General features: G+C 62.1%; 51 protein-coding genes and 1 pseudogene (2 of these 52 cut by a window edge). 37 read left to right on the top strand and 15 right to left on the bottom strand.

What is annotated here, in order from left to right; genetic code table 11:
• From Q390_RS18090 to Q390_RS0109495, 3 genes are all read right to left on the bottom strand, one after another.
• Positions 1-112: the 5' portion of a CHASE2 domain-containing protein gene (locus Q390_RS18090; protein ID WP_051603156.1), read on the bottom strand. 1,946 nt of this gene lie to the left of the window's left edge; 112 of the gene's 2,058 nt are visible here — the first part of the coding sequence; it begins with the start codon at positions 110-112; its stop codon lies off the left edge, out of view.
• A gap of 33 nt (positions 113-145) precedes the next feature.
• A complete protein-coding gene (locus Q390_RS18085; RefSeq protein WP_211250440.1) occupies positions 146-583 on the bottom strand; it encodes an OmpA family protein in 438 nt (145 codons plus the stop codon).
• Between the two features lie 185 nt (positions 584-768).
• Entirely contained in the window at positions 769-1,221 is a 453-nt protein-coding gene (locus Q390_RS0109495; RefSeq protein ID WP_211250438.1) for a FecR family protein, read from the bottom strand.
• Positions 1,222-1,469: 248 nt separating this feature from the next.
• Between Q390_RS0109495 and rarD the strand changes: the two genes are divergently transcribed.
• The 5 genes from rarD to Q390_RS0109465 all read left to right on the top strand — a co-directional run bounded on the left by rarD (position 1,470) and on the right by Q390_RS0109465 (position 5,185).
• Entirely contained in the window at positions 1,470-2,378 is a 909-nt protein-coding gene (gene rarD, locus Q390_RS0109490) for an EamA family transporter RarD (RefSeq protein WP_027995850.1), read from the top strand.
• A gap of 203 nt (positions 2,379-2,581) precedes the next feature.
• On the top strand, positions 2,582-3,187 hold the full coding sequence (locus tag Q390_RS0109480; RefSeq protein WP_027995849.1) for a hypothetical protein: 606 nt from the start codon (positions 2,582-2,584) through the stop codon (positions 3,185-3,187).
• A 73-nt stretch (positions 3,188-3,260) separates the two neighbouring features.
• On the top strand, positions 3,261-3,791 hold the full coding sequence (locus Q390_RS0109475; RefSeq protein ID WP_037472618.1) for a DUF2242 domain-containing protein: 531 nt from the start codon (positions 3,261-3,263) through the stop codon (positions 3,789-3,791).
• Between the two features lie 183 nt (positions 3,792-3,974).
• Positions 3,975-4,427: a thermonuclease family protein gene (locus tag Q390_RS0109470; protein ID WP_027995847.1), complete on the top strand. Its 453-nt coding sequence runs from the start codon at positions 3,975-3,977 to the stop codon at positions 4,425-4,427.
• Positions 4,424-5,185, top strand: a complete 762-nt coding sequence (locus tag Q390_RS0109465) for a pseudouridine synthase (RefSeq protein WP_027995846.1) — start codon at positions 4,424-4,426, stop codon at positions 5,183-5,185. Before Q390_RS0109470 ends, Q390_RS0109465 begins: the two co-directional genes overlap by 4 nt.
• A gap of 156 nt (positions 5,186-5,341) precedes the next feature.
• Here Q390_RS0109465 and Q390_RS0109460 read toward each other — a convergent pair whose 3' ends face one another.
• Positions 5,342-6,259: a DHH family phosphoesterase gene (locus tag Q390_RS0109460; RefSeq protein ID WP_027995845.1), complete on the bottom strand. Its 918-nt coding sequence runs from the start codon at positions 6,257-6,259 to the stop codon at positions 5,342-5,344.
• Between the two features lie 80 nt (positions 6,260-6,339).
• Positions 6,340-8,118 (bottom strand): methyl-accepting chemotaxis protein, encoded by a 1,779-nt coding sequence (locus Q390_RS0109455; RefSeq protein ID WP_027995844.1) that lies wholly within the window; start codon positions 8,116-8,118, stop codon positions 6,340-6,342.
• Positions 8,119-8,305: 187 nt separating this feature from the next.
• On the opposite strand from Q390_RS0109455, the gene Q390_RS20115 reads away from it, so the two are divergent.
• Positions 8,306-8,452 carry a hypothetical protein gene (locus tag Q390_RS20115; RefSeq protein WP_169737273.1) on the top strand — a complete coding sequence of 49 codons (147 nt, stop codon included), beginning with the start codon at positions 8,306-8,308 and terminating at the stop codon, positions 8,450-8,452.
• A 98-nt stretch (positions 8,453-8,550) separates the two neighbouring features.
• Here Q390_RS20115 and ylqF read toward each other — a convergent pair whose 3' ends face one another.
• Positions 8,551-9,507: a ribosome biogenesis GTPase YlqF gene (gene ylqF, locus Q390_RS0109445; RefSeq protein WP_027995843.1), complete on the bottom strand. Its 957-nt coding sequence runs from the start codon at positions 9,505-9,507 to the stop codon at positions 8,551-8,553.
• Between the two features lie 70 nt (positions 9,508-9,577).
• On the opposite strand from ylqF, the gene Q390_RS0109440 reads away from it, so the two are divergent.
• Positions 9,578-9,829: an oxidoreductase-like domain-containing protein gene (locus Q390_RS0109440; RefSeq protein WP_027995842.1), complete on the top strand. Its 252-nt coding sequence runs from the start codon at positions 9,578-9,580 to the stop codon at positions 9,827-9,829.
• Positions 9,830-9,925: 96 nt separating this feature from the next.
• On the opposite strand, the gene Q390_RS19910 is transcribed toward Q390_RS0109440, so the two are convergent.
• The 4 genes from Q390_RS19910 to Q390_RS0109430 form a co-directional block, all read right to left on the bottom strand.
• On the bottom strand, positions 9,926-10,672 hold the full coding sequence (locus Q390_RS19910; protein WP_156949871.1) for a hypothetical protein: 747 nt from the start codon (positions 10,670-10,672) through the stop codon (positions 9,926-9,928).
• Between the two features lie 171 nt (positions 10,673-10,843).
• Positions 10,844-11,035: a hypothetical protein gene (locus Q390_RS20110; RefSeq protein ID WP_169737272.1), complete on the bottom strand. Its 192-nt coding sequence runs from the start codon at positions 11,033-11,035 to the stop codon at positions 10,844-10,846.
• Between the two features lie 62 nt (positions 11,036-11,097).
• Complete coding sequence (locus tag Q390_RS18080; RefSeq protein ID WP_051603152.1) at positions 11,098-11,811, bottom strand: superoxide dismutase family protein; 714 nt, start codon at positions 11,809-11,811, stop codon at positions 11,098-11,100.
• 633 nt (positions 11,812-12,444) lie between these two features.
• Positions 12,445-14,715, bottom strand: coding sequence for an FUSC family protein (locus Q390_RS0109430; protein ID WP_027995841.1), 2,271 nt, complete (start codon positions 14,713-14,715; stop codon positions 12,445-12,447).
• Positions 14,716-14,961: 246 nt separating this feature from the next.
• On the opposite strand from Q390_RS0109430, the gene gltS reads away from it, so the two are divergent.
• Entirely contained in the window at positions 14,962-16,158 is a 1,197-nt protein-coding gene (gltS, locus tag Q390_RS0109425) for a sodium/glutamate symporter (RefSeq protein WP_027995840.1), read from the top strand.
• A 165-nt stretch (positions 16,159-16,323) separates the two neighbouring features.
• The gene (locus Q390_RS18075) at positions 16,324-17,676 is read left to right on the top strand and encodes a mechanosensitive ion channel family protein (RefSeq protein ID WP_084153852.1); all 1,353 of its coding nucleotides are present in this window, start codon (positions 16,324-16,326) and stop codon (positions 17,674-17,676) included.
• Here the strand turns inward: Q390_RS18075 and Q390_RS0109415 are convergent.
• The gene (locus Q390_RS0109415) at positions 17,586-18,635 is read right to left on the bottom strand and encodes an Ldh family oxidoreductase (protein ID WP_084153851.1); all 1,050 of its coding nucleotides are present in this window, start codon (positions 18,633-18,635) and stop codon (positions 17,586-17,588) included. The two genes, Q390_RS18075 and Q390_RS0109415, sit on opposite strands and share 91 nt — an antisense overlap.
• Before the next feature lie 324 nt (positions 18,636-18,959).
• Between Q390_RS0109415 and paaN the strand changes: the two genes are divergently transcribed.
• The 19 genes and pseudogenes from paaN to Q390_RS20325 all read left to right on the top strand — a co-directional run bounded on the left by paaN (position 18,960) and on the right by Q390_RS20325 (position 37,015).
• The gene (gene paaN, locus Q390_RS0109410) at positions 18,960-20,627 is read left to right on the top strand and encodes a phenylacetic acid degradation protein PaaN (RefSeq protein ID WP_027995838.1); all 1,668 of its coding nucleotides are present in this window, start codon (positions 18,960-18,962) and stop codon (positions 20,625-20,627) included.
• 11 nt (positions 20,628-20,638) lie between these two features.
• Positions 20,639-21,436, top strand: a complete 798-nt coding sequence (paaG, locus tag Q390_RS0109405; protein WP_027995837.1) for a 2-(1,2-epoxy-1,2-dihydrophenyl)acetyl-CoA isomerase PaaG — start codon at positions 20,639-20,641, stop codon at positions 21,434-21,436.
• Between the two features lie 2 nt (positions 21,437-21,438).
• Positions 21,439-22,968 (top strand): 3-hydroxyacyl-CoA dehydrogenase PaaH, encoded by a 1,530-nt coding sequence (gene paaH / locus Q390_RS0109400; protein ID WP_027995836.1) that lies wholly within the window; start codon positions 21,439-21,441, stop codon positions 22,966-22,968.
• Positions 22,961-23,440, top strand: coding sequence for a hydroxyphenylacetyl-CoA thioesterase PaaI (gene paaI, locus Q390_RS0109395; RefSeq protein ID WP_027995835.1), 480 nt, complete (start codon positions 22,961-22,963; stop codon positions 23,438-23,440). Before paaH ends, paaI begins: the two co-directional genes overlap by 8 nt.
• Positions 23,441-23,482: 42 nt before the next feature.
• Positions 23,483-24,808 (top strand): phenylacetate--CoA ligase PaaK, encoded by a 1,326-nt coding sequence (gene paaK / locus Q390_RS0109390; RefSeq protein WP_027995834.1) that lies wholly within the window; start codon positions 23,483-23,485, stop codon positions 24,806-24,808.
• A gap of 25 nt (positions 24,809-24,833) precedes the next feature.
• Positions 24,834-26,039, top strand: a complete 1,206-nt coding sequence (gene pcaF / locus Q390_RS0109385) for a 3-oxoadipyl-CoA thiolase (protein ID WP_027995833.1) — start codon at positions 24,834-24,836, stop codon at positions 26,037-26,039.
• 34 nt (positions 26,040-26,073) lie between these two features.
• A complete protein-coding gene (locus Q390_RS0109380) occupies positions 26,074-27,219 on the top strand; it encodes an ABC transporter substrate-binding protein (RefSeq protein WP_027995832.1) in 1,146 nt (381 codons plus the stop codon).
• 54 nt (positions 27,220-27,273) lie between these two features.
• A complete protein-coding gene (locus Q390_RS0109375; RefSeq protein WP_027995831.1) occupies positions 27,274-28,065 on the top strand; it encodes an enoyl-CoA hydratase/isomerase family protein in 792 nt (263 codons plus the stop codon).
• A 41-nt stretch (positions 28,066-28,106) separates the two neighbouring features.
• Entirely contained in the window at positions 28,107-29,120 is a 1,014-nt protein-coding gene (paaA, locus tag Q390_RS0109370) for a 1,2-phenylacetyl-CoA epoxidase subunit PaaA (RefSeq protein WP_027995830.1), read from the top strand.
• The gene (gene paaB / locus Q390_RS0109365) at positions 29,117-29,440 is read left to right on the top strand and encodes a 1,2-phenylacetyl-CoA epoxidase subunit PaaB (protein WP_037472614.1); all 324 of its coding nucleotides are present in this window, start codon (positions 29,117-29,119) and stop codon (positions 29,438-29,440) included. Before paaA ends, paaB begins: the two co-directional genes overlap by 4 nt.
• Positions 29,440-30,231 (top strand): 1,2-phenylacetyl-CoA epoxidase subunit PaaC, encoded by a 792-nt coding sequence (gene paaC, locus Q390_RS0109360; protein ID WP_027995828.1) that lies wholly within the window; start codon positions 29,440-29,442, stop codon positions 30,229-30,231. The genes paaB and paaC overlap by 1 nt, the downstream gene beginning before the upstream one ends.
• A gap of 5 nt (positions 30,232-30,236) precedes the next feature.
• Positions 30,237-30,803, top strand: a complete 567-nt coding sequence (gene paaD / locus Q390_RS0109355; RefSeq protein WP_084153850.1) for a 1,2-phenylacetyl-CoA epoxidase subunit PaaD — start codon at positions 30,237-30,239, stop codon at positions 30,801-30,803.
• A gap of 25 nt (positions 30,804-30,828) precedes the next feature.
• Entirely contained in the window at positions 30,829-31,917 is a 1,089-nt protein-coding gene (locus Q390_RS0109350; protein ID WP_027995826.1) for a 2Fe-2S iron-sulfur cluster-binding protein, read from the top strand.
• Positions 31,918-32,107: 190 nt separating this feature from the next.
• A complete protein-coding gene (locus Q390_RS18070) occupies positions 32,108-32,944 on the top strand; it encodes an IclR family transcriptional regulator (RefSeq protein ID WP_051603150.1) in 837 nt (278 codons plus the stop codon).
• Positions 32,945-33,126: 182 nt separating this feature from the next.
• Positions 33,127-33,999 (top strand): branched-chain amino acid ABC transporter permease, encoded by an 873-nt coding sequence (locus Q390_RS0109340; protein ID WP_211250446.1) that lies wholly within the window; start codon positions 33,127-33,129, stop codon positions 33,997-33,999.
• 2 nt (positions 34,000-34,001) lie between these two features.
• Positions 34,002-34,934, top strand: coding sequence for a branched-chain amino acid ABC transporter permease (locus Q390_RS0109335; protein ID WP_027995824.1), 933 nt, complete (start codon positions 34,002-34,004; stop codon positions 34,932-34,934).
• A 2-nt stretch (positions 34,935-34,936) separates the two neighbouring features.
• Positions 34,937-35,698 carry an ABC transporter ATP-binding protein gene (locus Q390_RS0109330; RefSeq protein ID WP_027995823.1) on the top strand — a complete coding sequence of 254 codons (762 nt, stop codon included), beginning with the start codon at positions 34,937-34,939 and terminating at the stop codon, positions 35,696-35,698.
• A gap of 9 nt (positions 35,699-35,707) precedes the next feature.
• Positions 35,708-36,100 (top strand): annotated as a pseudogene (locus tag Q390_RS20330) (hemerythrin domain-containing protein); the annotation flags it as partial.
• 231 nt (positions 36,101-36,331) lie between these two features.
• A complete protein-coding gene (locus tag Q390_RS20325; protein ID WP_245606892.1) occupies positions 36,332-37,015 on the top strand; it encodes an ABC transporter ATP-binding protein in 684 nt (227 codons plus the stop codon).
• 76 nt (positions 37,016-37,091) lie between these two features.
• Here the strand turns inward: Q390_RS20325 and Q390_RS0109320 are convergent, their stop codons facing one another.
• The gene (locus Q390_RS0109320) at positions 37,092-37,901 is read right to left on the bottom strand and encodes an IclR family transcriptional regulator (RefSeq protein ID WP_027995821.1); all 810 of its coding nucleotides are present in this window, start codon (positions 37,899-37,901) and stop codon (positions 37,092-37,094) included.
• A 156-nt stretch (positions 37,902-38,057) separates the two neighbouring features.
• On the opposite strand from Q390_RS0109320, the gene Q390_RS0109315 reads away from it, so the two are divergent.
• From Q390_RS0109315 to Q390_RS0109305, 3 genes are read left to right on the top strand one after another with little or no spacing between them, the layout of a single operon-like run.
• Positions 38,058-39,032 carry an MBL fold metallo-hydrolase gene (locus tag Q390_RS0109315; RefSeq protein ID WP_027995820.1) on the top strand — a complete coding sequence of 325 codons (975 nt, stop codon included), beginning with the start codon at positions 38,058-38,060 and terminating at the stop codon, positions 39,030-39,032.
• Positions 39,033-39,063: 31 nt separating this feature from the next.
• Positions 39,064-40,737: an FAD-dependent oxidoreductase gene (locus Q390_RS0109310; protein ID WP_027995819.1), complete on the top strand. Its 1,674-nt coding sequence runs from the start codon at positions 39,064-39,066 to the stop codon at positions 40,735-40,737.
• Positions 40,738-40,755: 18 nt separating this feature from the next.
• Positions 40,756-40,980: a DUF2783 domain-containing protein gene (locus Q390_RS0109305; RefSeq protein ID WP_027995818.1), complete on the top strand. Its 225-nt coding sequence runs from the start codon at positions 40,756-40,758 to the stop codon at positions 40,978-40,980.
• Positions 40,981-41,179: 199 nt separating this feature from the next.
• On the opposite strand, the gene Q390_RS0109300 is transcribed toward Q390_RS0109305, so the two are convergent.
• Together Q390_RS0109300 and Q390_RS0109295 are read right to left on the bottom strand one after the other, a co-directional pair.
• Positions 41,180-42,955 (bottom strand): TRAP transporter large permease, encoded by a 1,776-nt coding sequence (locus Q390_RS0109300; protein WP_027995817.1) that lies wholly within the window; start codon positions 42,953-42,955, stop codon positions 41,180-41,182.
• Positions 42,956-42,968: 13 nt separating this feature from the next.
• The gene (locus Q390_RS0109295; RefSeq protein WP_027995816.1) at positions 42,969-43,589 is read right to left on the bottom strand and encodes a TRAP transporter small permease subunit; all 621 of its coding nucleotides are present in this window, start codon (positions 43,587-43,589) and stop codon (positions 42,969-42,971) included.
• Between the two features lie 439 nt (positions 43,590-44,028).
• Between Q390_RS0109295 and Q390_RS0109290 the strand changes: the two genes are divergently transcribed.
• Complete coding sequence (locus tag Q390_RS0109290; protein ID WP_027995815.1) at positions 44,029-45,720, top strand: AMP-binding protein; 1,692 nt, start codon at positions 44,029-44,031, stop codon at positions 45,718-45,720.
• 45 nt (positions 45,721-45,765) lie between these two features.
• Here Q390_RS0109290 and Q390_RS0109285 read toward each other — a convergent pair whose 3' ends face one another.
• On the bottom strand, positions 45,766-46,068 hold the full coding sequence (locus Q390_RS0109285; protein ID WP_027995814.1) for a hypothetical protein: 303 nt from the start codon (positions 46,066-46,068) through the stop codon (positions 45,766-45,768).
• 95 nt (positions 46,069-46,163) lie between these two features.
• Here Q390_RS0109285 and Q390_RS18065 point away from each other — a divergent pair, with 95 nt between their 5' ends.
• The 5 genes from Q390_RS18065 to Q390_RS0109260 form a co-directional block, all read left to right on the top strand.
• Positions 46,164-46,847 carry an ABC transporter ATP-binding protein gene (locus Q390_RS18065; protein WP_051603149.1) on the top strand — a complete coding sequence of 228 codons (684 nt, stop codon included), beginning with the start codon at positions 46,164-46,166 and terminating at the stop codon, positions 46,845-46,847.
• 523 nt (positions 46,848-47,370) lie between these two features.
• Entirely contained in the window at positions 47,371-47,568 is a 198-nt protein-coding gene (locus Q390_RS20170; RefSeq protein WP_156949870.1) for a hypothetical protein, read from the top strand.
• Between the two features lie 98 nt (positions 47,569-47,666).
• Positions 47,667-55,910 carry a GH36-type glycosyl hydrolase domain-containing protein gene (locus Q390_RS18060; RefSeq protein ID WP_051603148.1) on the top strand — a complete coding sequence of 2,748 codons (8,244 nt, stop codon included), beginning with the start codon at positions 47,667-47,669 and terminating at the stop codon, positions 55,908-55,910.
• A 59-nt stretch (positions 55,911-55,969) separates the two neighbouring features.
• Positions 55,970-56,794, top strand: a complete 825-nt coding sequence (locus Q390_RS0109265) for an undecaprenyl-diphosphate phosphatase (RefSeq protein ID WP_027995812.1) — start codon at positions 55,970-55,972, stop codon at positions 56,792-56,794.
• A 30-nt stretch (positions 56,795-56,824) separates the two neighbouring features.
• Positions 56,825-57,671, top strand: the 5' portion of a protein-coding gene (locus Q390_RS0109260) for a MipA/OmpV family protein (RefSeq protein ID WP_245606889.1). 116 nt of this gene lie beyond the right edge of the window; the window shows 847 of its 963 coding nt (coding positions 1-847); its start codon is at positions 56,825-56,827; the stop codon falls past the right edge of the window.

The following is a 57,671-nucleotide window of genomic DNA, read 5'->3' as shown; positions in this document are numbered from 1 at the left end:
CCAGTGGGGGAAAAACCGATAACAAGGCCACCAGCAAAGTCAGGCACAGCCCGGCGGCGTAAAGTCCGGTCAGTTCTTGTCGTATACAGAAAAATGCGCGCAAACGCCGCATGCGGCGTGGACTGCCGGGCATCGGGTGCAGTGCCTAGCGAACGATGACTACCACCCGCCGGTTGCGGGGTTCAGCCACGCCATCGGGCGTAGGAATCAGTGGATTGCCCTTGCCATGCGAGCTGGTAGAAAGCAGCGCGGGAGGAACCTGGCGTTGCAGCAGTTGGTGCTTGACTTCTTCAGCCCGGGCGCGGGCCAAGCCGTCGTTGAGTTTGTCAGAGCCGACTGCATCGGTGTGGCCGCTGATGGTGACGCGTACCGCCATGCGCCGGTGGCTGGCGGTGGCAATTTCGTCCAGCTGGGCTAACGAATCAGCACGCAAAACCGACGAGCCGTTCTCAAACAACAGGGTAAAAGTTTGGGCTGGGGCGGGCTCTACCGACAAGGCTTCGCCAAAGGTGGTATTGACGAAAGCCGCATCCGCGGTGGTCAGTGCCGAGGGGGCTGCCGCAGCACTCTGGGTACGGGTCATGTCCCCCGCTTTTTGCAACACTTGTGCACCCACGGCGGTGCGTACCTCTGCGGCACCTACATGGCCTGCCGGATCAGGGACTAAAACGATGGATTGGCGGGGTGCAGTACACCCGGTCAAGGCTACGAGAAGGCATCCGGTCAGCCACAGATTCCATTGGGGTGTTGTTGTGCAGGCCATGCTGGTCACTCCTCGATCTGAATCAACAGCTTGGTACCGCGTACCGCGATGGTGGCGTCCGGAGTTTGCACTTGGGCGGATGCTGGCGAGAGCTTGACGATTTGCCCGGTGACGTAGGCAAAGGTGCCTTTGACCATTTTTAAAGCCAATGCAAATTGGCCGTCTTTAGGCTGAAAAACGTAATCATTCAGGGCGATCTCACTGCCAGAGCCCATTGAGATGGTGGTGTCATCCGTCAGCACCACGCCCGCTGCACCGGGCTTGCCGGTGCGAACCACATCCCCCTTATAGAGGGCAGCACCCGCAGTCAGGGAAACGACGGCACTGTCACGCACGACAGATGCTGTTCCCATAAGGTGCTGGACATGGCCAATGATGTCACTGGATTCACGGGCGGCCATGGCGGGCAGGCACAGCAACGCAGCCAGCAAAAAGGCGCAAGATTGTTTTTGTATCAAGGCGGCCTCGATTTCTTTATAAAGAGCTTTGAACGGCGCCATCCCGGTCCCCGGGCCTAGGCTTTATCAGCGGCGGCCTGCAGTGTGTCACTTTTCTTGGTTTGGTTTCAAACTGTATCGATAAATAGCCTTGTCGCGCTGGTCTTTTCGCCCACATCCGACAATGGTGCCCGGCACGGCAGTCGTGCCATCGCTCTTGTTCTTACCTCGCTACCGCTTGTTTAGCGTTTCCCTGAAAGCCCGTATTTGTGATCAAGGGCCTTATTGCGTCCGCCCTGGCTTCGGTCCTGTTTGGCGGTATTTATTTTCTCTCGCCCTTTTTGGCGCCACTTGATGGGGAGCAGATTTTTGGCTGGCGCGTGTTGCTGACGCTGCCCTTCACCACCGTGCTGCTGCTCTGGCGCGGCGAGGGTGTGCGGCTGCGCCAGCTGTGGCGCAGCGTCTGCCGGGCGCCGCGCAGCGCGCTGTGGCTGCTGCTGAGCGCCGCCCTGCTGGGCGTGCAGTTGTGGCTGTTCATGTGGGCGCCGCTGCACGGGCGCGCGCTGCCGGTGTCGCTGGGCTATTTTTTGCTGCCATTGGTGATGGTGCTGGCCGGGCGCGTGTTGTTTGGCGAGCGGCTGTCGCGGGCGCAGCAGCTTTCGACCGCGCTGGCGGCGGCGGGCGTGGGTTTTGAGCTGTGGCGCGCGGGCAGCCTGTCGTGGGAGATGTGGTTGGTAGCCGGGGGGTATACGGCGTACTTTGTACTGCGCCGGCGCTTGCGCACCGCTCACTTGGCCGGGCATTGGCTGGACATGGCCTTGCTGGTGCCGGTAGCGTTGTTTTTTATCGGGCGAGCGCCGTCCAGCGTGGCGCTATTTTCCGGTCATCCGGTGTTGTTTGTTTTGCTGCCGCTGCTGCGGGGGCTCAGTGCCGTGGCGCTGGCGCTGTACATGGCCGCCAGCAGCTGGTTGCCGATGGGCTTGTTTGGCCTGCTGTCGTATGTCGAGCCGGTGCTGCTGGTGTTGGTGGCCTTGTTGCTGGGCGAGAGCCTAGCGCCAGGGCAATGGCCGACCTATGCACTGGTATTTGCGGCAGTGGGCGTGCTGGTACTCGATGGCCTGCGCCACTGGCTGCGCGAGCGCCGCACAGCGCGCGCATCTGCGCTGGTTGCTCCATAAAATTCGATGACAGCCGCATGACTGCGCTCTGGCGTGTTGCAATACGGGTCGATTTTTCATTCCAACTGACAGGACGACACCATGAGTGACACCCTCCGCATCAGCATTGCCGGCTACGGCCATCTGGGGCGTGGCGTCGAGGCCAGCCTTGCCCGCAATCCCGACATGGCGCTGCAATTGCGCGCTCAACTGCTGTAAACACAATGGATATCCTGTTTTTGACGATGCTGCTGGCCATGGGCGCGCATCTGCTCAAGGTGCGCTACCAAGCCGGGCGCATGGCCCTGCTGGGGCGCTACCTGGCGCAGTTCCAGATAGAAAAGCTGATGGAGACGCTGACGCAAGGCTATCTGCGCGCGCTGGGCGAGGCCGATGAAGAGCGGCGTGGGCAGATCTGGAGCCTATTGAGTACGGCCGAGGTCAGCTTGTACGAGCAGTTCAAACGCTTTGCCACCGATCTGGCCCGACTGACTCCGCTGGAGACCCGTGTCAGCAAACTGCCGATAGCCATCGCCTATGCCGACCAGTTGTTTCCGCGCAGCACCTTTGACCTGCGCGCTGCCATGCAGATCCACGCCCAGGGCATTGAGGCGGTGGCGCGCAACGACACCGGGCGCAGTCCGCGCGACAAGGCGTTCACGCTGACGGCGGAGCTGTTTCTGATGCAGCACACCTGCCACTGGTTTTGTAAATCCAGAACCATTGCGTCGGCGCGCCTGCTGGGACGCCATCAGACCTCGTACGAGCAGGTGCTGGCGGCCGTGTCGCCGGCCACGCGCAAGGCGTACCAACAGTTGCTGGTGGGTTGAGCGCCATGGCCGGTTCCAAGGAGTTATCGCAGTGAATTTTTCATGGATACGCCAGGCCACTGCCGTGCTGGGGATGCTCGCGATGGCCGCGCTGCTGGCCGGCTGCGCCACCGAAGGCAAGGTGCTGGCACCGCAAGAAAAATTTGGTTCCGTCTCCACCTATTCACGGCTGTTTGATGCCACTCCGGCGCAGACCTGCGAGGCGGCGCGGCGTGCGCTGCTCAGCCAGGGCTACATCATCAGCACCACCACGCCCGATCTGGTGGCGGGACAAAAAAACTTCCAGCCCGAAGCCGACGCGCATGTGCAGGTGATGATTCGCGTGGTGTGTGTGCCTGAAAGCGCCGACGCCAGCATCAGCCTGGGTTTTGTCACGGCGCTGCAAGACAGCTATACCCTGAAAAAATCCAACAACTCTGCCAGCTTGGGGGTGGGCGGCGTCGGCTCGCTGTCACTGCCCTTCATGACCGGAGGAGGGGAGTCGTTGGTCAAGATCGGCAGCCAAACCATTGCCGACAACGATTTCTACGACAGCTTTTTTGACCTCGTGAAGCGTTTTCTGCTCTCTAACGAGGCATTGCCGACGCAAGATGTGCCCGATTGACCAAGGGTTTTTACTTATGCCCGGCTTCTGTGGGCTGATCTGTGGAAAACCTTCGGGATAACTGGTGCCAGGCCGCGCCGGCATTGGGCTGCAGCCCGGTGCTCAAATTTTCGGCAGATGGCGGAAAATCCAGTGAAAACACGTTTTATAGTGGGATGCTTGACCCACTTTTTTTTGCGTCCTTTGCCCGTGTCTATTGCTGCCTTGTTTTGCCTGGTCGTCGCCATCAGTGACGGCGATACCCTCACCGCCCGCTGTGGCCTCCCGGCTGCTGCGTACCAGATTAAAGTGCGTATTGCTGCGATCGACGCGCCTGAGAGCCGCCAGGCGTATGGCACGCAGGCGCGCAAAAATCTGTTGCAGCTGTGTTTGCGCCAGCGCGCGCGCATCGAGCCGCTGGACCAGGACGCTTACGGCCGCAGCGTAGCCAATGTGCGCTGCGGCAGCACCGATGTCGCCAGCGCCCAGGTACGCGCCGGGCTGGCCTGGGTGTACACGCCGTATGCGCGCCAGCATCCGTATCTGGCGCCGCTGCAGCGCCAGGCAAAGGCCCGAGGCATGGGTCTGTGGGCGCAGCGCCGGCCCGTGGCGCCGTGGACGTATCGCCACCGCTACCTGCGCCGAGTCGCCGTATGACCGCCCTGCACATCCTCTGGCGCGACGAGCACATGGTGGCGGTGTACAAGCCGGCCGGCTGGTTGGTACACCGGACCGGACTGGACGCCGGTGAAACGCGCTTTGTCATGCAAACCCTGCGCGACCAGATCGGCCAGCGCGTCTATCCGGTGCACCGGCTCGACAAGGGCACCTGCGGTGTGTTGGTGATGGCCCTGCACAGCGACGCGGCGCGCGCGTTGGCGCAGGCGTTTGAGCACCAGCGCACGCACAAGCGCTATCTAGCGTTGGTGCGCGGCTGGATGCCGGACAGCGCCGAGGTCGATCACGCCCTGCGCCCCGATGACGCGCCACCCGATGCGCCGGTGCAAGAAGCGCACACCCGCTTTCGCTGTTTGGCACGGTTGGAGCTGAATGAAAGTGTCGATGCGCGCCACGCCACCACGCGCGCGTCGTTGGTCGAGGCGGTGCCGACCACCGGGCGGCGCCACCAGATTCGCCGCCACCTCAAATATTTAGCGCACCCGATTCTGGGCGATGCCACCCATGGCAAAGGGCCGCTGAACCGCTGGTGGGCACAGCAACTGGGGCAAACGCGCCTGTGGCTGCACGCACAGTCGCTGGCCGTGCCGCACCCGGTCAGCGGGGAGATGTTGACGTTGGCGTGCGACGGGGAGGCGTTGCAGGCCAACGTGCCGGATGCGGCGGACTGGCTGCGTTTGCAGCAGCGCTGGCCTTGGGTGGTGGTGCAGCCTGGGGCGCTTTCGCGACGGGATTAAGTGCCAAAATGGCTTGTAACGCTTATGAGGCGTGCGGTGATAGCTATTGATTCGATAGTTTGTAGGTCGGGTTAGCGCAGCGTAACCCGACAGGGCTGCACTCAGGACGCCTGTCGGGTGACGCCTTTGGGGCTAACCCGACCTACGGGGAATGCTTTAGGCGTTCAGCACACCACTCAGTAGCTCAGGCAAGCGTTCAATACCCATCTTGAAACCGCAGGCCTGCGCATGGCCGCCGCCGCCCATGCTCTCGGCCAAGGCGATGCAGTCAAAGTTGCGCTGCGCACGCAGGCCGACTTTGACACCGGTGCTGCTGGCACTCCACATCAGGCCAAAGGTGCTGGTTTTGGCCGACAGCAGGTCGCCCACTAGGCTGTGGAACATGCCGGGTGCGTTGACCATCAGGCCGGTGACGCCATTGAAGGTGACGGGCTGTGCGCCCTCGGCAATGTCGGTGGCGAGCTTGCGGTATTTTTCGTCCATGGCGCCGCCGCGCGCCATGAAGGTGGTCAGCTGTTCCGGGCTGAAGGTGGCAATCTCCTGCCAACGGGCAAAGGTTTGCGGCTCCATGTCCAGGGCCGACAAAAAGGACGCACTTTCCGGAAACTCCCACTTCCAGATATCGCGGTCCTCGATGTACTGCAGCAGCGCCGGGATGGGCTGGTCCGGGTGGAAAAACTCCCACGCCAGGCGTGCGCCCGACTTGTGCATGTCAAAGTGCACCACACCGCAGCGGCAGGCAAAACCGGTGAGTTTTTCGGCGGCGCTCTTGTGGTGATCGAGCATCACCAGCTTGGCGGCGCGCTCTTCGATGCCGCGCAGGATGTCGGCGGAAAACGAAAAATCCAGGATGTAGACGGTGCGTCCGTCCAGCGCTGGCAGGTCGGCAAGGGACTGGATGTCGCCATGGTCCAGGCCCAGAAATTCGGCGCCATCAGGGCCGTAGTACAGCCAGGCGGCCAGTGCTGCGCCAAAGCCATCGGGGCAACGGCGACCGTGATAAAGGATGAGCGGATGGGGATCGTTTTTGGCGGGACCCACCAGCAGGGCAAGCGGAAGAATGTGTTTTTTCATGCGGCCCGCATTGTCGCTGCGCGGGCCGGGGTGTGCCGGAAGAAATCGTTACGACCCTGCGCGCCATGCAGGCAGTGTTTTTAAAACGCTTCCCAGTCGTCTGATGCGCCGCTGGTAATTGCCGGTGAAGCCTTGGGCGCCGGAGCGCTGCGCGCTGCCTGGGACGCGCCCACGGCCGCCCGGGAGGGGGCTGCCAACTTGGCCGCAGGCGCTTTGCGGATGATGGGCGCGGCTGTTTTGGCGAGCGGCTGGGGCGACTTGGCCCGTTTGCCCGGCTGCTGGGTGGACGCCGCGTAGGTGCTGCCGGACTGCAAGCCCGCGCCTTGGATTTTGAAAGCACTCACCGTGCGTGCCAGCGTGCTGGCCTGCTCTTGCAGCGACTGCGCTGCAGCGGCAGCCTCTTCGACCAGTGCCGCGTTTTGCTGCGTGACTTGGTCCATCTGCACCACGGCTTGGTTGATCTGCTCGATGCCGGCAGTCTGCTCCTGGCTGGCGGCGGTGATCTCGCCCATGATGTCGGTGACGCGCTGGATGCTGCCGACCACGTCCTGCATGGTTTTGCCGGCCTCGTTCACCAAGAGAGTGCCCGCGCCCACCTTGCTGGCCGAGTCGTCGATCAGTTCCTTGATTTCTTTGGCCGCTGCGGCCGAGCGCCCGGCCAGCGAGCGCACTTCGCTGGCCACCACGGCAAAGCCCCGGCCTTGCTCGCCCGCGCGCGCCGCTTCGACGGCCGCGTTCAGCGCCAGGATGTTGGTCTGAAAGGCAATGCCATCGATCACGCCAATGATGTCGGCAATTTTTTGCGACGAGGCGTTGATGGCGCCCATGGTGTCCACCACCTGCGAGACCACCGAGCCGCCCTGGACGGCCACGCCCGATGCCGACAGGGCCAGTTGATTGGCCTGGCGCGCGTTATCGGCGTTTTGCCGTACGGTGGAGGTCAGCTCTTCCATGGACGCGGCGGTTTGCTGCAGCGCGCTGGCTTGCTGCTCTGTGCGTGCTGACAGGTCGTTGTTGCCCGAGGCGATCTGGCTGGACGCGGTGGCGATCGAGTCCGTGCCCTGGCGCACATTGCCGACCATGCTCGCCAGGTTGCTCTGCATGTGTTGCAGGGCCTGCAGCAGTTCAGCGGCTTCATCGCGTCCGCGGCTGTCAATCGGCTGCGTCAGGTCGCCCTCGGCAATGGCGCGGGCGCTGCGCACTGCCTGGAGCAGTGGTGTGGTGATGGAGCGGCTGAGCGAGAAGGCTGCAGCGACGCCCAGCAGCAGCGCCAGCACGGTGCCCAGAATCAGGATAAGACGGCCATTAGCGGCATTTTTTTGTACTTCTTCCAGAGCGGCGGTGTACAGCTCCTTCTGAAGGCGCTCAAATTCTGTGATCGAGGCGATATAGGCTTCGGACAGGGGCGGGATGCTGCGGTCAAATTCTGCGCTGATGTCTTCGCCGGCTTCTTTTTTCTTCAGCACAGCGTTGCGCGGGCCGCTATAGGCCGTGCGTGCTTCCTGCACCTTTTCCAGCAGTGCCTTGCCTTGGGGCAAGTAGACCAGTTCCATTAGGCGCTTGTGTGCCTCTGCCGTGGCCTGGCTGGTGGCGGCGACTTCGGTCATCCACAGGGAAATCTGCTGGGGTTCGGTCTCGCGCACGATGGCGCGCGTGCGCACCCAGTTCAGCGCGGCTGTCTGGCGCAATTGCGTGACGAGTTGGAGTTTTTCCGTGTCTTTGGTCGTTAGCACCTGGGTGGTGCTGGCCAGATCCTGCAAACGCCACACCCCGATGCTTGCCACCAGTGCAGCGATAAACAGCACGAGACCAAATGCCAGCGCCAGGCGGCTGCCGACTTTGATGTTATTGAGATGCATGGGAGATGACTTTACAAAAAACGAGAGAATGAGGTAAGTGTGCGGTAGCTCACTATTTTTGCATAATCGAAACAAAAAGATACTTTTGCAAGGGTCTTATGCCCTTGCGCTGCGGCACCCAGATACGCGCCTGCTTTGCCTTACCATTACCGGTTAAGGTCACATTTCGCGACCGACAGGAGGATGTATGGCCAAAGGACAGATGCACGACAACAAAATGGCGAAGAAGCCCAAAAAGGACACTTCGCCGCCCAAGGAGGGTGGTTCGGTCTCTGACCGACCGATGCCCCCCGTCACTGCTGTGGCGCCGCGTGGCAAGTTGAAGAACAAGTAAGCGGCGCGCTTACCCATCCAAAAAGCCCTCCACTGCCTTGCGGCGTTGGAGGGCTTTTTTGCGTGGCGCTGGGCCGATAGCGCTGGCCGGGCGCTGGATCAGGCTTCCGGTGCGCCGCCGCGCTGCGGTTTTTTGGTTTTGACCTTGCGCGCTTCCTTGCGGATGGCGCGCTCGGCATCTTCCAGCAGGCCGGCCTCGCGCCAGGCTTCAAACTCGGTCGGGGTTTCCAGCGTGATGCGTCCCAGGATGGCGGTGCGAAAGTCGGTCAGGACGATTTCTGCCGTCTTTTGCAGATTGACGCGGCCGCCGCCCAACATGGCGCCGCGTTTGCGGCCAATGGCTTCGAGCAGCTCTTCATCGTGCATCTGCGCGACTGCGCCTTCGGGCAGAGCGAGTTTGTAGCGTGCCTCCAGCAGCGGCGCGTACTGGCGTTGCAGGCGGCGCAGCAACTCCAGCGCCACCAGTTCTTCGTCGTAGGCATTGCGGCCCACCGCGCCGCTGGCGGCCAGGTTGTAGCCGCTCTCGGGTGCGGTGATGCGCGGCCACAACATGCCGGGCGTATCCCACAAATAAAAGTCATCGGCCAACGTGATGCGCTGCTCCAGCTTGGTGATGCCGGCCTCGTCGCCCGTTTTGGCTTGGCGCTTATTGCTCATGGTGTTGATCAGCGTCGATTTGCCGACGTTGGGCACGCCGCAAATCAGCACCCGCATCGGCTTGGCCATGCCTCCTCGGTTGGGTGACAGCTGGTGGCAGCCGTCAATCAGCTTGCGCGTGGGCGCGGTGTCGGAAGCGTCCAACTGCAAGGCGCGCACCCCCGGCTGGGCGTTGTACCAGTCCAGCCACAGCGGCGTGCGCTCGGGGTCGGCCATGTCTTGTTTGTTGAGCACCTTGAGGGTGGGCTTGTGCCCCGTCAGCTCGGACAGCAGCGGGTTGGCGCTGGAGCCGGGCAGGCGGGCGTCCAGCACTTCAATCACTACGTCGATGTCTTTCACGCGCTCGCCAATCGCTTTGCGCGTCAGGTGCATATGGCCTGGAAACCACTGAATGGCCATGGGGGAATTCCTTGTGTTTTTGGGGGCGCCGGGGGCGCCATGAAGGCCGCAAGGATAATCGCGCGCGCTGATGTCTACGTTGTCTATCCCTCTTTCCCTGCCTGCACCCGCCACCGACAAGGCCTCGGCGCAGCAGATGTTTGCTGTGCTGCAACAGGCTTTGCAAGCCGCCGGTGTGCCGATGCGCAGCCCGCCGCCAGAGCCGACGGCCTGTTGTGGGCGCGGTTGCAATGGTTGCGTGTGGGAAGGCTTTTTTGCCGCTGCGGCCTATTGGCGTGAGGAGGCTTTGCTGATTTTGGAGCGTTTGCAGCGAGATGCGTGAACCTGTAGGTCGGGTTAGCCCAAAGGGCGTAACCTGACAGGTGTTGGGTGCTGGAAAAGTCTGGTTACGCTGCGTTAACCCGACCTACTTATTAGTTTATTGCGCAAACACTTTCGATGCGGATTCATTGAAATGCAAAGATAATCCGGCACAATTGGGGGCGACTCCGGTTGCAGCACCGAATATAGATGCAGTTTGACCTCCGCCTAATGATTGAAAGTTGAAAATAATCTGTCCAACATTAATTCCATTAGTTGTAACATCAAATGAAAGAAATGGAGTTCGCGGACTGGAGGCGGTGTTTTTGAAAGTCATTTTTGCTGTGCAAAATCCCTGACTAGCAGATGTCTCTATTTTCTCCATGTACGTATCACCCCACTGCATGGGTAAACCGCCGAATCCTTGGCCTGCTGCATCGTCTCGGCCGCCAATAGTTGAACCTGCGGCGAAAAATGCCTGAATAGCTGTTTTGCTTCCATTGGGCATCGTCATGATGCCTGTAGTATCAGAAGTGAACACAACGCTAACGATGCCTGTGCTTCCAGTTGCCTGATTGGGGCGAAAGGCACAGCCCATGCAGGGGCCGCCGATATAATTCTCCAAATTTGCAGACCAATTGGCACCATTATTTGTCAATTCACCTGTCGCCAGAGACCAAGTGGCTTGGCCAGATTTGTCATACACATAGGCAAGCATGGCTAGCGTAGTGCCACTGCCATCAAAAGAATAACCGCTGCCTGATTCCTGCGGATTCCACCAAGTCCCTGCCTTGGGATTGATTGCCATGGCAGATGTGCAGAATAAAGTCAAAGTCAATAGAAAAACACGAGCAATTTTAATCATATATATACCTTTAAAAATAAATGAATTTATTTATAATAAAATATTAGTAATAATCGTTTTTAAGTATTATGGCTATAGCAAAAATTCATGAAATATAAATTTTATTTTAGAGGTATTTTGTAATAAATACATGCATAACTTTACCGGCGTTTGCGTGACTGGGCCAAATTTTTATTTGGGAAATACCACGCAGGAATGGCTAAAAATATTGACTTGGATCAAAGCAATTCTTGGCCATCTCTGATTCAAGAGGCGGCCCGTAAGGTAGGTTCGGGTGCCGTTGGCCACGGTGACATCCTGGGGCAAGACAAACTGCACCACAAAGCCGCCGGCTGCGGCAGTCTGCTTGACTGGTGCTGTCATTTTCAGCTTCACCCGCACGGCCACCTGTGGCGCCGGCGCGGTCGTCGCCAGCTTTCCTTTGCTCAGCGGCCGCCAGGCGGCGTGGCATCGGCCTGGTTCTCCGGCGTCATCAAGATCACACCGCAGGCGATGCGCGATCCTGAATTGCCGGCCGGGTTGGTTTTGTAATCGTCTGCGCTTTGATGCACCACCAGCGAACGTCCGGCAATCGAGTGCGGTCCGGGCGTCAAGGTTACACCCGTGTTGGTATAGCGCAGCGTGCCCTGGCCGCTGGCGTCCACCACCAGATTGGGGATGTCGCCCGCATGCACTGCGTGCGGCGACTGGCCTGGATGGCCATGGGTTTGGGTGCTGTAGGGGTCAAAGTGCCCACCGGCGGCGCCAAAGGTGACCATTTTTCCGGTCTTGGCGTCTGGGGCCGGCGCGCATTCGCCTTGGGTATGGATATGAAAGCCGTGCGTGCCGGGCGCCATACCTTGCACTTGCAGCACGATCTCCACGCCTCCTTGCACCGCTTGCAGCTTGGCGATGCCTGCGGTCGCCCCCTCGGCTGTCAGCAAGCGGGCATGTCCCATGGGCATCTCGCCGATGGCGGTAGCGCCAGAGGCGGGTGCCGCGTAGCCAGGGTCTGCAGCGCCGCTGTGCTGCGGGCTGCTGCAGCCGGCGCTGAGGGCAAGAACGGCCGCCGCCACCACGCCGTAGACAGACGACAGGCCGCGCCAGCGTCGGGCCGGTATGGCAGACACGCGAGCAAAAGAGGTGGAGGTGTGCGGCATGGTGAAAGACCCCAAGGAGGAATGAAAAGGGCAAGCGCTCGCAACCTCCAACGCTCGGCAAGCTGTGCGGGCGCCAGAGGCTGACCATTGCATTCTTTGGAGCTGCTGCACGCGGGTGTCGCCAGCAGACAGGGCCATTATTTGTAGGACAAAACCTTGAGCGGTGCCGGCACAGCGCAGGCGCTCTAGAGAAAATTCACCAGCATTTGCCCATGCGACTCCAGGGCTGCACGCAGGGCATCCCCAAGCCATCTCCTGCGCGAAATCCGGCAGCTGTCTGATGCTGGAGAGGTCGGGGGAGGGGGCTGTCCCGACCTGCAGCCGCACCAACCAAAATGGGTGATCACCGGAACCCCGGGGCGTGCCATGCGCAGCCCCAACGCGGCGGCGTGGGCCCAGCGCGACACCAACGTTGGCAAGAAAAGCTCCCGGTGTGGCATGGCGGGTAGGGATGCAGGCCGTTCATGCTCGTTTTTTAATAGCTTATAGCGCAGCATTGGCGTGCGCTAGCGGCACATTTTTGCCCTATTTTGAACGCCGCACTGATGGCCGGCAGGGTAGTGCGGCGCCTGCAGGTGCCCGATTGATAGTGAAATGTGCCTGCAGCCCTTTAAATTCATGCGCTAATAGCTATTATTTTTGATTTTTCTGCGCGGCGTCCAGGGCCTGCAACACCGCATCGGCATCACCACGCAGCTGCCCGGCCATGGTGGTGGCCAAGTGCAGGCGCCGCAGCAGCCAGACGTTCAGGTCACGGGCGTCCCATTCGGGCAAGGGCTCGGATTCAGATGGCGGCGCTGCGGTGGACGGGGTGGGCGATGGGGCCGGGTGGGGCGCAGATGTCGGCGGCTGCGGACCCGGGGTCGACAAAATTGCGCCAATGCGCTCGCCGGCCAGCGCCAGCGGCCCCTGCACCTGTTCGGGTTGCAGCCGGCCCCGGCGCAGCAGCAGCAAGGTTTTGACGGCGGTCAGTTGTGCCAGCAACTGGTAGCTGTGCGCCTGCAGGTGTTCCAGAGATTCGATCGGCGGGCGCACGGCACGCGGCTCGGACAGCGAGCGCTGCGTGGCCAGCACCAGCGCCGACAGGCTGTCGTAGGCCTCGCGCCGGGCCAGGCGCCAGGCCAGTTCGGGTGCGTTGTCCACCGCCTGCAGTTGGCCCAGACCCAGCGCGACACGGGCGTGGTGCGCCTGCGCTGCCAGGGTGCGCGCCACCAGCGCCGGCATGTGGGTGCGCTCCCATGACGGCAGCACGTACGCAAAGGCCCAGGCGATGCCGGTACCAATCAGCGTATCGACCAGGCGCTCAAACAGCGCAAACGCCGTCCCGCCGCCGCTGCTCAGCAGGTGCGCCTGCACCAGCCCGAGCACCGTGGCGGCGACGGCGGTGATGAGGTAGCGGCGCAGGGCAAAACTGTGCGCCACCGCCTGAGTCAACGTCACGACGACCAGCAGTCCCCAGGCCGGCCACTGCGCCGCCAGCACGGCGACGGCCAGCACGCAGCCGAGAAAGGTACCGGCGACGCGCAGGTTACGCCGCTCCAGCGTCTGCGCCAGGCTGCCGCGCAGCACCACGATGATGGTCAGCAACACCCAGTAGGCGTGCGTGCCCCAGGGCAGTTGCAGTGCCACCGCATAGCCCGCGCCCATGGCCAGTGCGGCGCGCACGGCGTGGCGCAGTGGCGGTGCATCCCAGTGCCAGAGGTTTTTCAGCGGCTCCCAGGACCAAGTGGTGGGGCTGACAAACATCTGCCAATAAGCGCGCACCACCGCCAAGTCGGGCACTACGTCGCCGCGCGCCAGCGCAATCAGGCGCAGTGCTTCGTCGTTGATGTGGCCCATGCGGTCGGCCAGGCCGCGTGCCAGCAGCGGTGCGGTAAAGCCTGCCGGTGTGACTTCGGGGGCGGTTTGCGCACCCAGCGTTTGCAGGCGTGCGCGCATATCGGCAAACGGCACCGGTTGGCGGCCGCACAGCAGGGCGTCGGCCAGGCGCTCGACCTCGTCGGCCAGCGCCTGCAGCACGGCTTGCTGGCTGGCCAGCGCCGGCGCCTGTGCGGGCTGGGCGCGCAGGGTGTCCAGGTCGAGTTCGCAGGCCAGCAGGTGGTCGCGCATCTCCAATATCTGCACCAGCATGGCAGCGCGGCGCTGGCGCCGGGGGGTGCGCGGTGACTCCAGAATCAGGTCGCGTGCGCCCTGCAGCTGGTCGGCTAGCGCGGCGTGGCGCAGCAGCATCGCGCCGGTGTGCGGCTCGGGGGCGTTGTTTGGGTCGGTCTCGGCTGCCCCGGTGCCAGCCAGGGTGAACTGGCGCGCCTGCAGGCGCATCAGCGACGCCAGCGACAGCAGCACATCGCTGAGCAATTGCACCCGGTAGCGACCGTTCAGCAGCGCATTGGCCAGCACCGCCCAGGGCACATACAGCAGCGCGCCCAGGGCAAAGTACAGCGTGCTGGTCAGCGCCGTGGACAGGCTATTGCCCTCACCAGCACCGTCGTGGCTGATGCGCGCGGCGATGGAAAACACCATGGCAAACATCAGCGAGATGGCCACCGGCGCGCCGCGCTTGCCCCAGGCCATGCCCAAAAAGATGAAGAAGGTCGCCGGCACCAACAACAGCCCCAGCGCCAGCGCGTCGTGGTGCAGGTACTGCACGGCAAAAAACAGCGGTGTGCCCAGCAGCGGCGCCGGCAGCAGGTGCCAGAACTTGCCGCGCCGCGGCGCCGGTATGTCGGGCGGCCCGGAGACGATCACGCCGACCGCCGCCGCCGATGCGGCAAAAGCGCCCAGCCACAGGTGCACGCCGGCGGAGATCACCAGCAGCCCCAGCGCCACGCTGATGCCGTTGAGCACATAGTGGCTCAGGACAACGCGCAGCACGCGGCGCAGGCGGGGGGGAGCATCAGCAAGCATGGTGGTGTACGGCAAAAAATGGCGCCCCCAACAGAGCGCTGCCTGACTGTAGCGGCTGCGCTCTCGCGGCGTTCGGGCAGGGCCGGGCTGACGCCTTCCTGCTTCCTGCCGATTGTCGCGTCAGAATGGCAATAGACCTGCGATAAAATAGCCTTCTAACGTCCATTGGATAAGTACTTCAAGCTATATATTCAATAGCATTCAGAGATCTACCCGATCTCGTATCACCTGTCCAGGAGCCTCTCTGTGATTACTCTCCAGCTTGATATCGCCCAGACCGTGGGCATTGCCGCCGTGCTTTTGGTGGTCGGCGATCTTGTCAAAAAGCACGTCAGCGTGTTGGAACGCTACTTCATTCCCGGCCCCATTATTGGCGGCGTATTGTTCTCGTTGCTCGCGCTGGTCGGCCACGAAATGGGGGCGTTCACGTTCCAGTTTTACGACAATATGCGCGCCTTTTTGCTGCTGGTGTTTTTCACCACTATCGGTTTTTCGGCCAGCTTTGAGTTGCTGAAAAAAGGCGGTATTGGCGTGGCGCTGTTTCTGGCGGCTGCCGTCGGTTTGGTGCTGATCCAGAACACCCTGGGCGCGGCGCTGGCCAGTGCGCTGGGCGTCAACCCTTTGATCGGTCTGGCGGCAGGTTCGATTGCGCTGACCGGTGGCCATGGCACCTCGGCCGCGTTCGGCCCGCTGCTGGAGCAGGCTGGCGCTGTCGGCGCCTTGCCGGCGGCGATTGCTGCTGCCACCTACGGCTTGGTGGCCGGCTGCCTGATTGGTGGTCCGGTGGGTACGCTGCTGATACGGCGCAACGGCCTCAAAGGCCCGGCCCAGCAAGCGCAGTCGCCATTGAAAAACATCGAAACTGCGCCTTCGGCCGGTGAGACGAATCACCAGACCGTGATGTACGCCACCATTCTGGTCGCCGTGGCGATTGGCTCTGGCACGCTGCTGGTCAACTGGCTCAAGGATCTGGGCATCACATTGCCGGCCTACCTCGGCCCGATGCTGGTCGCCGCCTTGCTGCGCAACCTCATCGACTGGCGCAATTGGCACCTGCCGCTGCAGCAGTTCGACGTGGTGGGCAATGTGTCGCTGGCTTTCTTTCTGGCGATGGCACTGATGTCGATGAAGCTGTGGGAGCTGGCGCAAGTGGCCGGGCCGCTGCTGATCATCCTGCTGGTGCAGACAGTGGTGATGTTTGCCTATGCCTACTGGGTCACCTTCCGCGTCATGGGCAGCGACTACGATGCCGCCGTGATTGCCGCCGGCCACTGCGGCTTTGGCATGGGCGCCACGCCCAACGCTATGGCCAACATGCAGGCCTTTACCGAGGCCAATGGCCCGTCGCTGAAGGCGTTTTTTGTCATCCCACTGGTGGGATCGCTGTTCATCGACTTCTTCAATGCCGTGATCATCACCGGCTACATGAATTACCTGAAGTGAGGCTGCGCAGCCCTTTGGGTTTTGCGTAATAGATAGCTGCTAGCGCAGGTGTCTATTGGGCTAGAGCCAGTTTTCACTGATTTTTTTGAACCCTGCTGACCGGTATCGGTCAGACAGGGTTTTTTCATTGGCGCCACGTTTTTTCAGGAGGACACCGCATTGCCCATGACTTATCCCCCCCTCTTCGCTCCTGTCGCCCAAGCCGCACCTTGGGTGCAGGCCGCCGTCGGGCTGACGCTGCTGCTGCTGGTAGCCATCGCCATCCGTGTGCTGGCGCTGTTTTTGTTCATGCCGATGCTGCGCCGCGTGCGCACCCGAGCGCATTCGGGGCTGTTCGAGGTGGTGTTGCACGACGATGTGCTGCACCGTGTCGCCCGCGTGCTGCCCTCGCTGATGGTGCAGCTGGGCGTGTGGCATGTACCGCATTTGAGCGCCACATTTGCCACTGTGGTGGCCAATGTGGCGATGGCGTTTATGGCGGTCCAGGTGGTGCGGGCGCTGATGGCGATGCTGGACGTGGTCTTGCAGCGCCAAGAAGAGGGCGTAGGCAAAGACGGGGCGGCGGCGCACAAAGTACGCTCGATCAAGAGTTACATCCAACTGGGCAAGCTGGTGCTGCTGCTGGGTGGCGCGGTGGTCACGGTGGCTTCGCTGATGGACCGCTCGCCGCTGATCGTGCTGTCGGGGCTGGGCGCCATGTCGGCGGTGTTGATGCTGGTGTTCAAGGACACCATCCTGTCGTTCACCGCCGGCGTGCTGCTGACCTCCAACGACATGTTGCGCCTGGGCGACTGGATCGAGATGCCGCAGGTCGGCGCCGATGGCGATGTGATCGACATGGCGCTGCACACTGTCAAGGTGCAGAACTGGGACAAAACCATCACCACCATCCCGACTTGGCGGCTGATGAGCGAGAGCTACAAAAACTGGCGCGGCATGAGCGAATCCGGCGGCCGGCGCATCAAGCGCACGCTGCGGCTGGACGCCAGCTCGGTGCGCTTCCTGGAGGCACAGGAGATGGCGCGTTTTTCACGCTTTGAGCTGCTGCACGACTACATGGGCGCCAAAAGCGTGGCCGTGGATACGGCCAATGCGCAGGCGCGCGTGCTGTTGGGCGACAAGGCCGAGTTGGTGGCCAACCAGCGCCGCCTGACCAACCTCGGCACCTTGCGCGCTTACGTCCAGGCCTATTTGCAGGCCCACCCGCACATTCACCAAGGCATGACGCTGATGGTGCGCACGCTGGAGCCGACGCCCGAGGGCGTGCCGCTGGAGCTGTATTGCTTTACCAATACCACGGCCTGGGTGGTCTATGAGGGCGTGCAGGGCGATATCTTTGACCACCTGCTGGCCATCCTGCCGGAGTTCGGTTTGCGCCTGTACCAAAGCCCCAGCGGCCACGATTGGCGTGCTGGTTTGGCGCAGTATCAAACGATCCCGGCCAACGCCCGCAGCGACGCCAACTCCTGCACCCCCACCGCCACGCCCAGTTGGTCGGCCAGGGCGCGTTCGGCATAACGCCGGTCGCCCGGCTGGCGCGCTTGGCCCGCGCCGCGCATGGCCTGCACCAGGGCTTCGCTGCGCTGGGCAAAGTTGTGGCCCGCGCCCTTGGCCGGGTCGATGGCGATCAGCAGCTCGCCCGTCCACGGCGTCTTGGCGCCGGGGTGTTGGGACCAATCAAAGTCAAACGAAAAATTGCCGCCCGTGAGTGCCGCCGCCAGCAGCTCCACCATCATCGACAGCGCCGAGCCCTTGTAGCCGCCGAACGGTAGCAGCGCGCCGCCGTCCAGGATGGCCGCCGGGTCGCAGGTCGGCTGGCCGTGGCGATCGACGCCGTAGCCCTCGGGCAGGGTGTGGCCGGCGCGCGCGGCGATCTGCACGTCGCCATGGGCGATGGCGCTGGTGGCCAGGTCAAACACCAGCGGCTCGCCGCCGGCGCGCGGCGCGGCAAAGGCGATCGGGTTGGTGCCAAACAGTGCGCGGTGGCCGCCGCTGGGCACTACGCAGGCCATGCTGTTGACAAAGGCCAGCGCCACCAGTCCCTCGCGCGCCAACGGTTCGACATCCAGCCACAGCGCGGCAAAGTGGTGCGAGTTGCGGATCGCCAGCAGCGCAATGCCGTTGCGCCGGGCTTTTTCCAGCAGCAGGCTGCGCGCGGCGTCCAGCGCCGGTTGGGCAAAACCGTTGCCGGCGTCCACGGCGACATAGCCCGGCGCCACGTCTTCGACCTGCGGTACGGCGTGGCCGTTGACCCAGCCGCTGGCCAGCGTCGAGAGATAGCCCGGAATACGGAAAACGCCATGGCTGTCGGCGCCGTCGCGCTGCGCCAGTGCGCAGTTCTGCGCCAGCGCTGCCGCTACCTGCGCAGAGGTGCCATGGCGCTCAAATACCTGCGCCAGCAGCGCCTCTAGCTGTGCCAGCGGAATGCGGGTGTGGCTGGAATCGGGGGTGTTGGGTGCGTTGGGTGGGGTGTTCATGGGGTCCATCCTAGAGGCTGCAGGGTGGGGTTCAGGCGCCTGCGGGCCGGGGTTAGGGTTGCTCTGGATGCCGATTTTTAATGCTAAAAGAGGGATGGATTGCATAATATTTCAGCAATCAAAGATTAAATTTTTCACTAACACATTGTTTTTAATAAGGAAAAAAATTAAACGCAGAATTCATTACGCATGGTGTAATATTCGTTCTGACGATGGAAGCGACACACACTTGTCTGTCCTCCCTGTTTTTTTGTATCGTCATGCGGTGCTTGTCAGACAGCGCTGCATGTGGTTTCCGATCAACGCCTTGCCAAGGAAGTATTGATGTCTCACCCTCTGTTTGAAAAACACCGCGCCACGCTGGACAACGCACTCCAAGCCATCCAGACCCGCGGTTACTGGTCGGCGTACAACGAGATGCCCAGCCCCAAGGTGTACGGCGCCACGGCCCCCGAAGACGGCAAGCGCGCCTTTGACGCGCTGCTGGGCCAGCAGTTTGAACTGGGCCAGCCCGGCCAGACCGGTTGGCACGGCGGCGAGCAGTCGCCGTTTGGCATCGAGATGAATGTGCAGTACCCGGTGTGTGAGGTCGAGGCCCTGATCAGCGCTGGCGAAAAAGCCATGGTGGGCTGGCAGGCGGTCGGCGCTGCCGGGCGCACCGGCATCTGCATGGAAATGCTGGAACGCCTGAACCAGCAAAGCTTTGAGATCGCTCACGCCGTGATGATGACCACCGGCCAGGGCTGGATGATGGCCTTTCAGGCCGGCGCCCCCCACGCCCAAGACCGGGGTCTGGAGGCCGTGACCTATGCTTGGCGCGAGCAAAGCGCGGTGCCAGCGCAGGCGATGTGGGAAAAGCCCCAGGGCAAGAACCCACCCCTGGTAATGCAGAAGAATTTTGAAATCGTCGGGCGCGGTGTTGGCGTGGTCGTCGGCTGCGGCACCTTCCCCACTTGGAATACCTACCCCGGCCTGTTCGCCGCCCTGGCCACGGGTAACGCGGTGATCATCAAGCCGCACAGCAACGCCATCCTGCCAGCGGCCATCACCGTGCGCACGCTGCGTGCCGTGTTGACCGAAAACGGCCTCAATCCCGATCTGGTCACCCTGTGTGTCGCCGCCCAGCGCGAAACCACGCGCCAACTGGTCACGCATTCGGGCGTCAAGTCGATCGACTTCACCGGCAGCAACGTCTTTGGCCAGTGGCTGATCGACCACTGCCGTCAGGCGCAGGTGTATGCCGAGCTGGCTGGTGTGAACAACATCGTCATCGAGTCCACCGATGCTTATCAAGCCATGCTGGGCAACCTGGCCTTCACGCTGTCGCTGTATTCGGGCCAGATGTGCACCACCTCGCAGGCGCTGCTGGTGCCAGCGGCCGGCATCGACACCGATGTCGGTCACAAGTCGTACGACGAGGTTTGTGCCGATCTGGCGCAGGCGGTGGAGCGCTTCCTCTCCAAGCCTGAAGTGGCGCACGCCGTGCTGGGCGCCATCCAGTCCAACGACACCGCCGAGCGCATCGACATTGCCAGCAGCGGCAGTCTGGGCACAGTGGTGCTGGCCTCGACGCCACTGGAAAACCCCGATTTTCCGAAGGCCCGCGTGCGCACCCCGGTGCTGCTGGCCTGCGATGCAGAGGACGAAAAAGCCTACATGGAAGAGCGCTTTGGCCCGATCAGCTTCATCGTCAAGGTAGCTTCGGCGGAAGCCGCGATTGCCCTGTCCGAGCGCATCACCCGCACGCACGGCGCTCTGACCGTGGGTATCTACTCCACCCGTCCCGAGGTGATCGATGCCATGACAGCCGCCACTTGGCGCTCGAAGGTGGCGCTGTCGATCAACCTGACCAGCGGCGTGTTTGTGAACCAATCGGCAGCGTTCTCGGACTACCACGGCACGGGTGGCAACCCCTCGGCCAACGCTTCTTACTCGGATTCGGCCTTTGTAGCCAATCGCTTCCGCGTCGTGCAGCGCCGCCGCCACGTTTGAAGGCCACTCGCATGACGTTTCAAAATATCCAATTTGACGTGGCTGCGGGCGTGGCCCGCCTAACGCTGAACCGCCCCGACAAGCTCAACAGCTTTACTGGTGCCATGCACGCGGAAATCCGTACTGTGCTGGATCGCGTGCAAAACGATAAAAGCATCCGTGTGCTGGTGCTGACCGGCGCCGGTCGGGGTTTTTGCGCCGGGCAAGACTTGGCCGATCCCGAGATGGCGGTGCAAGCCGGCCAGCCGATGCCGGACATTGGCAACGTGGTCGAAGCCAACTACAAGCCGCTGATCCTGCGCCTGCAAAACCTGCGCGTGCCGACGATTGCCGCCGTCAACGGTATTGCCGCTGGCGCCGGTGCCAGCGTGGCGCTGGCCTGTGATCTGGTGGTGGCTGCCAAGTCGGCCTCGTTCCTGCAGGCCTTCAGCAAGATTGGCTTGGTGCCTGACACCGGTGGCACCTGGTTTTTGCCGCAGCGCGTCGGTATGGCGCGGGCCATGGGCCTGGCCTTGCTGGCAGACAAGTTGCCGGCAGAAAAAGCGGCGGAGTGGGGTCTGATCTGGCAGGCCGTGGACGACGCCGATCTGGCCAGCACCATCGACGCACTGGCCGCCAAATTGGCCGTGATGCCGACCAAAGCCCTGGTGCGCACGCGCCAAGCCATGCACGCTGCGCCCCTGCACACGCTGGAGCAGCAGTTGTCGATGGAAGGTGGCTTCATGCGCGAACTGGGTTGGAGCCCGGACTATGCCGAAGGCGTGGCAGCCTTCATGGAAAAGCGCGCACCGCGCTTTACGGGAGAGTGAGCTTGAGCACACAGCCCTTGTCCCCCCAGACCGTGGTCGCCGTGATTGGTGCGGGCGCCATGGGCGCCGGCATTGCCCAGGTGGCAGCCGCTGCCGGCCACCCGGTCAAGCTGTATGACACCCGGCCCGACGCTGCGGCCCAGGCCATTGCCAGCCTGCGCACGCAATTTGACAAGCTGGCCGCCAAAGGCAAGCTGACCGCTGAAGCTGCGCAAGCAGCCGGTGCGCGTCTGGTGGCGGTAGCGCAACTGGCCGACCTGGCCGATGCCGGTCTGGTGGTCGAGGCGATTGTCGAAAGCCTGCCCATCAAGCAAGGGCTGTACGCCGAGCTGGAAAACATCGTGGCCGCCGATTGCATCTTTGGCACCAATACCTCGTCGATTTCCGTCACCGCGATTGGTGCTGCGCTGCAACGCCCTGAGCGCTTGGCGGGACTGCACTTTTTCAACCCGGCGCCGCTGATGGCGCTGGTCGAAGTGGTGTCGGGTTTGGCCACCGACCGCGCTGTCGCTGACACCTTGTTTGCCACCGCCGCCGCCTGGGGCAAAACCCCGGTGCACGCCAAATCCACCCCCGGCTTCATCGTCAACCGCGTGGCTCGGCCGTACTACGCCGAAGGCCTGCGCCTGCTGGCCGAAGGCGCGGCCGACTGCGCCACGCTGGACGCAGTGATGCGCGAAGCCGGTGGCTTCCGTATGGGGCCGTTCGAGCTGATGGATTTGATTGGCCACGACGTCAACTTTGCCGTCACGCGCTCGGTCTGGAATGCGTTCTTCAACGACCAACGCTTTTTGCCGTCGCTGATCCAGCAAGAGCTGGTGGATGCCGGTTTCTTTGGCAAAAAATCGGGCCGTGGTTTTTACGATTACCGCGCTGGTGCGGAAATGCCTGCGCCGGCCACTGCTGCTGCTTGCACGCATCCGGCTGCCATCACCGTGTGCGGTGATTCGGCTGCGGCACATGCGCTGGTCGAGCGCCTGACCGCCGCCGGTGTCGGCTTCGTCCGCAGCACCTCATCCGATGGCCGCATGGCGCAGGCTGGCGAGGCGGTGCTGTTTGTCACCGATGGCCGCAGTGCCACACAGCGCGCGTACGAATCCGGTATCGCCAATACCGTGCTGATCGACTTGGCGCTGGACTACAGCAAGGCCACGCGCCTGGCGCTGGCCAGCGCGGCGGGCTGCGCCTCGGCAGCTGTCGATGCGGCAGTGGGTTTGTTGCAGGCGGCGGGCTTCAAGGTGTCGCCGCTGGCCGATATTCCGGGCCTCGCCGTGATGCGCACCGTGGCCATGTTGGCCAACGAAGCAGCCGATGCTGTCAACCAGGGCGTGTGCTCGGCCACATCGGCCGATGCCGCCATGCGCCTAGGCGTGAACTACCCGCAAGGCCCGCTGGCCTGGGCCGAAAAAATCGGTTTGAGCAGCGTGCGCGACGTGCTGGCCCATCTCGGTGCCAGCTATGGCGAAGACCGCTACCGCATTTCTCCGCTGATCCAGCGCCACATTTTTGCCGGAAAGCCTTTGCATGACTGAAGCCCTCACCCCCGAAGCCGCGCAAGCGCTGGCGCAAGCCGCTGCAGATGCCATGTGGTCGCGCGACAACGCCGCCAAGGCGCTGGGCATGGCCATCGTCAGCGTTGCGCCGGGCACAGCGCACTTGACCATGGCGGTGCGCGCCGACATGGTCAACGGCCACCACATTTGCCACGGCGGCATGATTTTTTCGCTCGCCGACACCGCCTTTGCCTACGCCTGCAACAGCTACAACAAGAACACCGTGGCCTCTGCTTGCCATATTGATTTCTTGGCGCCGGCCAAAGAGGGCGACACCCTGCATGCCGAAGCGATCGAGCAGTCGCAGGCCGGACGCACCGGTGTGTATGACATCACCGTGCGCACGCAGGCCGGCAAGGTGGTGGCGCTGTTTCGGGGCAAGTCCTACCGCATCCAGGGCGAAGTGATCGCCGGGTTGCAGCACGCCGCCCAGCAGGCACCACAGAAATAACCCGCAGCCCCGCACCCCGATATTGAAAACAGGAGCCACCTTATGACCGTCAAAAAATCTCTGCCGGAAGACCTGGAACCGATTGAAAAAGCCAGCCGGGACGAAATCTCGGCGCTGCAACTGGAGCGCCTGAAGTGGTCGCTCAAGCACGCCTACGAGAACGTGCCGCACCACAAACAAGCCTTTGACGAAAAGGGCGTGCACCCGGATGACCTGAAAACTCTGGCCGACTTGGCCAAGTTTCCGTTCATGACCAAATCGGCGCTGCGTGACCACTATCCGTTTGGCCTGTTTGCCGTGCCGCGCCAGAAGTTGGCACGCCTGCACGCTTCTTCGGGCACCACCGGCAAATCCATCGTCGTCGGCTACACGCTCAAGGACATCGACAACTGGGCCAATCTGGTGGCGCGCTCGATCCGCGCTGCCGGCGGCCGCGCTGGCGACATGCTGCACAACGCCTATGGCTACGGCATGTTCACTGGCGGTCTGGGGGCCCATTACGGTGCCGAGCGCGCCGGCTGCACGGTGGTGCCAATGTCGGGTGGCCAGACTGAAAAGCAGGTGCAGCAGATCATAGACTTCCAGCCCGAGATCATCATGGTCACGCCGTCGTATTCGCTGGTGATTGCCGAAGAGTTTCAGCGCCGGGGCATTGCGCCCGAAGAGATTTCGCTCAAGATCGGCATCTTTGGCGCCGAACCGTGGGGTGAGGGCATGCGCGCTGAGATCGAGCGTGACCTGGGGCTGGATGCCATCGACATTTATGGCCTGACCGAAGTCATGGGCCCGGGCGTGGCCTGCGAATGTATTGAGTCGAAAGACGGCCCGGTGATCTGGGAAGACCATTTCTATCCCGAAATCGTCGATCCAGAAACCGGCGAAGTGCTGCCCGACGGCTCTGAGGGCGAACTGGTGTTTACGTCGTTGACCAAAGAAGCCTTCCCGGTCATCCGCTACCGCACCCGTGACCTGACACGCCTGCTGGCACCGACCTCGCGCTCGTTCCGGCGCATGGACAAGATCACCGGGCGCTCGGACGACATGCTGATCATTCGTGGCGTCAACGTCTTTCCGACGCAGATCGAAGAGCAAATTTTGCGCGACAAGCGCCTGGCGGGTACCTACCAGATCGTGCTGACCCGCGATGGCCACCTGGACAACATCGAGGTCTGCTGCGAAGTGACCCGCGAGCTGTCCTTTGGCTTGAGCGAGGCAGACCGGGCCACCATCAGCAAAGAGCTGCAACACCGCATCAAGACCAACGTCGGTGTGTCCACGCGCGTCAATGTGATGCTGTTTGATACCTTGCCGCGCACCCAGACCGGCAAAGCGCGCCGGGTGTTTGACCACCGTCCGAAACTGAACTGAACTGAACTCAACTGAGCAAACCGCCATGACCGAAGCATTTATCTGTGACGCCATTCGTACCCCCATTGGCCGCTACGGTGGCGCACTGGCCAGTGTGCGCCCCGATGACCTGGGCGCGGTGCCGCTCAAGGCGCTGATGGAGCGCAACCCGCAGGTCGATTGGACGGCGGTGGACGACCTCATTTATGGCTGCGCCAACCAGGCCGGCGAAGACAACCGCAATGTGGCGCGCATGTCCGGCCTGCTGGCCGGTCTGCCGGTGCAGGTGCCGGGCACCACGGTGAACCGCTTGTGTGGCTCGGGCATGGATGCGGTGGGCCTGGCGGCGCGCTCCCTCAAGTCGGGCGACACCGATCTGATGATCGCTGGCGGCGTCGAGAGCATGTCGCGTGCGCCGTTTGTCATGGGCAAGGCCGAGAGCGCTTATGCGCGCAACGCTGCCATTTATGACACGACGATTGGCTGGCGCTTTGTCAATCCGCTGATGAAGAAGCTCTACGACACCCATTCGATGCCGCAAACGGCCGATAACGTGGCGCAAGAATTCAACATCTCGCGTGCGGATCAGGACGCTCTGGCCCTGCGCTCACAGCAGCGCTGGGCGGCAGCCCACGCGGTCGGGCGCTTTGCCGATGAGCTGGTGCCAGTGCTGGTGCCGCGCAAAAAGGGCGACCCGATTGTCTTTGACACCGACGAGCACCCGCGTCCCGAGACCACGCTGGAAATGCTGGCCAAGCTCAAGGGCGTCAATGGCGCTGACCTGAGCGTGACGGCGGGCAATGCCTCGGGTGTCAACGATGGTGCCTGCGCCTTGCTGCTGGCTTCGGCTGCGGGCGTCAAGGCCCATGGTCTGACGCCCCGGGCGCGCGTGGTGGCCATGGCCACTGCCGGTGTGCCGCCGCGCATCATGGGTTTTGGCCCCGCGCCGGCCGTGCGCAAGGTGCTGGCCAAGGCGGGTCTGACGCTCGACCAGATGGACGTGATTGAACTGAATGAAGCTTTTGCAGCCCAAGGCTTGGCCGTGCTGCGCGATCTGCACTTGGCCGACGATGAAGAAAGAGTCAATCCGAATGGCGGTGCGATTGCCATCGGCCATCCGCTCGGCATGAGCGGCGCACGTCTGGTGACCACCGCCAGCTACGAGCTGGCGCGCCGTGGTGGACGCTACGCCCTGTGCACCATGTGCATTGGTGTCGGACAGGGCATCGCTTTGATCATTGAGCGTGTTTAAGTATTTTTAATTATTACAACCAGGAGACAAAACCATGAAATTCCCCGTCAAAAAACTCATTTCCTGCGCCGCTTTGGCGTTTGGTGCCCTGAACGCCTATGCCGCTGACCCGATCAAGATCGGCTCGATCCTGTCCGTGACCGGTCCCGCTGCTTTTCTGGGCGATCCTGAACTCAAGACCATGCAGCTCTACGTTGAGAAGATCAACAAGGACGGCGGCGTGCTGGGCCGTCCGCTGGAGTTGGTGCATTACGACGACGGCAGTGATGCCAGCAAGGCCAATGGTTTTGCCAAGCGCTTGATCGAGAGCGACAAGGTCGATGTGCTGGTCGGCGGTACGACCACCGGCTCGACCATGTCGATCGTCCCGCTGGTTGAAAAGGCCGGCATGCCTTTCATCTCCCTGGCCGGTGCCGTGGTGATTGTTGAACCGGTGAAGAAGTTTGTCTTCAAGACTCCGCACACCGACCGGATGGCGGCTGAAAAAGTGTTTGAAGACATGCGCAAGCGCAACATCAGCAAGGTGGCGCTGTTGTCCGAGACCAGCGGTTTTGGCCAGTCGGGCAAAAAAGAAGCGGAAGGCGTCGCCGCCAAATACGGCATCACGCTGGTTTCCAACGAAACCTACGGTCCCAAAGACACCGATATGAGCCCGCAGATCACCAAGATCAAAAACACCCCCGGCGTGCAAGCGGTGTTCATTTTTGGTCTGGGCCAGGGTCCGGCGATTGCCACCAAGAACTATAAGCAGTTGAGCGTCAACTTGCCGCTGTACCACGCCCACGGCGTGGCCTCGGAAGAGTTCATCAAGCTGGCTGGCCCAGCCGCCGATGGCGTGCGCCTGCCGGCCGCCGCCTTGCTGGTGGCCGACAAGCTGCCCGCGAACGATCCGCAAAAGCCGGTCGCCGTGGCCTACACCAAGGCCTTCAAGGAAAAGTGGAAAACCGACGTTTCCACCTTTGGTGGCCACGCTTACGACGGCTTGATGATTGCGGTGGACGCCATCAAGCGCGCCGGCAGTACCGACAAAGCCAAGGTGCGTGACGCGATTGAAGCCACCAAGGGTTATGTCGGCACCGGCGGCGTGGTCAACATGTCACCTACTGACCACATGGGTCTGGATCTTTCGGCATTCCGCATGCTCGAAATTAAAAACGGCGACTGGACCATCGCCCCTTAAGGCGGCGACTGCCCTGTCTTCACCCCGCGGATATTGCCTGAGACGCTTTTGACCATGACCACCAGCTACTCCACTCTGGAAATTGAAAAAAACGGGCCTGTGGCCACCCTCTGGATGAATCGTCCAGAGGTGTTCAATGCCTTTAACGAAGCGCTGATTGCCGATCTGAGTGCCGCTTGTAGCGCGCTCGACAGTGACCCGGCGGTACGCGTGGTGGTGTTGGCCGGGCGTGGACGGCATTTTTCTGCCGGCGCCGACCTGAACTGGATGCAGCGGGCTTCCGTTAGCAGCCAGGACGACAACCTGAAAGATGCGCGCCAGTTTGCCCAGATGCTGCACCTGCTGTCCAACCTGTCCAAGCCGACCATCGCGCGGGTGCAGGGCTTGGCCTTGGGCGGGGGCACCGGTCTGGCCGCGGCTTGCGACATGGCGGTGGCCACGGCCGATGCAGTGTTTGCCACCTCCGAAGTGCGCTTTGGCATCATCCCTGCGGTGATCAGCCCGTATGTGCTGCGCGCCATTGGGCCGCGCCACGCCTTGCGCTACTTCCAGAGTGCTGAGCGCATTTCTGCGGAACGGGCGCTGCTGATGGGCCTAGTGAATGAAGTGCTGCCGACCGAGCAACTCGATGACGGTGTGGCCGCTCTGGTCAAGGAATTGATGCTGGGCGCGCCACAAGCGCAAAAGGCAGCCAAAGACCTGATCGAGGCCATACGTGAGCGTCCCCTGGATGCGCAGGTGCTGGAAGAAACAGCGCAGCGTATCGCGCGCCAGCGCACCACGCCAGAAGCCAAAGGTGGCATTGGCGCCTTTCTTGAAAAGCGTCCCGCGCCCTGGCTGCCTTGAGCTGCCAGTCGATTCACACCCCACCAGGAGAGATCAGAACCATGTATACCCAATCATTCAATGTGCAAAACGAGGCCGGTCTGAAGCCGGTTTCTAAAGCGCCGGTAGTGGACAACCCCGAAGCCCAGGCCCGTTTTGACGCCAAAATTGACGCCGACGGCAAGATCGAGCCGCAAGACTGGATGCCCGAGGCATACCGTAAAACCCTGGTGCGCCAGATCAGCCAGCACGCCCACAGCGAAATCGTCGGCATGCTGCCCGAAGGCAACTGGATCAGCCGCGCGCCCAGCTTGAAGCGCAAAACCATTCTGATTGCCAAGGTGCAAGACGAAGGTGGACACGGCCTGTACCTGTACAGCGCCGCGGAAACCCTGGGCACCAGCCGCGAGGAAATGCTCGATGGCCTGCATTCCGGCCGTGCTAAATACAGCTCCATCTTCAATTACCCGACCCTGAACTGGGCCGACATGGGCACGATTGGCTGGCTGGTCGATGGCGCTGCCATCAGCAACCAGATTCCGCTGTGCCGTTGCAGTTACGGCCCGTACGCCCGTGCCATGGTGCGGGTGTGTAAGGAAGAGTCGTTCCACCAGCGCCAGGGCTACGAAGCGCTGCTGACCATGATGAAGGGCACGCAGGCGCAAAAAGACATGGTGCAAGACTCGGTCAACCGTTGGTGGTGGAAGTGCCTGGCGATGTTTGGCCCGCCAGACGCCGACAGCCCGCACAGTGCCCAGGCGATGCGCTGGGGCATCAAGCGCATCTCCAACGACGACCTGCGCCAGAAGTTCATCGACGCCACTGTGCCGCAAGCCAAAGTGTTGGGCGTGACCTTGCCTGACCCAGACCTGAAATGGAACGAAGAACGCAAGCACTACGACTATGGCCGTATTGACTGGGACGAGTTTTGGAGCACCGTCAACGGCAATGGCCCGTGCAACAAAGAGCGCTTGGCCACCCGCGTCAAAGCCCATACCGATGGCCAATGGGTGCGCGATGCCGCCCAGGCCTACGCCCGCAAACAGCACAACAAAACCTTGAAGGAAGCAGCATGAACACGACGACCGCCACCGCTACCCCCACGTCCGCAGCCCTGAAAGAATGGCCTTTGTGGGAAGTCTTTGTGCGCAGCAAGCAAGGTCTGGAGCACAAGCACTGCGGCAGCCTGCACGCCGCCGACGCCGAGCAAGCACTGACCATGGCGCGCGACGTGTACACGCGCCGTCAAGAAGGCGTCAGCATCTGGGTACTGCCTTCGGCCCAGATCACGGCCAGCGCGCCGGAAGACAAAGATTCTTTCTTCGAGCCTGCCGCTGACAAGATTTACCGCCACCCAACCTTCTACCAAATCCCTGACGAAGTGGGGCACATGTAATGGCACAGCAACACTTGGACTATCTGCTGCACCTGGCAGACAACGCCCTGATCCTGGGCCAGCGCAATGCCGAATGGTGCGGCCACGGCCCGATCCTGGAAGAAGACTTGGCGCTGGCCAACATGAGCCTGGACTTGATTGGCCAGGCGCGCATGTTGTACGAGCATGTGGCCACGTTGAAGAACGACGGCAGCACCGAAGACTCGCTGGCCTACTTTCGCGATGTGCCAGAGTTTCGCAACTACACCTTGCTGGAACTGCCGCACCACAGCGGTCTGGTGCCCACGGCAACGGGTGATCGCGATTACGCCGCCACCATCGTGCGCAACTTTCTCTACAGCGCACTGATGGTGCCGCTGTGGAGCAAGCTGCAGGCGTCGACAGATGCACAGCTGGCTGCGATTGCCGCCAAGTCGTACAAAGAAGCGCTCTACCACCTGCGCCACGCGCGCGACTGGCTGGTGCGCATGGGCGATGGCACCGACGAGTCGCACACCCGGGCGCAGCGCGCACTGAACTATCTTCTGCCGTTTGTGCAGGAGTTCTGGACGCACAGCGACATGGAAACCGCTGCTGCGGCGGCTGGCGTCGGTGTCGATGTGCGCAGCCTGCAGGATGACTTTGAGGCCACGGTGAACGATGCGCTGGCTGAGGCCACGCTGCAGCGTCCGGCCGCTGGCGGCTACGTCACCACCGGCAAACACGGCCTGCATTCCGAGCACCTGGGCTTTCTCTTGGCGGAAATGCAAAGCCTGGCCCGCGCCCACCCTGAACCTGAAGCCGTCTGGTAAAGCGTATGCCTACCACCTCCTTGCCAAACGGCCCGATTGCGGCCAAGCAAGCTACCGATCCACACCATGCGGTGTGGACGCTGCTCGAAGGGGTGACCGACCCGGAAATTCCGGTGGTGTCGCTGCGCGAGATGGGCGTTTTGCGGGCGGTGCGCGAGGGGGCCGATGGCGTGCTGGAGGTGGTGATCACGCCCACCTACAGCGGCTGTCCTGCCATGGAGCAGATGGGCGACGACGTGCGCGCCGCGCTGGCCCAGGCCGGCCTGACCGCGCGCGTGGTCACCCAGTTGGCCCCCGCCTGGTCGACCGAATGGATGACGCCCGAGGGGCGCGAAAAGCTGCGCGCTTATGGCATTGCACCGCCACCGGTGGGCACAGGCAGTGCCTGTGGCCACAGCGTGGTGCAGTTTGCTACCAGAAACCTAGCTAAAAGCGTACGCCAGACGGTCGCTTGCCCGCAATGTGGCTCTGAAAACACGACTGAAATATCACATTTCGGCTCCACCGCCTGCAAAGCGCTCTACAAGTGCCTGGACTGCTTCGAGCCCTTTGATTACTTCAAGCCCTATTAAGTTGTTACTCCCGGAAGATCACGATATGTCTACTCCCCGCTTTCAAGAGCTCACCGTCAAGCGCGTCAACACCGAGGGTGGCGGCTCCGTAGCGGTGACGTTGGATATTCCGCCCGCACTGCGCGAGGTTTACCGTTTTGAGCCCGGCCAATTTCTGACGGTGCGCGCCACCGTCAATGGTGAAGAGGTGCGCCGCAGCTACTCCATCAGCAGCCCGCGCAGCCGCCTGACGCACGACGGTGAACTCGAAATCGGCATTCGCCCGGTGCTGGGTGGCCTGTTCTCCAACTGGGCGGCCAGCGCGCTCAAGGTGGGCGACCAGATCAGCGTGCTGCCGCCTGATGGGCGCTTCACGGTGCGCAAGCAGCGCGCCATCCACCGCGTCGGTTTTGCGGCCGGCTCGGGCATCACGCCCATCCTGTCGATTCTGGCGACCACGCTGGAAGAGCAGCCGCAATCCAAATTCACGCTGGTGCTGGGCAACCGCCGCATGTCCAGCGTGATGTTCAACGAGGCGCTGCAAAACCTCAAGGACCGCTACCTGAACCGCCTGACACTGATCCATGTGCTGTCGAGCCAGGCGCAAGAGGTGGAGTTGTTGGAAGGGCGCATTGACCCCGACAAGGTGCGCGCCATCATTGCCGCCTTCCTGCCGGTGGCCAGCATGGACGAGGTTTTTGTCTGTGGCCCCGAGGCGATGATTGAAGCCACCGAAAAAACCCTGCTCGATGCCGGCGTGCCCGCCAGCCGCGTCTATTCGGAGCGCTTTGTCTCGGCTGCACCGCTGGAGAATCCGTCTTCAGCCGGCGAAAAGCCAGAGATCCATATCTCTCGCCAGACTGAGATCACCGTGGTGGTCGATGGCAAGGAGCACCACCTGCAGATGGGCGCGGACGAGCGCATTCTGGATGTGGCACTCAATGCGGGCCTGGATCTGCCGTTTTCCTGCCGGGGCGGCGTCTGCTGCACTTGCCGCGCCAAGGTGATGTCCGGCACCGTGTCCATGGCCAAAAATTACACCCTGGAGCCGTGGGAAATGGAGCAGGGTTTTGTGCTCAGTTGCCAGGCGCGCCCCACCAGCGACAAGGTGGTAGTGAGCTTCGACGAGCGCTGAGTTGGCGCACGGTATCGGCTGTCCCGGCCGATGCTGTTTCAGCCTCGGCGTGCCCTTGCACACGCGCTGATAAAAATAATTCTGACCGGGCGATTTTTTGATATTGGTGCGCCCATGGGGAGCGGAGCGCAAGGCATAGTTGCGCCCCTATGAAAACAACTTTCCTTCCCTTTACCGTCCAAAGGCCTCTATGAGTGACGAAAAAGATGCTCAACATGGCGTTCAGTCTTTTGAAGTCGGTGCGGGCGTGTTGCGCGCGGTGGTGCGCGGACAGCGCCTGATGACGCTCAAAGACATCGCTGCAGCGGCTGAAATGCCGCCCTCCAAAGCGCACCGCTATCTGGTCAGTCTGATTCGCACCGGCCTGATCGAACAAGACCCACTGACCTCGCGCTACAAGTTGGGGCCTTTTTCCCTGGATATCGGTTTGGTGGCGCTGGATCGCCTCGATCGCGTGCGACTCGGTTTGTCGGCCATTTCGGATCTGCGCGACCGCATCAATGAAACCGTCGGGCTGGCGGTTTGGGGCGACCACGGGCCGGTGATTGTTCGCTGGGAGCGGCCACAGCGGCCAATCACGGTGAACGTCGTCACTGGGACTTCACTGCCCTTGCTGACCAGCGCCAGTGGCCGCGTGTTTGCCGCTTGGCTGCCCAAAAGCCAGACCGCCGCGCAGATCTCCAAGGAATTGAAGGCCCGCGCCAAGCTGTCCAGCCTGACCACGCGCAGCGAGGTCGATGCCATGTTGGCCAAGATCCGCGTCGATGGCATCGCTCCGGTCACGCAGCACTATGTTTTTGAGGGCGTACAGGCAGTCGCTGCGCCGGTATTCAACTTCAAAAACCAGATCACCATGTCGATTTCTGTGGTCGGTGTGGAGGGCATGAGCGACCTCCAGCCCGACAGCCCGCTGATTGATGAGCTGAAAAAAGCGGCGGCAGCGCTGTCCTGGGGGCTGGGTGCGACGCGTGCTCTCACTACGGAGGTAGTGCCCGATGAACAATCCTGTGCGGTCAACGATAGATAAATTCTTTGTCATTTATTTTTGCTAGCCATTACAATTTGCAGAATCAATTCCGCAATTCAGAATTGGTAGCTATCGCCACCAGTGCTTGATACCCGATGCGTCGGGGCCATAAGGAGACAAAAAATGTTCACTCAACGCCCCGCACGGGGGACTTTTGCCATGGCAGGAGGGCTCATTCCATGATGTCCGAAATGCTGCAATTTCTCTTCTCGGGCCTGACCGTCGGCGCTACCTATGCGCTGGCCGGGCTTGGCTTTACGTTGATCTACAACGCCAGCAATGTCATCAATTTCGCGCAAGGGGAATTCATCATGCTGGGCGGCATGCTGGCGGTGTTCTTCACCCATATGGGTTTGCCGCTGCCGGTGGTGATGCTGCTGGCGATTTTGTTGCCCGCCATCGTCGGTGTACTGGTCGAAAAAATCGCTATTGAGCCGGTGCGCGGCGCCGAGACAGTGACGTTGATCATCATCACCATTGGCGCCTCGCTGGTGATTCGCGGTCTGGTGCAAGTCTGGCTGGGAAAAGGTACTTTCAGCCTGCCGCCGTTTTCGGGTGAGACACCGATTGAAGTGTTTGGCGCCATCTTGCTGCCGCAAAGCCTGTGGGTGCTGGGCGTGACCGCTTTGGTGGTGGTGGCGCTGTGGTACTTCTTTGCCCGTACCTTGCAGGGCAAGGCGATGCTGGCTACCTCTTACAACCGGCTGGCGGCCGAGCTGGTCGGCATCAACACCAGCTGGGTGCTGTTCATGAGCTTTGTCATGGCCGCGGCGCTAGGTGCGCTGGGCGGCATTCTGGTCACGCCGATCACGCTGACCTCGTATGACGTGGGCATCATGCTGGGCCTCAAGGGCTTTGTCGCTGCCGTGGTTGGCGGCCTGGGCAATGGCCTGGGTGCTGTGCTGGGGGGGCTGCTGGTCGGCGTGCTCGAAGCCATGGGCGCGGGTTACATCTCATCGAGCTACAAGGACGCGATTCCGTTTGTCCTCATCTTGCTGATCCTCTTTTTCAAGCCCAAAGGCTTGTTTGGCGGCAAATCCACAGATCGGGTCTGAACATGAAAAAGAGCGCGTATTACGGTCTGTATCTGACCATGGCCATCTTGCTGGTGCTGCCCTTTGTGGTGCCCAACAGTTTCTATCTTGATTTGGCGACCCGCATGGCGATCAATGCGGTGATTGTGCTGGGGCTGAATCTGCTGATCGGCTTTGCCGGACAGATCAGCATGGGCCATGCCGGCTTTATCGGCATTGGCGCCTATGCCTCGGCTATTTTGCCAACGCACTTTGGCTGGCACCCGGTGCTGGCCATGGCGGCAGGCGCAGCCATCACCGGGTTGCTGGCTGCGCTGGTGGCGCGGCCCATCTTCAAACTCAAGGGGCACTACCTGGCCATGGCCACGTTGGGCCTGGGCATCATCATCAACATCACCTTGCGCAACGAAGCTGCCTGGACCGGTGGGCCGGACGGTATGCCCGTGCCGACCATGGGGATGTTTGGATTCGATCTGAGCAGCGACAAGCACTGGTACTGGGTGGTGGCGTTGCTGCTGTCGGTCAGTGTCTGGGCGTCGCTGAATCTGATCGACTCGCCGTTTGGCCGCGCGCTGCGCGCCCTGCATGGCTCTGAAGTGGCCTCGCAGGTGGTAGGTGTGGACGTGGTGCGCTACAAGGTCACCATCTTTGTGCTCTCCGCCGTGTTTGCTAGCATCATGGGCAGCGTCACTGCCCACTATGTCGGCTTTGTCACGCCCAATTTGGCCGACTTCTTTCACTCTATCGAGCTGGTCACTATGGTGGTGGTCGGCGGCATGGCCTCGGTCTATGGCTCGCTGGTGGGCGCGGTGCTGCTGACCGCGCTACCGCAAGCTTTGACGGCTTTTGAGGGCTGGGAGACGGTGGCCTTCGGCGCCATCCTGATGGCCTGCATGATCTTTATGCCCAAGGGGCTGGTGCCCACCCTGGCGGCCAAATTTGCCCGGGGGAAATGACCATGGCACTGCTCAACGTCACTGACCTCTCGATCCACTTTGGCGGCGTCAAAGCCGTGCAGAACGTCTCTTTCAGCATTGAAGCCGGCATCGTCTACGCGGTGATTGGCCCCAATGGCGCCGGCAAGACGACGCTGTTTAATCTGATCACCGGGGTGTACACGCCCACCAGCGGCACGATTGAACTCGATGGCGAGTCCATCGGCGGCAAGTCGCCCAACGAACTGGCGACGCGCGGGGTGGCCCGCACCTTTCAAAATCTGCAGATCTGCATGAACATGACGGCGCTGGAAAACGTCATGGTCGGCGCCCATTTGCGCCTCGATCGCAATCCGCTGAAAGCGGCGCTGCGGCTGCCTTCCTTGCGCCGGCGCGATGCCGAACTGCGCGTCGAAGCGGCTGAGCTGATGGATTTTGTCGGCCTGAAAGGCTACGTCGAAGCGCGCGCCGACAGCATGCCCTACGGTGCCCTCAAGCGCCTGGAAATCGCCCGTGCCCTGGCCATGAAGCCGCGCCTGATTTTCTTGGATGAACCGGCTGCCGGCCTGAACGCCAACGAAACCATTGAAGTCGATGGGCTGGTGCGCAAGGTCGCCGACTCGGGCGTTACGGTGGTGCTGGTGGAGCACGATATGAAGATGGTGATGAACCTGTCCGACCGCATTCTGGTGCTGGACTACGGCAAGAAGCTGGCCGAAGGTACGGGCGCTGAAGTCCGTAAAAATCCCGATGTGATCGCGGCCTATCTGGGTACGCAGGCGTAAGAGGCTCCCATGCAAGCAATTCAAATCATCCAGGAAGAACATAGCAAGCTGTGGCGCGTGGCCATCACGGTCAACATCGTGGCCGATGAGCTGGACGCTGGCAGCCCGGTGCCAACGCCTTTCTTCAACGCCGTTTTTGATTACATCGAGGGCTTTGTCGATCAGGCGCACCACCCCAAGGAAGACGACTTTCTGTTTCGCCTGGTGCGCCTGCGCACCGACCGGGCGGAGTCCCTGCTGGCCCAGCTGGAAGAGAACCACCAGCAAGGCCCGGACACCCTGCAGGCGCTGCGCAGCAGTCTGGCGCGCGCCAGCCAGGGCGATTGCAGCGCATTCACCCAGGCCGTGCGTGTCTACACCCAGGCGCTGAAAGACCACATCCGACTGGAAGAGCGCGAGCTGTTGCCCTTGGCGCGCGAAGTGCTGCTGCCGGAGGACTGGCTTGAAATTGACCGTGCCTTCCTGGACAACAAAGACCCGCTGTTCGGTGAACAGGCGTCCGAACAGTACCGCGAGCTGTACCACCGCATCGTCGCACTGGCGCCCGAGTCGGTCGGTCTGGGCGCGCAAAGCGCCGGCCAACTGAAACCCGGCGTCCCCAGCAAGTCCGATGTGCTACTGGCCATCAAGGGCATGGACAGCCACTACGGCCGCATTCAGGCGCTGAAGGGCATCACCCTGGAAGTGCGCCGGGGCGAAACCGTGGCGCTGGTCGGTGCCAACGGCGCCGGCAAAACCACCTTTTTGCGCACCCTGTCCGGCGTACAGCCGATGAGCGCCGGCCGCATCTACTTTGATGGCACCGATATCAGCAAGCTGCGCTCGGACTTGCGTATGCGCAGTGGCATTTGCCAAAGCCCGGAAGGCCGCCAGGTGTTTGGCCCCTTGTCGATTGAAGACAATTTGCGCTTGGGTGCCTACACCCAGCCCAAAACCCAGGTCGAAGGCGACATGGAAAAAGTCTTTGGCATGTTCCCCATCTTGAAGGAAAAGCGCAAATTGCCCGCCGGCACGCTCTCGGGCGGGCAGCAGCAGATGCTGGCTATCGGCCGCGCCCTGATGGGCCGGCCCAAGCTGCTGCTGCTGGACGAGCCGTCGATGGGCCTGGCGCCGCTGCTGGTCGAAGAAGTGTTCAACGTCGTCAAGATGCTCAAGTCGCAGGGCATGACCATCATCCTGGCCGAGCAGAACGCCTTTGCCGCGCTGGCCATTGCCGATCGCGGTTATGTGCTGGAGACCGGCAACATCACCCTGACCGGCACCGGTAAAGAATTGATCAGCAACGAGCAGGTGCGCGCAGCGTATCTGGGCATGTAATCGGAGTGTTTTTAGGTCAAATTGGCCTCTGGCCCTTTAGATATATGTGCTAGTAGCTATTAATTTAATAGCTTAATCAGCCTCTCTGCGTGCTGGCAGAAAAACCCAGCTGCGCCGAGATACTGCCGGCCACCTCGCGCAGCACGCTGGCAATCTCGCCCTCCCAATCGGGGTCGAAGCCGCCGGTGGGGCCAATCGCGCTGATGACCATGACGATGTCGCCGTTGTGGTCAAACACCGGCGCGGCAAAGGCGCTGACGCCGGCAATCGGCTGGCCCTGCGCGCGTGCCATGCCGTGCTCGCGCACTTCTTGCAGAGCCGGCTGCATGTCCAGCCAACTGCAGACGTTGCCAATGATGTGCGGAAAGGCGTGCGGGTGCATCGACTCTTCAATAAAGCGCTCAATCCGTTTGGCCGGCAGATAGGCGGCAAACACCCGGCCCATCGCCGTGGACAGTGCCATCACGGTGCCAGGGCGCAGGTTCATGTGGATCGGGTGGCTGGACTCTTCCAGGTGGATCACCGTCGGCCCGGCATTGCCCCACACCGCCAAGGCGACGGTGTAGTGGATGCGCTGCTCCAGCCCCACGGCGGCGGTCATGCCCAAGCGCACCGGGCTGAGCTGGCGCAGGCCCGCCAAACCCATGCGCAGCGCCAACGCGCCCAGGCCGTAGCGTGCCGAGACGGGGTCTTGCGTCACCAGGCTGAGCTTGCCAAAGCTCACCAGATACGGGTGCGCCTTGGCCGGCGTCATGTGCGCCGCTTCGGCCAGTTGTTTGAGCGACATGGCGCTGCCGCTGTCGGCCAGGGCCACTAACAGTTGCCCGCCGACTTCAATCGACTGGATGCCGCGCCGCTCTTTTTCTTCTTCCTCTGGTGCTGTCATGGCTGTTCTGAAGGTTGCAAATGACCCCTATTAGAGCAGACAGCTGAATTTGACGAACGAATTTATCTTTTGACAAATAATTCAACTAAAACAAACAAGTTGAGCATTAACGAATTTTCGCCTATGATTTGGCCATCAACCTGAAAGGACGTTCCCATGAGCACTGGTCAATTCGCTTCCGTTGCTGACCTGGAGGTCAAGAAAACCTCTTTCATCCAGCTGTCCGCGCACTGCTGGGCCTATACCGCCGAGGGTGACCCGAATACCGGCGTCATCATGGGCGACGAGTCCGTGCTGATTTGCGATGCGCTGGCCACGCCGGTGATGGCGCAGAGCCTGATTGCCGAGATCCGCAAGGTGACCGACAAGCCGATCAAATACGTGGTGCTGTCGCACTACCACGCCGTGCGCGTGCTCGGTGCCTCGGGCTACAAAGCGGCTGGTATGCAAGAAATCATTGCCAGCCAGGGCACCTACGAAATGATTGTTGAGCGCGGCGCGCAAGACATGCAGTCCGAGTACGAGCGCTTTCCGCGCCTGTTCAATAACTTTGATTCCATTCCCGGCCTGACCTGGCCGACCCAGGTCTTCAAGGACGAAATGACCCTGTGGATGGGTAAGCTGGAAGTCAAAATCATGCACCCCGGTGCGGGCCACACGCGTGGCGACACGGTGGTCTGGGTGCCGTCGGAAAAGGTGCTGTTCTCGGGCGACTTGCTCGAAGCCGATGCCGCTTGCTACACCGGCGATGCGCAACTGCAAGAGTGGCCGGCCACGCTGGACGTGCTGTCGGCATTGGGCGCAGAAAAAGTCATCCCTGGTCGTGGCCCAGCGCTGTTGACGCCTGAGGCTGTGGTCGAAGGCTTTGCCTACACGCGCGACTTTGTCACCACCTTGCTCGATTCGGCCAAAGAAGCCGTCGCTCAGGGCATGAACCTGCAGCAGACCATGGCCCACTGCCGCGCCGCGATGGATCCCAAGTTCAGCCAGGTGTTTATTTATGAGCACTGCCTGCCGTTTGACGTGACGCGCGCCTTTGACGAGGCCAGCGGCATCAAGCACCCGCGCATCTGGACGGCCGAGCGTGACAAAGAAATGTGGCACGGCCTGCAAGCCGAAGCCGCCAAGTAAACGCCGCCCACTGACCTGGAGGAGACAAAAAATGCTGAGTACCTATCAATATCCCAAATACGAATACCAACAGCCGCCGGAACAAAAGAGCGGTGAAACCAAGCGCTATCCGGTGGTGGTGGTGGGCGCCGGGCCGGTCGGCCTGGCCGCAGCCATTGAGCTGGCGCAATCGGGCGTGCCGGTGGTGGTGCTGGACGATGACGATACGGTGTCGTTTGGCTCGCGCGGTGTCTGCTACGCCAAGCGTGCGCTGGAGGTGCTCGACCGCCTGGGCGTGGCCGACGATTGTGTGGCGCAGGGCGTCAGCTGGAATGTCGGCCGCACCTTTTTCCGCGAAGAAGAGGTCTACAACTTCAACCTGCTGCCCGAGCCCGATTACAAGCGCCCCGGCATGATCAACCTGCAGCAGTACTACCTGGAAGAGTACGAAATCAAGCGTGCCAAAGAGCTGCCCAACCTGGATTTACGCTTTCGCAACAAGGTGGTCTCGGTCGCTCCGGACGGCCAAGGCGCCACGCTGCAGGTAGAAACCCCCGATGGCATCTACAGCGTCGAAACCGATTGGCTGATCGTTGCCGATGGCGCGCGCAGCAGCATCCGGCGCATGATGAATCTGGAAATCGACGGCAAGATTTTCATGGACCGCTTTCTGATCGCCGACGTAGTGATGAAGGCCGACTTTCCGGCCGAGCGTTGGTTCTGGTTTGATCCGCCGTTTCACCCTGGCCAGTCGGTGCTGCTGCACCGCCAGTCCGACAACGTCTATCGCCTGGACTTTCAACTGGGTTGGCAAGCCGACCCGGAAGAAGAGAAAAAACCCGAAAACGTCATTCCGCGCATCAAGGCGCTGCTGGGCGATGAACGCGAGTTCGAGTTGGAGTGGGTCAGCGTCTACACCTTCCAGTGCCGCCGCATGGGCAAGTTCCGCCATGGGCGCGTGTTGTTTGTCGGCGATGCGGCGCACCAGGTGTCGCCGTTTGGCGCCCGGGGCGCCAACTCGGGCATCCAGGACACCGACAACCTAGCCTGGAAGCTGAAACTGGTCATTGACGGCAAAGCCCCCGACAGCCTGCTCGACAGCTACTGCGAGGAGCGCGGTTTTGCCGCTGACGAGAACATCATGAACTCGACGCGCTCGACCGACTTCATCACGCCCAAGAGCAAGACCTCGCTGACCTTTCGCAACGCTGTGCTATCGCTGGCGCGCGACTACACCTTTGCGCGTGCCCTGGTCAATTCTGGGCGCCTATCGGTAGCTGCCTACCTGACCGATTCGACCTTGAACACGCCGGACAGCGCGGCCTTTCGGGGCAACATGGTGCCCGGCGCTGCTATGGACGATGCCCCGGTGCAGGAAAACGGCCAGGACGGCTGGTTGCTCGACAAGGTGGGCCACCGCTTTGTTGCGCTGGTGTACGCCGACCACCCAGCAGACCTTGACGCCGCCACGGTGCGCAACTACCAAGCGCTGGCCACTGGCGCCATTCCGGTCGAGGTGATGCTGGTGTCGCCCCAGGCCGGCACCGCCCCCGAAGGTGTGCGCGTGCTGCACGACAGCGCCGGTCGCTTTGCCCAGCGCTATGACGCCACGCCCGGCACCACGTACCTGCTGCGCCCTGACCAGCACGTCGCTGCCCGCTGGCGCGCGTTTGACGCCACGCACCTCGCCGCCGCTCTGGCGCGCGCCACCTGTAACACCCACTGACCCACTGAGGACGCTGACATGGCCTTGAATCTGCAGCCCAATTTTTCCGAAGCCGGAAAACGCTACTTTCAAACCTTCTCTCCCGGCGACGATTTTTATGAGTCGCTGATCGAAACCCACCATGATCTGTCGGACGAGCAAAGTGCGCTGGTCAATGCCAAGTTGGTGCTGCTGTTAGCCAACCACATCGGTGATCTGGACGTACTGCGCGAAGCCATGCAACTGGCGCGCCGCGGGGTGTAGGCGAGGGCGGCAAGCACCTATCGCCGTGATCAATGCAGGGGGCAAGTCGGCTGGAATCACCTGCCCTCCCACGCAACGTAAAAAGGCCCCATTGCAGGGGCCTTTTTTATGGTGTTTTCAGCCTCCAAGGCTTTTACAGCAAGCGCGTTATGCTATCAAATATAATTTTTGACAGCCCAAGCTGCGCAGCAGTACAAGGCTATTTTTTCTCGCCTTCCACGGCTTCCTGCATGGCCTTCAAAGGGTCTTCCTCTGTGGCGCCTGGCTCGGGCGGAGCGCTACTGTCTTCGGGGGACTGTTCGGAGGACGGCTCCGGCAGTTCGGGCGTCACCATGTCCGATTCCATCTGCTGGCGAATCTTGTCCATGTCATACACCTCGGGCTTGTCCAGGCCACTGGAGACAATGCCGGGGAAGCCGATGATCAGCCCGACCATGATGATCTGGATGAATACGAAGGGGATGGCGCCCCAGTAGATCTGCAACGTGGTGATGGGCTGGATGAGCTTTTTCGTCACCCGGTCGGTGTAGGCCACCACCGGCGCGACACTGCGCAGATAGAACAGCGCAAAACCAAACGGCGGGTGCATGAACGAGGTCTGCATGTTCACGGCCAACAGCACGCCAAACCACACCAGGTCGATGCCGAGCTTTTCGGCCACCGGTGCCAGCAGCGGCACGACGATGAACGACAGTTCAAAGAAGTCCAAGAAGAACGCCAGGAAGAACACCATGACGTTCACCAGGATCAAAAAGCCCATCTGGCCACCGGGCAGATTGCTCAGCAGGTGCTCGACCCAGCGCGGACCATCAACGCCTTGGAACACCAAGCTGAAAATGGTCGAGCCGATCAGGATGAACACCACAAAGCACGACAGCTTGGTGGTGGTATTGAGCGCCTGCTTGAGCAGCGCAAAGCTCAAACGCCCGCGCACCATGGCCATGATGAAGGCGCCCAGCGCGCCCATGGCGCCGCCTTCGGTCGGCGTCGCCACACCCAAAAAGATGGTGCCCAGCACCAAGAAAATCAGCAGCAACGGCGGAATCAGCACAAAGGTGACGCGTTCGGCCATGCGCGAGAGCAGGCCCATGCGGGTGATTTTGTTGAACATCGCCAGCAAAAATGCCAGAAAGACGCCGACGCACATCGACACCACGATGGTTTCGTCTTTGGCGACTTTTTCTACCGCTTCGCCAGTCCACCAGCTGTGCACGTCAACGATATGGTGGGCAAAAAACAGCGAGGCACCGACCGAGACGATGGTCAAGATCAGCAGTGAGGGCAGGCCGCTTTGGCCGTTGTCTTCGCGGATAGTGCGCGCCTCGGGCGGCAGCGCCGGCACCCACGCGGGCTTGAAAATCGCCAGCAAAAAGATGTAGGACGCGTAAAAACCGGTCAGGATAAAGCCGGGCAAAAATGCGCCTTTGTACATATCACCGACGCTGCGGCCCAGCTGGTCGGCCAAGATGATCAGCACCAGCGACGGCGGAATGATCTGCGCCAAGGTGCCCGATGCGGCAATCACCCCGGTGGCAATGCGCCGGTCGTAGCCGTAGCGCAGCATGATCGGCAGCGAAATCAGACCCATCGAAATCACCGAAGCCGCCACCACGCCGGTAGTCGCCGCCAGCAGCGCGCCGACAAAAATCACCGCCAGCGCCAGCCCGCCGCGCACCGGGCCAAACAGTTGGCCGATGGTGTCAAGCAGGTCTTCAGCCATGCCGCTGCGCTCCAGGATCAGACCCATCAGCGTGAAGAAGGGAATGGCCAGCAGGGTGTCGTTCTGCATGATGCCGAAGATGCGCAGCGGCAGCGCTTGCAGCAGTGCCTGGGGCAGTACGCCCAGCTCAATGCCGACGAAGCCGAAGAACAGGCCGCAGGCGCCCAGGCTGAACGCCACCGGAAAACCCAGCAGCAAAAAGACCATGAGCCCGCCGAACATGATCGGCGCGAGGTTGGTGGTAAAAAATTCCATGGTGTGTCTCTGCTCAGTCGGCCTTGGCGGCGCTGGTGTCGTGGCCTTTGGCCGCTTCGGCCAGGCGGCGGATGGATTCGGCGAGTTCTTCTTCGGCCGATTTTTCTGCTTTTTTCGCCGTGGGGTCGTCTATCAGCCCTTGCAGAAAAGCCAGGCGCTTGATCAGTTCAGAGAGGCTTTGCAGCAGCAGCAGACCAAAACCCAGCGGCATCATCAGGTACACCGGCCAGCGGATCAGGCCACCGGCGTTGCTCGACATTTCGTTCGAGGTGTAACCTTGGATAAAGAACGGGATGCCGTACCAGAGAATCACCAGGCACACCGGGGTCAGGAAGAAGACAAAGCCAAAAACGTCGATCCAGATTTGCGCACGCTTGGACAGGCGACTGGCCACCACGTCCACCCGGACATGCTCGCCCTGCAGCAAGGTGTAGCCGGCGGCGAGCAGGAAGGCAGCGGCAAACAGGTACCACTGCACCTCCAGAAAACCATTGGAGCTGTAGTTGAACGCCTTGCGCACGATGGCGTTGACGCCGCTGATAACGGTCGAGGCCAGGATGAGCCAGATGACGTATTTGCCGACCAGGCTGTTAAGCCAGTCGATACCTCGCGAGAATTTGAGTAAGGCCTGCATGTTGTCTCCAAAAAACCTTATGGGTAACAAAAAAGAGCGGCGTTGGCCGCCCATCTGCCCGGGTAGAGCAGGCAGCCGCAGGGGCACTGGGGCTGCAAGATTTTACGAAGCACTGTAGTCCTATTCTGACGATTGCGTGACGGTGTTCACCCTGCATTAGAGATGCTTTTTTGCTATTGAAAAAATAGCATTAAGATAATATCTGGTGACGTTTATCGGCATTTTGTCCTGGATTTAAATCCTGTCTTGAGGGCGATTCTGGCGTCTGGTGCAGCGTTGGTGTTTGCCCGTAGTGCGCCGCAGACAGCGCCCTGTGCAGCGCATGCACTCCTATACTGGGTTGCAGCCCGCACTTGGCTGTGCGGGGTCGTGCAGCGCAGCATCCCTGCTCCATGCGTGGGACGCTGCGCACTCTCCTTACTACCGCAGGAGGCAGCTCATGGGTCCTGTTTCACCTGACACGCTGGCTTTGCAGCGTTTGTATGCCTGGGGCAAAAAAGCCCGTGACCGGGTTGCGCTGACCCAGCCCCTGGGGGCGGGGGTATTGCAGGAATACACCTGGGCGCAACTCATCGACCAGGTGCAGCGCATGGCAGCGCACCTGCAGGCCCAGGGCTGGGAGCCGGGTTCCCGAGTGGCGATCCTGTCCAAAAATTGTGCTTGGTGGATGATGAGTGATCTGGCCATCTGGATGGCCGGCCATGTCTCGGTGCCGTTGTACCCGACGCTGTCGCATGACACCGTGGCGCATATCCTGGAGCACAGCGAGGCGCGTGCCTGCTTTGTCGGCAAGCTCGATGACTGGCCGGGCATGAAGCCGGGTGTGCCGTCCGGCATGCCGTGCATCAGCTATCCGGTGTCACCCGCCGATGCCCTGCGGGATTACGACGGCTGGGATGCCATCTGCGCACGCACTGCGCCGCTGCCGGGCGAGGTGGTGCGCGGTGCTGATGAGCTGGCCACGCTGATCTACACCTCGGGCACCACGGGACAACCCAAGGGCGTGATGCACAGCTTTGGCAATCTGGCTTGGGCTATCGACACCGGCGCCAAGCGCGTGACCCTGGGTCCCGAAGACCGGATGCTGTCGTACCTGCCGCTGGCGCATGTGGTTGAGCGGGTGCTGGTCGAGCATGGCTGGCTGTATGCTGGTCTGCAGGTGTACTTTGCCGATTCGATCGACACCTTTACCGCCGATCTGCAGCGCGCACGGCCGACGATCTTTTTTTCGGTGCCGCGTTTGTGGGTCAAATTCCAGCAGGCCATTTTGCAGAAAATTCCGGCTGGTCGGCTGTCTCTGTTGCTGTCGATTCCGTTGGTGGCCGGTCTGGTGCGGCACAAGATCAAAAAAACTTTGGGACTGGACCAGTGCCGCTTTGCCGCCGGTGGTGCTGCCCCCATGCCGCTGGCGCTGCTGCAGTGGTACAGCCGGCTGGGTCTGGATATTGGCGAAGGCTATGGCATGACCGAGAACTTGGCCATCTCGCACCTGACGGTGCCGGGCCAGAACCAGCAAGGCAGCGTGGGCCCGGTCTATGACGGCGTAGAGCACCGCATCGATCCCCAGACCGGTGAAATCCAGATGCGCAACGCGGCGCTGATGCTGGGCTATTACAAGGACCCGGAAAAAACCCGCGAAGCCTTCACCGCCGATGGCTGGCTGCGCACCGGTGACGAGGGCCGCATCGATGCCCAAGGCTGTCTGCATATCACCGGGCGCCTGAAAGACCTGTTTAAAACCGACAAGGGTAAATATGTGGCGCCGGCGCCGATTGAAGACAAGTTGGGCGCCCATGCCGCCATCGAGGCCTGCGTGGTGGCTGGAGCCAATTTGAGCCGCCCGCTGGGCTTGGTCATGCTCAGCGCGGCGGCCGTAGCGCGCACCGCTGATCCGGCCGGTCGCGTTGAACTAGAGGCCTCTTTGGCGCAGCACCTGGCCGACATCAACCGTTCGCTGGACCCGCATGAGCAGCTGGCCTGCATCGTTGTCGTCAGCCATGCCTGGACGGTGGACAACGACCTCATCACGCCCACCTTCAAGATCAAGCGCAACCGCATCGATGCGCTCTATGCCACCCATTACGAGGAGTGGGAGGCCTTGAGACAGCCGGTGGTCTGGGTCGATCTGTAGCGTCGCTGGCGGCAGCTGTTGGGGACGGACTGCCTAGCGCGAGCGTCAATCGCCGCCGAACTGTGCGTGCCAAGCGGCGCCAAAGGCGGGCGTACCGCTGATCGTCAGGGTGAGGGTGTAGCGGCCCGCTTCATGCGCTTCCTGCAAGTCGTGATCCCACTCACCGCCGTCGTCCAGTGGGCCGTGGCCATCGGCAAACTCGCCTTGCGCCCAGTGCAGCACCAGCGCCACTTCCGCCAGTAAGGCGTCCATTTGCGCCGGTCGCACCGAGGCCATGGCATCCCAAGTGCCACAGCCGGCGGCGTCTTCGCTGTAGTCAAAATCGAGGTAGTGCAATGTCGTGGCCATGGCGCGTGGGCGGAAAGTGCCGCTCGGGAAAGAGGAGGGCGGCATTGTCCTGCAAACCTGGCTGCGCTGCTGCCCCTTCAAACCACAGGAAACCCATGGACACGTTACCTGCCTCCGCCGCCTCCGCTACTCTTTTACAGGTGGATCACCTGCATTTCAGCTACCCGCAGCGCGCGCTGTTTCAACATTGGAGCGCGCGCATTCCCGCTGGCGTGGGGCTGGTGCGTGGGGGGGATGGCAGCGGCAAGACCACGCTGCTGCGCTTGCTGGCCGGGGAACTGGGTGCAGAGCAGGGGGCCTTGGTGCTGGCAGGCACGGCGCTGGGCAGCGCCCCCGAGGCCTATCGCGCGCAGGTGTTCTGGCACGACCCGCGCTCGGATGCGCTGCACCAGATCAGCGCGCGCGACTGGTGGCACAGCTTGCCGGCGCGCCACAGCGGCTGGCAGGCGTCGGCGCTGGCCGGGCATGTGCAGGGCCTGGGTCTGGAGGCGCATCTGGACAAGCCGATGTACCAGCTCTCCAGCGGCAGCCAGCGCAAGGTGATTCTGGCAGCGGGCTTGGCCAGTGGTGCTGCGTTGACCTTGATCGATGAGCCGCTGGCCGGATTGGACCGTCCGTCCATTGCCTACCTAGAGTGCGCGCTGGCTGCTCTGGCAGTCGCACCGGCCGGGCGTTGCGTGCTGGTGGCGCATTACGAGGCATTGCGCGGCGTGCCTTGGGCCGTGGTACTGGATTTGCCCGATGAAAACAGCGCCGGCTCTGACACGCTCGGTGGTTGAGAGACCGCTGATTGACAGCTGATGACACAGTGGATGCTATTTAATACATAGCTTAAGGCGCTTATTTTTATTGGATTTCAGCTATTAATATGCCTGAAATACAATTAATAAAAGCGCTTTAAGCTCATTTTTCAATAGCGCAGCTGGGCGCCACCATCGGCTGCCCATGGGCAAATTTCGGTAGAAAGGCGGACGCCTGCGGGCGGTACGCTGCTGCGCTCGCCCGCCCTGTCTTGAGGGGCGTTGTCTGACAGACGAGGCGTGTGCCCCGCCCTAGCATGGACTGGCACGACTCCTGCATCCCGCATCCTGATCGTCAGCGCTGTGTATGTATCGGCTGCAGCTGTTCGTTTTTTGCTTTACCGCTGTTTGAGAGCGCCGTCTCGGAACCCTGCCGGCGGCTGGGAAGGTTGAACAAGCAAAAAACTGTCGTTGTTGAGGCGCTTTCTGCCGTTTCCTGTTTCCTTTGGAACAGGTTTTCGGATGCAAGAAGTTGTCTGTTTTGTTCTTTAAGGAGGCCCCCATGTCAGATCGTCCCGTTCCCCGTTTTGTCTCTTTGCATATGGCCCAGATGTCCAGTCACCTGCAGCAATGCAGGTTGGCCCGTGGCTCTTGGTACCGTTTGGGGTGCGTTGCCGAGGCGGCACATGGGTTTTTGGCGCAGCGTTTTGTAACCACAATCGCGCTTGCTGTCGTACTGGTCGTCGCCAGCGGCTGGTGAGTGATGTGCTGTAGCCAAAGATGGGAATGTCCGTTTTTCAGCGCACTCCGTCTGCCAAGCCGGCAAGTCCCGCGCTTTTAGACCCGATACGAGGGGCCGTGGAGGCACCGATACGTGCCGAGATCTTTGGCAGTGCGCGTTTTGCCCAGCATGGCGCCAGCTTGGCGCAGGCACACCAAGCGCGTGTCCATGGGCGGATGGCGCCATTTTTTCCGCGCCTGCGCGACAACATCCGCGTCTTGCGCGAGGCGCACGACGCCATAGCCCAGCGCGATGCCGCCGGTCACCACATCGGCCCGGCAGGTGAATGGCTACTCGACAATTTTTATGTGGTGATGGCGCAGGTCAAAGAGATCCATGATGGCTTGCCGCGGAGCTACTTTCGTGATTTGCCGGTGCTGCTGGAAGCCCATCTGGCGGGCCTGCCGCGCATTTACGGCGTGGCCTGGGCTTTTGTCGCGCATACCGACAGCGCCTTTGATGAAGATTTGCTGGCCGATTTTTTGCGTGCCTACCAAGATACGCGTGAGTTGACGCTGGGTGAGTTGTGGGCCTTGCCCACCACCTTGCGCATGGTGTTGATCGAAAACCTGCGCCGCCTGTCCGAGCGTGTGGCCACCGCCCGGGCAGCCCATGCCGGTGCCAACGTCTGGTGCGATGCCTTGAAAATCAGTGGTCAGCCTGAACCCGCGCTGGCCTCGCTGCTGGAAAGCATGGCGCTGCGCGGTGTCGAGCAGGTTTTTGCTTTGCAGGTATTGCAGCGCCTGCGCACCGATCTGGCCGCGCAGGGCGCCCAGCCCGCCGGGGTCTCGACGGCCACGCTGCAAGAGATGCAAAAGACACTGGCCGAGGTGCTGCCAGATCCGGCCACGGCACAAATTCAGGAGCATACCGCCCAGGCCGCTGATGCCCTGAGCGTACGCAATGCCATTACCTCGCTGCGATTGTTGGGGGATGCGGACTGGCGTGGCCTGATCTCGCGCTGTAGTTTGCTGATACGTCAGTTGCAGGACAGTGCCATTTTTTGTGCTGAACGTGAAGACACCCAGGACGTCAGCCTGCATGCGATCGAGAAATTGGGGCGGCGTACCGGGCTGAGCGAATTGTCGATTGCCCGCGCGGTACTGAAGCTGATCGAGTCCTGCGGGCAGGAAGCGTCTGCCTGTTGTCCGGTGCTGCTCGATGAGAAACGCCAAGCACCAGGGTATTGGCTGCACGGACCGGGTTTGCCGCAGTTGTTGCAGGTGCTGGGAGCGTCGGGGCGCCTGCTGCCGTGGCGCAGTCGCCTGCAGCGTTTTATTGCGCCGGCGTATCTGAGTGTCCTGGCGGTCGGCAGCATTGGCCTGACCGCCTGGTTTGTGGCGCAAAACGAGCTGCCCGGTGCGTCCTGGCCCGGGCTGTGGGTGCTAGCGTTCCTGGCGGTTTGGCCAGCCAGCGAGGCCGTGATTGCAGTGCTGCACCGCTTGATCAGTGAGTCTGTGGAGCCCCAGCGCCTGCCACGTCTGGCGCTGGCCGCTGGGATACCACCGCAGCACCGCGTGCTGGTCGTGGTGCCTGCCATGTTGACCGACCCTGCCACCATGTCCGGTTTGGTGCGTCAGCTGGAGTTGCACTTCTTGGCCAACCCTGAGGATCAGGCGCAGTTTGCCTTGTTAACCGATTTCGCCGATGCCCAAGCGGCCCATAGGGAGGGCGATACGGCCCTGGTGGCGCAGACCCTGGCTGCGCTGGACGCGCTGGAAGCCCGCTACCCACGCAGCGCACCGGGTACACCCAGCGCCGCCTGGAGACCAGAGCGGCGTTTTTTGCTCCTGCACCGCGAGCGCATCTGGTCGGACTCTGAACAGTGCTGGATGGGCTGGGAGCGCAAGCGTGGCAAGTTGGAGCAGTTGCTGGGCGTTTTGGCTGAGCCCACCTCTGCTTCGCCCTTTATCGATTTGGGCGTGCATTCGCGCCCGGCTGCTGGCACGCTGTATGTTGTCACCCTCGACAGTGATACTGTGCTGCCGCCTGGATCGTTGCGCGCGCTGGTGGGCGTGGCGGCACACCCTTTGAACCTACCTTGCCTGGATACGCTGCGCCGCCGGGTGCTGTCGGGCTACACCATCTTGCAGCCGCGCATCACCACGCCTCTGCCTAGCCCGCAAACAGCAACGCCGTTTCACTGGTTCTTTGGCGGCCAAAGCGGTATTGACTCTTACAGTGCAGCCACGTCCGAGGTTTATCAGGATGTGTTTGCCGAGGGCTCATTCAGTGGCAAGGGGTTGCTGCACGTCGCGGCCATGCACGCGGTGTTGTCCGGGCGTCTGCCCCAAGAGCAAATCCTGAGCCACGATTTGCTGGAAGGCGCGCTGGCGCGCTGCGCTGTGGTGACAGACATCACGCTAATGGAAGACGCGCCCATGCACGCTGATGTAGCCTCGTCCCGGATTCACCGCTGGACACGCGGTGACTGGCAGCTGTGGCCGGTGCTGCTGCGCTGGCGCAGTTTCCATTTGTCCGGCATCAACCGCTGGAAGATGCTGGACAACCTGCGCCGCTCACTGGTGGCGCCGATGTCGGTGGCGTTGATCGCAGTCTGTCTGGCCAGCGCCACACTGTCACCGGGGCTGGCACTGGCACTGGTGGTGGCGGCGCTGGGCGCCGGACCGCTGCTGGGCGCTCTGGCTGGCCTGGCCCCGGGCCGAGATGATGTGGCGCTGGAGCATTTTTACCGCCAGGCACTGGCCGATGTGGTCCGCGCGCTGGGCAGTACCTTATTTGGTTTGCTGGTTTTGCTGCAGCAAGGACTGTTGCTGATGGGGGCCATCACTACCGCCCTGTGGCGCACGCTGGTCAGTCGGCGCGGCTTGCTGCGCTGGACGACCGCTGCCAGTGCGCAGCGGGTCGCACAACCCGGTCTGACCGGCTTGGCGATGCGCCATGCGCCGCCCACTCTGGCCGCTGTCCTGCTAGGAGCGCTCTGGTGGTGGGCTGGGACGCGCTGGCCGGTGCTGGCGGTGGCTGTGTGTGCCCTGTGGGCCGCCACGCCAGTCTGGATCTGGTGGGCTAGCCGCGCTTGGCAGTACGGTGGTGATGCGGTGCCCAGCACTCGCGACCGCGAATACCTGCTCGGTGTGGCACGCGACACCTGGGAATTTTTCTCCCGCCACGTTGGCCCGCAAAGCCGGCATTTGCCGCCTGATAACGTGCAAATGACGCCCCATGAGATAGTGGCCGAGCGGACTTCGCCGACCAATATGGGCCTGTATCTGCTGTCCGTGGCCTGCGCACGCCGCTTTGGCTGGATCACAACCGAGGAATTTTTGCAGCGCTGCGAGCACACCGTCGCCACCATGGCGCTGCTGGCGCGCCACCGCGGGCATTTTTTGAACTGGTATGACACGCAAACCCTGCAGACGCTGGCCCCGGCGTATGTCTCTACCGTGGACAGCGGCAACTTGTGCGGCCACTTGGTGGCCGTGGTGGGCGCCTGCCAAGAGTTGATCAACGGGCCTGCTGGGCTGTGCCAAGGCGAGTCCCTGCAACGGGTGCAGCGCCTGGCTGACCAGCTGCAGCACTGGGCCATGGAGCCGGAGTTTGATTTTTTGTACGACGCGCGCCGGCGTCTGTTTCATATTGGTTACCGGGTGGATGGGGCTGAACTGGACAAAAGTTTTTATGACTTGCTGGCCTCTGAGGCACGCTTGGCTAGCTTGTGGGGCATTGCCAAGGGCGATGTGCCGGTGACGCACTGGGCAGCCCTGGGCCGGCCTTTCTATGCCATGGACAGCCGTGTCGGCCTGCGCTCGTGGTCGGGTTCGATGTTCGAGTATTTGATGCCGGCACTGGTGGTGGCCGAGCCGGTTGGTAGTGCGCTGGAGCGTGCTGCGCGCACGGCAGTGGATGAGCAACAGGCGTTTGCGCGCCAGCACCGCGTGCCCTGGGGCATTTCCGAGTCGGCTTACGCTGCCAGTGACCAGACGTTGGCCTACCAGTACGCTCCGCAGGGGGTGCCGCGACTGGCCTTGCGCCGCACGCCGCCCGATGAGCTGGTGGTGGCGCCTTACGCCAGTGTGCTGGCCGCCATGTTTGATACCGGCCGCGCCGCTGAAAACCTGCGCTGGTTGGAGCGTCTGCAGGCGCGCGGTGAAATGGGTTTTATCGAGGCACTGGACTTCACGCCCGAGCGGCAAGTGGAAGGAAGCACCTTTATCCGAGTGGATACCTTCATGTCGCACCACCAAGGCATGTCCATCGTGGCACTGGCCAATGTGCTGCTCGGTGGCGCGCCGCGGCGCTGGGCCATGGGCCAGGGACGACTGGAGGCGATCGAGTTCTTGTTGCAAGAGCGCGTGCCGCGAGAGGTTTCGCGCTTGGTGGCCCCTGAACCCCTGCGGCGGCGGCGTCCTGAGCAGCCGGATGCGGCGGCTGCACGCGATGCGTTGCCCGGCGCGCAGGGCTTGCAGCCCACCTTGCTGATGTCCAACAACCGCTACAGCGTGTCGCTGCGTGCCAATGGGGCCGGCTGGAGTCGCTTTGAGGGTGCCGATCTCTCGCGCTGGCGCGATGATGCGTTGCGCGATGCTTACGGTACATTTTTTTATCTGCGGCGGCATTCGGCGGGCGTTGCGTCCACGCCGGTGTCACTGACCCAGCACCCGGCTCCCGATGCCCATGCCCACTACAGCGCCACTTTTCACAGTGACCACCTCAGCCTGCACGCCCAGTGGCCTGACCTGCGCAGTTGCTGCACGGTATGGGTCAGTCCCGAGGATGACATTGAACTGCGCAAGGTCGAGTTATGGAACCTTTCAGATCAGCCCATCACGCTGGATGTGTTGTCGCTTTGGGAGGTTTCCTTGCTCGATGCACGGGCTGATGAATCACACCCGGCATTTGCCAACCTGTTTGTGCACGCTGAATGGGACAGCGCCAATCAGGCGCTGTATTTTGTGCGTAAGCCCCATCTGGAGCGACAGGAGCCGCTGCACGCGGTTCATTTCATTGCCCACACCAACTATGTCCTGACCAAAGTGCAGGCACAGACCGACCGCGCTCTGTGGTTGGGGCGCAACCACGACGCCGCGCACCCGTTGGCGTACTACGACGATGCCGGACTAGAAAAAGCCGAGCGCGCCACCGGACTCGATCCAGTGGCCTCGTTGTCCGTGGGCATCACCATTCCGGCGCTGGCCAGCGTGCAGATCACGCTGGCCAGCGCTGTAGCGCGCAGCCGCGATGCACTTGAAACCCTGGTTGATCGCTACCGCCAGCCGGCTGTGATCGAGCGTTCCACCATCATGTCTGCCACCTTTGCCAGTGTGCGGATGCGTGAGTTGGGCCTGACCCTGGCAGAGCGCAACGCCATCCAGACCCTGACCACGCTGTTGACTTTGCTGCACGCGCGGCCTTTTGCGTACAGTGCCGTGGACCAGTTCCATGCCGTGTTTGATCGACGCGTGCTGTGGCGTTTCGGGCTGTCTGGCGAGCGTCCGCTGATCATCATCAGTGTCGGTGCGGTGCACGATTTGCGCCCAGTGCGCTCTTTGCTGCAGGCGCTGCGCCTGTGGTCTTGGGGCGGTGTGCTGTGCGATCTGGTGATTCTCAATACCGAGCCGTGGTCTTATTCGATGCCGGTACAACTGGAATTGCGTGCCCTGAGCGAGCGCTATGCCAGCGACATGAGCAGCGCGCCGGCGCGTGCCTGTGGGCTGCATGTGCTGTATGTCACCGACATCACGCCACCCGAGCAAGTGGCCCTGAACATGATGGCGCGCATTTATCTGCACGCCGATGGTCGAGCGCTGTCCGCGCATGTGGGCGAGCTGGTGCAGTGGCATGACGACAGTCTGGGTGCGCGGACCGAGCAAGCCGTGTCGATATTTCCACCGCTGCGCCCCGCCGCCAGTGGCAGTGCTGCGGTAGGACAATTTGATGTGGCCAGCGGAGCCTATTCTTTTCAGGTGTCACCCACCTGCCGGCCGCCGCGTCCGTGGATCAATGTGTTGGCCAATGCCGGTTTTGGTGCGCATATCTCCGAGGCCGGTGCCGGCTACAGCTGGGCTGGTAACAGCCGGCTCAACCAGCTCACTGTCTGGACCAATGACCCGGTGGCCGACACCGGCGGTGAATGCTTCTGGCTGCAGGACCTGCGCACGCGTGAGATCTGGAACATTGGGCCGGGGGCGGGTTGTGCCGATGCTGCCTACACCGTCGAACATCGCCAGGGCAGTACCACGCTGCGCCACCGGCGCGGCGATCTGGAGGTCAGCGCCACCTGGTGTGTGGATGCCGCGCAGGCGCTCAAGCAGGTGCGCATTGCCGTGCAAAACCAGGGCGGACGCGCAGTAAACCTGCGTGCCATCGGTCTGCTGGAGTGGGTCATGGGGGCGCAGCGTCTGGACCGGCAATCGGTGCGCGCGGCTTTTGTCGCCGTGCCAGCGCCCGGTGGGGATGCTCTGGCGGGCGATGTGCTGCTGGCCACGCAGTCTGATGACCAGGGTGCCATGGGGGGCAATACGGCGTTCCTGATGGTGTGGCGCGAAGGCGCGCCGGATGCCCATTTGCGAGACTGGACGTGCGACCGGCGCGAGCTGTTTGACCCCAGCGGCCAGCGGGTCATCCCTGACCATCTGGGCGCCCAGGCTATTGCCGGGCTGGATCCGTGTGCTGCGGCTTCCGTCAAGCTCCTGGTGCCGGGCGGCGGGCAAGCGGCATGTGTTTTTGTCCTCGGCCATGGCGCTACCCGTGCGGAGGCACTGGCATTGGCCAGTATGTGTTTGGCGGAGAGTGCCCAGGAACGCGAAAGTGCGGTGCTGGCGCACTGGAATGAATTGCTGGAGGCCGTGACGGTGCAGACGCCGGACCCGCTGTTTGACGCCCTGACCAACCGCTGGCTGCTCTACCAGACGGTGGCATGTCGCTTGTGGGCACGCGCCGGTTTTTACCAAGCGGGTGGGGCGTTTGGTTTTCGCGACCAGTTGCAGGACACCATGGCGCTGGCGCTGGCCGCGCCGCACCTGCTGCGCCAGCAACTGCTGCTGGCGGCGTCGCGCCAGTTTCAGGAGGGCGATGTGCAGCATTGGTGGCACGAGCCTACGGGGGCGGGGGTGCGCACGCACTGCTCGGACGACCTGCTGTGGCTACCTTATGCCACGGCGCGCTACATCGACATCACCGGCGACACGGCGGTGCTGGACGAAGCAGTGCCCTTTCTGGAAGGAGCGCCGATCCCACCCGACACCCAGGACGCTTACTACGTGCCGCAGATCAGCATCCAATCGGCCACCCTGTATGAACACTGCGCGCGCACTCTGGAGCGTAGCTTGACCGTGGGTGTGCATGGTCTGCCGTTGATCGGCAGTGGCGACTGGAATGACGGCATGAGCCGCGTTGGCGAGCAGGGGCGCGGCGAATCGGTGTGGCTGTGTATGTTCCTGTGCCAGGTGGTGCAAGACTTCATGCCACTGGCGCTGGGACGCGATGATTTGGAGCGCACGGTGCGCTGGGACGTGGCGGTGCAGGGCTGGCGCAATGCGCTGCTCACTGAAGGCTGGGACGGTGCATGGTTTAAGCGGGCCTTTTTTGATGACGGTACACCCCTGGGCACGCACAGCGCCGCCGAGTGCCGCATCGACCTGATTGCGCAGGCTTGGAGCGTGCTGGCGAATGTAGCCAGCCCTGAGCACCAGCGCACGGCCATGGAGTCCGCAGCGCACCTGCTGGTAGACGAGGTGCACGGTCTGAATCGCCTGCTGGATCCGCCGCTGCAAGACGCGGCGCCAAACGCTGGCTACATTCAAGCCTACCCACCTGGTGTGCGCGAAAACGGTGGCCAGTATTCCCATGGCGGCGTCTGGAAGCTCATGGCCCAAGCCCGTCTGGGCGATGGCGATGGTGCCTACCGCACCTTCACGCAGCTCAGTGCCGCACACCGCAGTGCTGACCCGCTGCAGGGGCCGGTCTATGGGTTGGAGCCCTACGTCATGGCCGCCGATGTCTATACCCACGCGCCTTATGTCGGGCGCGGTGGCTGGAGTTGGTATACCGGCTCGGCGGCATGGATGTACCGCGCTGCGGTCGAATCGATATGCGGCTTGCATGTGCGCGATAACCAGGTCTGCTTCAGTCCACACCTGCCGTCGCACTGGCCAAGCATCAACGTGACCTTGCGGCGCGCCGGGCGAGTGCATGAGTTCATGGTGTGCGCTGCCGATGCGCCCGAGGCACTGGCGCAAGCCCAGGCACGTGGTGCTATTCAGTGGCATACCAATGAATGGTTGTCGCTGGACACGGTGGGCAACCACAGCTGCTATCTGATCGTGGTGCCGACACGGGAGAAAGCTGCGCTGGTGACCTAGCTGGCGCTGTGCGCGCAAGGATAATTACCTCCTTTCATCGACATCAAGCAGAGGTACGCGTGGATATTGTTTTGCTGGTCAAGGCCGCCATCATGGGCGTGGTTGAAGGTCTGACCGAGTTTTTGCCTATTTCTTCCACCGGACACCTGATTTTGGCCGGCTCCCTGCTCGGCTTTGACGATGCCAAGGCCAAGGTGTTTGATATCGCCATCCAGACCGGCGCCATTTTTGCCGTCATCCTGGTGTATTGGCAAAAAATCCGCGCCACGCTGGTAGCGCTGCCGACCGAGCGCCAAGCGCAGCGTTTTGCACTGAATGTGCTGGTGGGCTTTTTGCCCGCCGTGGTGCTGGGTCTGCTGTTTGGCAAGGCCATCAAGGAGCATTTGTTCACGCCGGTGGTGGTGGCCAGCACTTTCATCCTGGGCGGCTTCATCATTTTGTGGGCTGAGCGGCGTCCGGCGACGGCAGTGCGTGTGCAGGAGGTGGAAGATATGACCGTGCTGGATGCACTCAAGGTCGGCTTGGCGCAGTGCCTGGCCATGGTGCCCGGTACCAGCCGCAGCGGCGCCACCATCATTGGCGGCATGGTGCTGGGCCTGTCGCGCAAGGCGGCTACCGACTACTCGTTCTTTCTCGCCATTCCGACGCTGATTGGCGCCGGGGTCTACAGCTTGTACAAAGAACGCGCCCTGCTGGCGGCCGCTGATCTGCCGCTGTTTGCCGTCGGCCTGCTGTTTTCGTTCCTGAGTGCCTGGCTGTGCGTGCGCTGGCTGCTGCGCTACATCAGCACGCACAGTTTTGCCGCCTTTGCTTACTATCGCATCGCGTTTGGCGTGGTGGTGTTGTTCACCGCCTGGACCGGCATGGTGCGCTGGGCGGATTGATCAACCCACGTATGAAAGCTGCCTGCCCCCATGAAAGCTGCTCGCTACTTCCATCAACGCTTGGGCACCAAGGACATCGGTGCCGCCCGCTACGTTCCCTGGCTCCTGGGGCTGACTTTGGCTTGCCCTGTGCAAGCGCAGCAACAGCCGCGCGAAGTGCAAGAGCCGCAGCCACAGGCCGCCTTCCGGGATGTGGACACCTCTGTGCCCGCATCGGCGGCGGCCCCAGAGGCGCCGGCAGCATTGACTCCTGCCGCCTCCGCGCACCACTATGCGCTCGGTATGGCGTATGGCTGGAGCCCTACCTACGTCGGTAGCAACGATCACAAATCGTACCTGCGCCCGGTGCTGTCGCTGCAGTACGGGCGTTTTCGGTTTAGCTCTTCGCGCGGCAACGCGGTTCTGAATCACGGTTTTGATGACCGTGGCTCGGGCGCCAGCGCCCTGTTGGTCGAGCGCGCGCGCTTCCATCTGAGCACCTCGGTGCGTATCGATGGGGGTCGCAGCAACTCCGATGATCCCCTGCTGCAGGGCTTGCCCGAGGTGCGCTCGACGCTGCGCGGACGCATCAGCGCCGGCTATGCACTCAGCGAGCGCTGGTCGGTCAATGCCGGCCTGTCGCAAGACCTGCTCGGGCGTTCGGGCGGTGCGCAGCTGAACACCAGCCTGCGCTATGCGTTGGATCTGACGCCGCAGACCACGGTCGGCGTGGGCTTGGGCGCAGCCTTTGCCAATAGTACCTATATGCGCAGTCATTTCGGTGTGCCGGCGTCGGCTGTCGGCACCAGCCCGTTGTCTCCTTTTGCTCCGGCTGCAGGTCTCTACAACGTCGATATGGGGCTGGACGTGATGACCGCACTGAGCCGGCGTTGGGTGG

This window comes from Simplicispira psychrophila DSM 11588, from assembly GCF_000688255.1.
Taxonomy (GTDB): Bacteria; Pseudomonadota; Gammaproteobacteria; order Burkholderiales; family Burkholderiaceae_C; genus Simplicispira; species Simplicispira psychrophila.
The sequence above is the reverse complement of the archived record's forward strand: the minus strand, read 5'-3'. Positions and strand labels throughout refer to the sequence as shown.

Coding starts and splice junctions, on each gene's coding strand:
- Q390_RS18085 (WP_211250440.1), bottom strand. CDS start 583: ATGACCCGTACCCAGAGTGCTGCGGCAGCCCCCTCGGCACTGACCACC.
- Q390_RS0109480 (WP_027995849.1), top strand. CDS start 2,582: ATGGATATCCTGTTTTTGACGATGCTGCTGGCCATGGGCGCGCATCTG.
- Q390_RS0109475 (WP_037472618.1), top strand. CDS start 3,261: ATGCTCGCGATGGCCGCGCTGCTGGCCGGCTGCGCCACCGAAGGCAAG.
- Q390_RS0109465 (WP_027995846.1), top strand. CDS start 4,424: ATGACCGCCCTGCACATCCTCTGGCGCGACGAGCACATGGTGGCGGTG.
- Q390_RS0109460 (WP_027995845.1), bottom strand. CDS start 6,259: ATGAAAAAACACATTCTTCCGCTTGCCCTGCTGGTGGGTCCCGCCAAA.
- Q390_RS0109455 (WP_027995844.1), bottom strand. CDS start 8,118: ATGCATCTCAATAACATCAAAGTCGGCAGCCGCCTGGCGCTGGCATTT.
- Q390_RS20115 (WP_169737273.1), top strand. CDS start 8,306: ATGGCCAAAGGACAGATGCACGACAACAAAATGGCGAAGAAGCCCAAA.
- ylqF (WP_027995843.1), bottom strand. CDS start 9,507: ATGGCCATTCAGTGGTTTCCAGGCCATATGCACCTGACGCGCAAAGCG.
- Q390_RS0109440 (WP_027995842.1), top strand. CDS start 9,578: ATGTCTACGTTGTCTATCCCTCTTTCCCTGCCTGCACCCGCCACCGAC.
- Q390_RS19910 (WP_156949871.1), bottom strand. CDS start 10,672: ATGATTAAAATTGCTCGTGTTTTTCTATTGACTTTGACTTTATTCTGC.
- Q390_RS20110 (WP_169737272.1), bottom strand. CDS start 11,035: ATGACAGCACCAGTCAAGCAGACTGCCGCAGCCGGCGGCTTTGTGGTG.
- Q390_RS18080 (WP_051603152.1), bottom strand. CDS start 11,811: ATGCCGCACACCTCCACCTCTTTTGCTCGCGTGTCTGCCATACCGGCC.
- Q390_RS0109430 (WP_027995841.1), bottom strand. CDS start 14,715: ATGCTTGCTGATGCTCCCCCCCGCCTGCGCCGCGTGCTGCGCGTTGTC.
- Q390_RS18075 (WP_084153852.1), top strand. CDS start 16,324: ATGACTTATCCCCCCCTCTTCGCTCCTGTCGCCCAAGCCGCACCTTGG.
- Q390_RS0109415 (WP_084153851.1), bottom strand. CDS start 18,635: ATGAACACCCCACCCAACGCACCCAACACCCCCGATTCCAGCCACACC.
- paaN (WP_027995838.1), top strand. CDS start 18,960: ATGTCTCACCCTCTGTTTGAAAAACACCGCGCCACGCTGGACAACGCA.
- paaG (WP_027995837.1), top strand. CDS start 20,639: ATGACGTTTCAAAATATCCAATTTGACGTGGCTGCGGGCGTGGCCCGC.
- paaI (WP_027995835.1), top strand. CDS start 22,961: ATGACTGAAGCCCTCACCCCCGAAGCCGCGCAAGCGCTGGCGCAAGCC.
- paaK (WP_027995834.1), top strand. CDS start 23,483: ATGACCGTCAAAAAATCTCTGCCGGAAGACCTGGAACCGATTGAAAAA.
- pcaF (WP_027995833.1), top strand. CDS start 24,834: ATGACCGAAGCATTTATCTGTGACGCCATTCGTACCCCCATTGGCCGC.
- Q390_RS0109380 (WP_027995832.1), top strand. CDS start 26,074: ATGAAATTCCCCGTCAAAAAACTCATTTCCTGCGCCGCTTTGGCGTTT.
- Q390_RS0109375 (WP_027995831.1), top strand. CDS start 27,274: ATGACCACCAGCTACTCCACTCTGGAAATTGAAAAAAACGGGCCTGTG.
- paaA (WP_027995830.1), top strand. CDS start 28,107: ATGTATACCCAATCATTCAATGTGCAAAACGAGGCCGGTCTGAAGCCG.
- paaB (WP_037472614.1), top strand. CDS start 29,117: ATGAACACGACGACCGCCACCGCTACCCCCACGTCCGCAGCCCTGAAA.
- paaC (WP_027995828.1), top strand. CDS start 29,440: ATGGCACAGCAACACTTGGACTATCTGCTGCACCTGGCAGACAACGCC.
- paaD (WP_084153850.1), top strand. CDS start 30,237: ATGCCTACCACCTCCTTGCCAAACGGCCCGATTGCGGCCAAGCAAGCT.
- Q390_RS0109350 (WP_027995826.1), top strand. CDS start 30,829: ATGTCTACTCCCCGCTTTCAAGAGCTCACCGTCAAGCGCGTCAACACC.
- Q390_RS18070 (WP_051603150.1), top strand. CDS start 32,108: ATGAGTGACGAAAAAGATGCTCAACATGGCGTTCAGTCTTTTGAAGTC.
- Q390_RS0109340 (WP_211250446.1), top strand. CDS start 33,127: ATGTCCGAAATGCTGCAATTTCTCTTCTCGGGCCTGACCGTCGGCGCT.
- Q390_RS0109335 (WP_027995824.1), top strand. CDS start 34,002: ATGAAAAAGAGCGCGTATTACGGTCTGTATCTGACCATGGCCATCTTG.
- Q390_RS0109330 (WP_027995823.1), top strand. CDS start 34,937: ATGGCACTGCTCAACGTCACTGACCTCTCGATCCACTTTGGCGGCGTC.
- Q390_RS20325 (WP_245606892.1), top strand. CDS start 36,332: ATGGACAGCCACTACGGCCGCATTCAGGCGCTGAAGGGCATCACCCTG.
- Q390_RS0109320 (WP_027995821.1), bottom strand. CDS start 37,901: ATGACAGCACCAGAGGAAGAAGAAAAAGAGCGGCGCGGCATCCAGTCG.
- Q390_RS0109315 (WP_027995820.1), top strand. CDS start 38,058: ATGAGCACTGGTCAATTCGCTTCCGTTGCTGACCTGGAGGTCAAGAAA.
- Q390_RS0109310 (WP_027995819.1), top strand. CDS start 39,064: ATGCTGAGTACCTATCAATATCCCAAATACGAATACCAACAGCCGCCG.
- Q390_RS0109305 (WP_027995818.1), top strand. CDS start 40,756: ATGGCCTTGAATCTGCAGCCCAATTTTTCCGAAGCCGGAAAACGCTAC.
- Q390_RS0109300 (WP_027995817.1), bottom strand. CDS start 42,955: ATGGAATTTTTTACCACCAACCTCGCGCCGATCATGTTCGGCGGGCTC.
- Q390_RS0109295 (WP_027995816.1), bottom strand. CDS start 43,589: ATGCAGGCCTTACTCAAATTCTCGCGAGGTATCGACTGGCTTAACAGC.
- Q390_RS0109290 (WP_027995815.1), top strand. CDS start 44,029: ATGGGTCCTGTTTCACCTGACACGCTGGCTTTGCAGCGTTTGTATGCC.
- Q390_RS0109285 (WP_027995814.1), bottom strand. CDS start 46,068: ATGGCCACGACATTGCACTACCTCGATTTTGACTACAGCGAAGACGCC.
- Q390_RS18065 (WP_051603149.1), top strand. CDS start 46,164: ATGGACACGTTACCTGCCTCCGCCGCCTCCGCTACTCTTTTACAGGTG.
- Q390_RS20170 (WP_156949870.1), top strand. CDS start 47,371: ATGTCAGATCGTCCCGTTCCCCGTTTTGTCTCTTTGCATATGGCCCAG.